The 57,145-nt window shown below is 74.4% G+C and carries 47 protein-coding genes (2 of these 47 cut by a window edge); 26 read left to right on the top strand and 21 right to left on the bottom strand.

Features of this window, described 5'->3' with window-relative positions; translation table 11 throughout:
- Window positions 1–717, bottom strand: partial view of an aldose epimerase family protein gene (locus AB0H75_RS30780; protein WP_367802291.1) — the 5' portion only. 489 nt of this gene lie to the left of the window's left edge; the window shows 717 of its 1,206 coding nt (coding positions 1–717); it begins with the start codon at window positions 715–717; its stop codon lies off the left edge, out of view.
- A 697-nt stretch (window positions 718–1,414) separates the two neighbouring features.
- On the opposite strand from AB0H75_RS30780, the gene AB0H75_RS30775 reads away from it, so the two are divergent.
- The gene (locus AB0H75_RS30775; protein ID WP_367802289.1) at window positions 1,415–2,974 is read left to right on the top strand and encodes an alpha-L-arabinofuranosidase B; all 1,560 of its coding nucleotides are present in this window, start codon (window positions 1,415–1,417) and stop codon (window positions 2,972–2,974) included.
- A 55-nt stretch (window positions 2,975–3,029) separates the two neighbouring features.
- Window positions 3,030–5,192 (top strand): NAD-dependent DNA ligase LigA, encoded by a 2,163-nt coding sequence (gene ligA, locus AB0H75_RS30770; protein ID WP_367802287.1) that lies wholly within the window; start codon window positions 3,030–3,032, stop codon window positions 5,190–5,192.
- A 17-nt stretch (window positions 5,193–5,209) separates the two neighbouring features.
- Here ligA and AB0H75_RS30765 read toward each other — a convergent pair whose 3' ends face one another.
- The 3 genes from AB0H75_RS30765 to AB0H75_RS30755 form a co-directional block, all read right to left on the bottom strand.
- Window positions 5,210–5,614 (bottom strand): helix-turn-helix domain-containing protein, encoded by a 405-nt coding sequence (locus AB0H75_RS30765; RefSeq protein WP_367802285.1) that lies wholly within the window; start codon window positions 5,612–5,614, stop codon window positions 5,210–5,212.
- Between the two features lie 161 nt (window positions 5,615–5,775).
- Window positions 5,776–7,203 carry a DHA2 family efflux MFS transporter permease subunit gene (locus AB0H75_RS30760; RefSeq protein WP_367802283.1) on the bottom strand — a complete coding sequence of 476 codons (1,428 nt, stop codon included), beginning with the start codon at window positions 7,201–7,203 and terminating at the stop codon, window positions 5,776–5,778.
- A complete protein-coding gene (locus AB0H75_RS30755) occupies window positions 7,200–7,730 on the bottom strand; it encodes a PadR family transcriptional regulator (protein WP_367802281.1) in 531 nt (176 codons plus the stop codon). The genes AB0H75_RS30760 and AB0H75_RS30755 overlap by 4 nt, the downstream gene beginning before the upstream one ends.
- Window positions 7,731–7,836: 106 nt before the next feature.
- Between AB0H75_RS30755 and AB0H75_RS30750 the strand changes: the two genes are divergently transcribed.
- From AB0H75_RS30750 to AB0H75_RS30740, 3 genes are all read left to right on the top strand, one after another.
- Complete coding sequence (locus AB0H75_RS30750) at window positions 7,837–8,718, top strand: GNAT family N-acetyltransferase (protein WP_367802279.1); 882 nt, start codon at window positions 7,837–7,839, stop codon at window positions 8,716–8,718.
- Between the two features lie 13 nt (window positions 8,719–8,731).
- The gene (locus tag AB0H75_RS30745) at window positions 8,732–9,487 is read left to right on the top strand and encodes a phosphotransferase enzyme family protein (RefSeq protein WP_367802277.1); all 756 of its coding nucleotides are present in this window, start codon (window positions 8,732–8,734) and stop codon (window positions 9,485–9,487) included.
- Window positions 9,488–9,736: 249 nt separating this feature from the next.
- Window positions 9,737–11,023: a pectate lyase gene (locus tag AB0H75_RS30740; protein WP_367802275.1), complete on the top strand. Its 1,287-nt coding sequence runs from the start codon at window positions 9,737–9,739 to the stop codon at window positions 11,021–11,023.
- A gap of 26 nt (window positions 11,024–11,049) precedes the next feature.
- On the opposite strand, the gene AB0H75_RS30735 is transcribed toward AB0H75_RS30740, so the two are convergent.
- Window positions 11,050–11,697, bottom strand: coding sequence for a TetR family transcriptional regulator (locus AB0H75_RS30735; protein ID WP_367802273.1), 648 nt, complete (start codon window positions 11,695–11,697; stop codon window positions 11,050–11,052).
- An 88-nt stretch (window positions 11,698–11,785) separates the two neighbouring features.
- On the opposite strand from AB0H75_RS30735, the gene AB0H75_RS30730 reads away from it, so the two are divergent.
- Entirely contained in the window at window positions 11,786–13,000 is a 1,215-nt protein-coding gene (locus AB0H75_RS30730) for an MFS transporter (RefSeq protein WP_367802271.1), read from the top strand.
- Window positions 13,001–13,094: 94 nt separating this feature from the next.
- A complete protein-coding gene (locus AB0H75_RS30725; RefSeq protein WP_367802269.1) occupies window positions 13,095–14,969 on the top strand; it encodes an ABC transporter ATP-binding protein in 1,875 nt (624 codons plus the stop codon).
- Between the two features lie 31 nt (window positions 14,970–15,000).
- On the opposite strand, the gene AB0H75_RS30720 is transcribed toward AB0H75_RS30725, so the two are convergent.
- The 3 genes from AB0H75_RS30720 to AB0H75_RS30710 all read right to left on the bottom strand — a co-directional run bounded on the left by AB0H75_RS30720 (window position 15,001) and on the right by AB0H75_RS30710 (window position 17,424).
- Window positions 15,001–16,005 carry a TerC/Alx family metal homeostasis membrane protein gene (locus AB0H75_RS30720; RefSeq protein ID WP_367802267.1) on the bottom strand — a complete coding sequence of 335 codons (1,005 nt, stop codon included), beginning with the start codon at window positions 16,003–16,005 and terminating at the stop codon, window positions 15,001–15,003.
- Between the two features lie 204 nt (window positions 16,006–16,209).
- A complete protein-coding gene (locus AB0H75_RS30715; protein ID WP_367802265.1) occupies window positions 16,210–16,638 on the bottom strand; it encodes an SPW repeat protein in 429 nt (142 codons plus the stop codon).
- A gap of 96 nt (window positions 16,639–16,734) precedes the next feature.
- Complete coding sequence (locus AB0H75_RS30710) at window positions 16,735–17,424, bottom strand: DUF1345 domain-containing protein (RefSeq protein WP_367802698.1); 690 nt, start codon at window positions 17,422–17,424, stop codon at window positions 16,735–16,737.
- Window positions 17,425–17,674: 250 nt separating this feature from the next.
- Between AB0H75_RS30710 and AB0H75_RS30705 the strand changes: the two genes are divergently transcribed.
- The gene (locus tag AB0H75_RS30705) at window positions 17,675–19,114 is read left to right on the top strand and encodes an alkaline phosphatase PhoX (RefSeq protein WP_367802263.1); all 1,440 of its coding nucleotides are present in this window, start codon (window positions 17,675–17,677) and stop codon (window positions 19,112–19,114) included.
- 5 nt (window positions 19,115–19,119) lie between these two features.
- On the opposite strand, the gene AB0H75_RS30700 is transcribed toward AB0H75_RS30705, so the two are convergent.
- Window positions 19,120–19,587 carry an adenylyltransferase/cytidyltransferase family protein gene (locus AB0H75_RS30700; RefSeq protein ID WP_367802261.1) on the bottom strand — a complete coding sequence of 156 codons (468 nt, stop codon included), beginning with the start codon at window positions 19,585–19,587 and terminating at the stop codon, window positions 19,120–19,122.
- Window positions 19,588–19,800: 213 nt separating this feature from the next.
- Between AB0H75_RS30700 and AB0H75_RS30695 the strand changes: the two genes are divergently transcribed.
- A complete protein-coding gene (locus AB0H75_RS30695) occupies window positions 19,801–20,247 on the top strand; it encodes an ATP-binding protein (protein ID WP_367802259.1) in 447 nt (148 codons plus the stop codon).
- Here the strand turns inward: AB0H75_RS30695 and AB0H75_RS30690 are convergent.
- Window positions 20,244–20,588 carry a winged helix-turn-helix transcriptional regulator gene (locus AB0H75_RS30690; protein WP_367802257.1) on the bottom strand — a complete coding sequence of 115 codons (345 nt, stop codon included), beginning with the start codon at window positions 20,586–20,588 and terminating at the stop codon, window positions 20,244–20,246. The genes AB0H75_RS30695 and AB0H75_RS30690 overlap by 4 nt on opposite strands.
- Window positions 20,589–20,674: 86 nt before the next feature.
- On the opposite strand from AB0H75_RS30690, the gene AB0H75_RS30685 reads away from it, so the two are divergent.
- Window positions 20,675–21,250 carry an NADPH-dependent FMN reductase gene (locus AB0H75_RS30685; protein ID WP_367802255.1) on the top strand — a complete coding sequence of 192 codons (576 nt, stop codon included), beginning with the start codon at window positions 20,675–20,677 and terminating at the stop codon, window positions 21,248–21,250.
- Window positions 21,251–21,322: 72 nt separating this feature from the next.
- On the opposite strand, the gene AB0H75_RS30680 is transcribed toward AB0H75_RS30685, so the two are convergent.
- Window positions 21,323–22,294: a response regulator transcription factor gene (locus AB0H75_RS30680; RefSeq protein WP_367802253.1), complete on the bottom strand. Its 972-nt coding sequence runs from the start codon at window positions 22,292–22,294 to the stop codon at window positions 21,323–21,325.
- On the opposite strand from AB0H75_RS30680, the gene thrS reads away from it, so the two are divergent.
- From thrS to AB0H75_RS30660, 4 genes are all read left to right on the top strand, one after another.
- Window positions 22,281–23,684 carry a threonine--tRNA ligase gene (thrS, locus tag AB0H75_RS30675; RefSeq protein ID WP_367802251.1) on the top strand — a complete coding sequence of 468 codons (1,404 nt, stop codon included), beginning with the start codon at window positions 22,281–22,283 and terminating at the stop codon, window positions 23,682–23,684. The genes AB0H75_RS30680 and thrS overlap by 14 nt on opposite strands.
- A 116-nt stretch (window positions 23,685–23,800) precedes the next feature.
- Entirely contained in the window at window positions 23,801–25,810 is a 2,010-nt protein-coding gene (locus AB0H75_RS30670) for a TRAP transporter permease (protein ID WP_367802249.1), read from the top strand.
- The gene (locus AB0H75_RS30665; protein ID WP_367802247.1) at window positions 25,807–26,766 is read left to right on the top strand and encodes a TAXI family TRAP transporter solute-binding subunit; all 960 of its coding nucleotides are present in this window, start codon (window positions 25,807–25,809) and stop codon (window positions 26,764–26,766) included. The genes AB0H75_RS30670 and AB0H75_RS30665 overlap by 4 nt, the downstream gene beginning before the upstream one ends.
- Before the next feature lie 29 nt (window positions 26,767–26,795).
- Complete coding sequence (locus AB0H75_RS30660; protein WP_367802245.1) at window positions 26,796–27,347, top strand: DUF1850 domain-containing protein; 552 nt, start codon at window positions 26,796–26,798, stop codon at window positions 27,345–27,347.
- Here AB0H75_RS30660 and AB0H75_RS30655 read toward each other — a convergent pair.
- The gene (locus tag AB0H75_RS30655) at window positions 27,242–28,210 is read right to left on the bottom strand and encodes a magnesium transporter CorA family protein (protein WP_367802243.1); all 969 of its coding nucleotides are present in this window, start codon (window positions 28,208–28,210) and stop codon (window positions 27,242–27,244) included. The two genes, AB0H75_RS30660 and AB0H75_RS30655, sit on opposite strands and share 106 nt — an antisense overlap.
- Entirely contained in the window at window positions 28,210–28,917 is a 708-nt protein-coding gene (locus tag AB0H75_RS30650) for a DUF72 domain-containing protein (RefSeq protein WP_367802241.1), read from the bottom strand. Before AB0H75_RS30650 ends, AB0H75_RS30655 begins: the two co-directional genes overlap by 1 nt.
- Window positions 28,918–28,989: 72 nt before the next feature.
- On the opposite strand from AB0H75_RS30650, the gene AB0H75_RS30645 reads away from it, so the two are divergent.
- Complete coding sequence (locus AB0H75_RS30645; protein WP_367802240.1) at window positions 28,990–30,645, top strand: YibE/F family protein; 1,656 nt, start codon at window positions 28,990–28,992, stop codon at window positions 30,643–30,645.
- A gap of 45 nt (window positions 30,646–30,690) precedes the next feature.
- Here the strand turns inward: AB0H75_RS30645 and AB0H75_RS30640 are convergent, their stop codons facing one another.
- Window positions 30,691–31,548: an NAD(+)/NADH kinase gene (locus AB0H75_RS30640; protein ID WP_367802238.1), complete on the bottom strand. Its 858-nt coding sequence runs from the start codon at window positions 31,546–31,548 to the stop codon at window positions 30,691–30,693.
- Between the two features lie 66 nt (window positions 31,549–31,614).
- Here AB0H75_RS30640 and AB0H75_RS30635 point away from each other — a divergent pair, with 66 nt between their 5' ends.
- The 3 genes from AB0H75_RS30635 (at window position 31,615) to AB0H75_RS30625 (ending at window position 33,932) form a co-directional block, all read left to right on the top strand.
- Window positions 31,615–32,457 (top strand): DUF72 domain-containing protein, encoded by an 843-nt coding sequence (locus tag AB0H75_RS30635; RefSeq protein WP_367802236.1) that lies wholly within the window; start codon window positions 31,615–31,617, stop codon window positions 32,455–32,457.
- Window positions 32,458–32,543: 86 nt separating this feature from the next.
- Entirely contained in the window at window positions 32,544–33,128 is a 585-nt protein-coding gene (locus tag AB0H75_RS30630; protein WP_367802234.1) for a hypothetical protein, read from the top strand.
- Window positions 33,129–33,188: 60 nt separating this feature from the next.
- The gene (locus AB0H75_RS30625; RefSeq protein ID WP_367802232.1) at window positions 33,189–33,932 is read left to right on the top strand and encodes a DUF427 domain-containing protein; all 744 of its coding nucleotides are present in this window, start codon (window positions 33,189–33,191) and stop codon (window positions 33,930–33,932) included.
- A 2-nt stretch (window positions 33,933–33,934) separates the two neighbouring features.
- Here the strand turns inward: AB0H75_RS30625 and AB0H75_RS30620 are convergent, their stop codons facing one another.
- The 4 genes from AB0H75_RS30620 to AB0H75_RS30605 form a co-directional block, all read right to left on the bottom strand.
- Window positions 33,935–34,543, bottom strand: a complete 609-nt coding sequence (locus AB0H75_RS30620; RefSeq protein ID WP_367802230.1) for a TIGR03086 family metal-binding protein — start codon at window positions 34,541–34,543, stop codon at window positions 33,935–33,937.
- A 109-nt stretch (window positions 34,544–34,652) separates the two neighbouring features.
- Window positions 34,653–35,918: a M20/M25/M40 family metallo-hydrolase gene (locus tag AB0H75_RS30615; RefSeq protein WP_367802228.1), complete on the bottom strand. Its 1,266-nt coding sequence runs from the start codon at window positions 35,916–35,918 to the stop codon at window positions 34,653–34,655.
- A complete protein-coding gene (locus tag AB0H75_RS30610) occupies window positions 35,915–37,783 on the bottom strand; it encodes a prolyl oligopeptidase family serine peptidase (RefSeq protein ID WP_367802226.1) in 1,869 nt (622 codons plus the stop codon). Before AB0H75_RS30610 ends, AB0H75_RS30615 begins: the two co-directional genes overlap by 4 nt.
- A gap of 4 nt (window positions 37,784–37,787) precedes the next feature.
- A complete protein-coding gene (locus AB0H75_RS30605) occupies window positions 37,788–38,915 on the bottom strand; it encodes a C39 family peptidase (RefSeq protein WP_367802225.1) in 1,128 nt (375 codons plus the stop codon).
- Between the two features lie 102 nt (window positions 38,916–39,017).
- On the opposite strand from AB0H75_RS30605, the gene AB0H75_RS30600 reads away from it, so the two are divergent.
- On the top strand, window positions 39,018–40,382 hold the full coding sequence (locus tag AB0H75_RS30600; RefSeq protein ID WP_367802224.1) for an SWIM zinc finger family protein: 1,365 nt from the start codon (window positions 39,018–39,020) through the stop codon (window positions 40,380–40,382).
- Window positions 40,383–40,685: 303 nt separating this feature from the next.
- Here AB0H75_RS30600 and AB0H75_RS30595 read toward each other — a convergent pair whose 3' ends face one another.
- Complete coding sequence (locus AB0H75_RS30595; protein ID WP_367802222.1) at window positions 40,686–41,795, bottom strand: DUF5925 domain-containing protein; 1,110 nt, start codon at window positions 41,793–41,795, stop codon at window positions 40,686–40,688.
- Window positions 41,796–41,852: 57 nt separating this feature from the next.
- A complete protein-coding gene (locus AB0H75_RS30590; RefSeq protein WP_367802220.1) occupies window positions 41,853–43,367 on the bottom strand; it encodes a serine/threonine-protein kinase in 1,515 nt (504 codons plus the stop codon).
- Between the two features lie 122 nt (window positions 43,368–43,489).
- On the opposite strand from AB0H75_RS30590, the gene AB0H75_RS30585 reads away from it, so the two are divergent.
- The 5 genes from AB0H75_RS30585 (at window position 43,490) to scpA (ending at window position 51,163) form a co-directional block, all read left to right on the top strand.
- A complete protein-coding gene (locus AB0H75_RS30585; protein WP_367802218.1) occupies window positions 43,490–45,331 on the top strand; it encodes a potassium transporter TrkA in 1,842 nt (613 codons plus the stop codon).
- Window positions 45,332–45,351: 20 nt separating this feature from the next.
- Window positions 45,352–46,305, top strand: coding sequence for an S-methyl-5-thioribose-1-phosphate isomerase (gene mtnA / locus AB0H75_RS30580; RefSeq protein ID WP_367802216.1), 954 nt, complete (start codon window positions 45,352–45,354; stop codon window positions 46,303–46,305).
- 84 nt (window positions 46,306–46,389) lie between these two features.
- Window positions 46,390–47,166 (top strand): N-acetylmuramoyl-L-alanine amidase, encoded by a 777-nt coding sequence (locus AB0H75_RS30575; protein WP_367802214.1) that lies wholly within the window; start codon window positions 46,390–46,392, stop codon window positions 47,164–47,166.
- Window positions 47,167–47,225: 59 nt separating this feature from the next.
- A complete protein-coding gene (locus AB0H75_RS30570; RefSeq protein WP_367802212.1) occupies window positions 47,226–49,013 on the top strand; it encodes a methylmalonyl-CoA mutase subunit beta in 1,788 nt (595 codons plus the stop codon).
- Entirely contained in the window at window positions 49,010–51,163 is a 2,154-nt protein-coding gene (gene scpA, locus AB0H75_RS30565) for a methylmalonyl-CoA mutase (RefSeq protein ID WP_367802210.1), read from the top strand. Before AB0H75_RS30570 ends, scpA begins: the two co-directional genes overlap by 4 nt.
- On the opposite strand, the gene AB0H75_RS30560 is transcribed toward scpA, so the two are convergent.
- The gene (locus tag AB0H75_RS30560) at window positions 51,141–53,423 is read right to left on the bottom strand and encodes a protein kinase (protein ID WP_367802208.1); all 2,283 of its coding nucleotides are present in this window, start codon (window positions 53,421–53,423) and stop codon (window positions 51,141–51,143) included. The two genes, scpA and AB0H75_RS30560, sit on opposite strands and share 23 nt — an antisense overlap.
- Window positions 53,424–53,512: 89 nt before the next feature.
- On the opposite strand from AB0H75_RS30560, the gene meaB reads away from it, so the two are divergent.
- Together meaB and AB0H75_RS30550 are read left to right on the top strand one after the other, a co-directional pair.
- Complete coding sequence (meaB, locus tag AB0H75_RS30555; RefSeq protein ID WP_367802206.1) at window positions 53,513–54,538, top strand: methylmalonyl Co-A mutase-associated GTPase MeaB; 1,026 nt, start codon at window positions 53,513–53,515, stop codon at window positions 54,536–54,538.
- A 165-nt stretch (window positions 54,539–54,703) separates the two neighbouring features.
- On the top strand, window positions 54,704–57,145 hold the 5' portion of the coding sequence (locus AB0H75_RS30550; protein ID WP_367802204.1) for a CehA/McbA family metallohydrolase. Its footprint extends 765 nt past the window's final position; only the first 2,442 of its 3,207 coding nucleotides appear in the window; it begins with the start codon at window positions 54,704–54,706; its stop codon lies beyond the right edge, outside the window.

Below are 57,145 nucleotides of genomic sequence, written 5' to 3'. Positions count from 1 at the left end.
GTTGCCCTCGCCGCGCAGGTTGAAGTAGGCGTGGTTGGTGAGGTTGACGACCGTGGGCCTGGTGGTGGTGGCGCGGTAGTCCATCCGGATCTCGTTGCGGTCGGTCAGCGTGTAGACGACCCTGGCGCGCAGCGTCCCCGGGTAGTGCTCCTCGCCGGCGCGGCTGGTGTAGGTGAGCACGAGGCCCACGCCGCCGCGCCGCTGGAACGGGCTGGCCGCCCACACCCGCTTGTCGAAGCCCTTGTTCCCGCCGTGCAGGGCGTTGGGGCCGTCGTTGGTGGCCAGCCGGTACGTCCGGCCGTCGAGGGTGAAGCGGCCCTTGGCGATGCGGTTGGCGTAGCGGCCGATGATGGCGCCGAAGTACGGGCTCCGCTTGACGTAGTCGGACAGGTTGTCGAAGCCGAGCGTGACGTTGGCGAGCCTGCCGCGGCTGTCGGGCACCTCGATCGACTGGATGATGCCGCCGTAGGTGAGGATTCTCACCCGCATGCCGCGCGCGTTGCGCAGCGTGTAGATGTCCACCTTCTGCCCGCCGGCCAGCGTGCCGAAGTGTTTCTTGGTGATGCCCGGCCGGCCGGTGGCCGCCTGGGCGTCCCGCGCGGCGGCGGCCGCCGGGGGCGTGGCCACCAGGCTCAGCGCCAGGGCGACCACGGCCACGAGCACGACCCTGACGGCGGAAGCGGGGCTGGTTGCGGTGCTGCGGGTGCTGCTGGGCATGGACGAACTCCCTTCGGGGGCGCTGATCTGGGGTTGTTAGCGCTAACCTCCGAACGCGGCGCGAGCGGACGGCCGTCCCTGGGCGGAGCCCGGCAGGTCAGAGAGCGGCGTGTCCCCGCATCGAGCGAACACCCGGCCCGCGCCGTCCCGCCGGTCCGGGACGCCTGTCACCGGCGTGTACCACGAGGATCCGTCGCACTCTCATCGGCGACCTCCCGTTGGCTCGTCACAGTCTGCGGATCAGGTGCTGACGGGGACCGGATGGCACGATCGCGACCGGCGCCGGCCCGCGAGAGGAGAGTGCGTCACGGCCGAAGGGCCGGGCGCGTTCGGCGGGGCGGGCGCCTCGGGGCCGGGTCCAGTCACCCTGAACTCTCCTTCTCCTGGCCCCGATGGGAGAAACGCTAGGCGCAGCCATCCCGCGAGTCAACGGCCGTGCGGCGACCGGATCCGCCCGCGGGCGGGCGCCGAAACCTTGACGTGACCTGTCCGGCGGACTCATAGTGAAGCCCGTCAACCCAGAAGTCAGCGGTAGGGAGGTTGAACAGTACAGCAAAATGTTAGCGCTAACATCAACAATTCCCCTTTTACCCGCCGCGAACCCGCAGGCCGGAACGGGTGCCGTCGCACGCCTCGCGCCCCCCGTATCGAAGATCCCCGGCATTCGCGGCCACCCCCGGAAAGGCGGAGGACGACCATGAGAACCCGGTCCGGATTCCGGTCTGTCAGGAAAGCCGTCCCCATCGCGGGCGCGGCCGTCGCGCTCGCCGCCGCCCTGCTGACCGGCGCCACGCCGTCGCAGGCCGCGGCCTCGCAACCCTGCGACCTCTACGCCGCAGGCGGCACCCCGTGCGTGGCGGCGCACAGCACGACCCGCGCCCTCTACGGCGCCTACAGCGGCCCTCTCTACCAGGTGCGCCGCGCCTCCGACAACGCCACCCGCGACATCGGCCCGCTCAGCGCCGGCGGCACCGCCGACGCCGCCGCCCAGGACTCCTTCTGCGCCGGCACGACCTGCCTGATCACGATCATCTACGACCAGTCCGGCCGCAACAACCGCCTCACCCAGGCACCTCCGGGCGGCTTCGCCGGCCCCGCCCCCGGCGGCTACGACAACCTCGCCGACGCCACCCTCGCCCCGACCATGATCGGCGGCCACAAGGCCTACGGCGTCTACGTCGCCCCCGGCACCGGCTACCGCAACAACGCCACCAACGGCGTCGCCCGCGGCGACCAGCCCGAAGGCATGTACGCCGTCTTCGACGGCACTCACTACAACGGCGGCTGCTGCTTCGACTACGGCAACGCCGAGACCAACAGCCGCGACAACGGCAACGGCACCATGGAGGCCATCTACTTCGGCAACATCAAGGTCTGGGGCTACGGCACCGGCAACGGCCCCTGGGTCATGGCCGACCTGGAGAACGGCCTGTTCTCCGGCGTGAACCCGGGCTACAACGCCAACGACCCGACCGTCAGCCACCGCTTCCTGACCGCGATCATCAAGGGCGAGCCCAACCACTGGGCCATCAGGGCCGGCAACGCCCAGTCCGGGAGCCTGTCCACCTACTACAACGGGCCCCGGCCGAACGTCGCCGGCTACAACCCGATGAAGAAGGAGGGCGCCATCATCCTGGGCATCGGCGGCGACAACAGCCACGGCTCGGCCGGCACGTTCTACGAGGGCGTGATGACCACCGGCTATCCGAGCGACGCCACCGAGAACGCGGTCCAGGACAACATCGTCGCCGCCGGGTACGCGCCGTACTCGGGCGGCTCGTCCGGGACGCTCACCCCGGGCGCGGCGGTCTCGCTGCGCGCGACCACGGCCTGCTGCACCACCCGCTACATCCGGCACCAGAACAACAACGCGGTCACCTCGGTGATCACCTCGTCCAGCTCCGCGGTGGACAAGAGCGACGCCACCTGGGTGGTGCGCAACGGCCTGTCCAACAGCTCGTGCGTGTCGTTCGAGTCGCGGAACTACCCGGGCCGCTACCTGCGGCACAGCAACTACCAGCTCTACCTCAACGCCGACGACGGCAGCGCGCTGTTCAGGGCCGACGCGACGTTCTGCGCGGAGGCCGGCAGGAACGGCCAGGGCACCTCGCTCGCCTCGGCCAACTACCCGGCCCGCTACCTGCGCCACTACAACAACACGCTGTACATCGCCAGCAACGGCGGCTCCAACGCCTTCGACAGCGCCACCTCGTGGAGCGACGACGTGAGCTGGATCGTCACCCCGCCCTGGGCGTGAGCGGCGGCACGCGGCTGGGGGGTGAATTGTCGGTCATATCCGGCATTGTGGGGTCATGACCGAGACACCCCCCTTCACCGCCATCGACGACGCGGAAGCCTACGCCGAGGCCGTGCGGCGCGCCGTCGACGCGGCCGCCGCCTACTACGCCGACGGCACCTCCGCCCTCGACGACGACGTCTACGACCGCCTGGTCCGCGGCATCCAGGCGTACGAGGAGACCCATCCCGAGGAGGTGCTGCCGTTCTCGCCCACCGGCAAGGTGGCCGGCGGCGCCGTCACCGGCGACGTGCCGCACACGCTGCCCATGCTCAGCCTGGACAACGTGTTCGGCCCGCAGCAGCTCGCCGACTGGGCGGCCGGGCTGGAGCGCCGGCTGGGCCGCCCGGTGACGGCGTGGAGCGTGGAGCCCAAGCTGGACGGGCTCGCCATCTCGGCCCGCTACCGCCGCGGCCGGCTGGCGCAGCTCGTCACGCGGGGCGACGGGCTGGCGGGCGAGGACGTCTCGCACTCCATCGGCTGCGTGGCCGGCCTGCCGGACCGGCTCGCCGACCCTGTCACGGTGGAGCTGCGCGGCGAGGTCATGATGACGGCCGAGCAGTTCGCGGCGGCCTGCGCCGCCCGGCAGGCGCACGACGGCACCACCTTCGCCAACCCGCGCAGCGCCGCCGCGGGCTGGCTGCGGACGCGGGAACGGCCGTACGCGTGCGAGCTGACCTTCTTCGGCTACGCCGTCGTCCCGCCGCCCGGCGACGACTCCGAGCCGGCCACCCGCCTGCGCGAGCTGCCGCACAGCCAGGTCATGGACTGGGTGGCCGCGCAGGGCGTGCGGACCACCGCCGGCACGCCGGTCGCCGGGATCGTCGCCGGCGACCTGGAGCGGGTGCGCGAGCGCATCGAGGAGATCGCCGGGCTCCGGGCGGAGCTGCCGTTCGGCATCGACGGGATCGTCGTCAAGTGCGACCTGGCGGCCGACCAGGCCGACGCCGGGTCCGGCACGCGCGCCCCGCGCTGGGCCGTCGCCTACAAGCTGCCCGCCACCCAGAAGATCACCAAGCTGGTCGGCGTGGAGTGGAACACCGGCCGCACCGGCGTCATCGCCCCGCGCGCCGTGCTGGAGCCGGTCGAGCTGGACGGCAGCCTCGTCACCTACGCCACCCTGCACAACCCCGCCGACATCGCCCGCCGCGGCCTCATGCTCGGCGACAGCGTCACCGTCTACAAGGCGGGCGACGTGATCCCCCGCGTGGAGGCGCCGCTCGTGCACCTGCGCACCGGCGAGGAGCGGCCGATCCCCGTCCCGGAGGTCTGCCCGTCCTGCGGGGACGCCATCGACGCCTCCCAGGAGCGCTGGCGGTGCGTGCGCGGCCGGGCCTGCCGGGCCATCGCCTCCATCGTCTACGCCGCCGGTCGCGACCAGCTCGACATCGAGGGCCTGGCCGAGAACCGCATCAGGCAGATGCTGGAGGCCGGCCTCATCGCCGACTTCGCCGACCTGTTCTTCCTCACCCGCGAGCAGCTCCTGGGCCTGGAGCGGATGGGCGCCACCAGCACCGACAACCTCCTGGCCGCCCTCGACACGGCCAGGAACCGGCCGCTGAGCAGGGTGTTCGCCGCGCTCGGCGTACGCGGCACCGGCCGGGCGATGAGCCGGCGCATCGCCCGCCACTTCGCCACCATGGACGCCGTCCGCGCGGCCGACGCCGCGGCGATCCAGCAGGTGGAGGGCATGGGGCCGGAGAAGGCGCCGGTCGTGGTGGCCGAGCTGGCCGAGCTCGCCCCGCTCATCGACAAGCTCGTCGCCGCCGGGGTGAACATGACCGAGCCCGGCGCCGTCCCGCCCGCCACCGAGCCGCCTGCCGGGACGCCCGCCACCGGGACGCCCGCCACCGGGTCACCCGCCGGGACGCCCGCCGCCGGCGCACCCGCCGGGACGACCGCCGCCGAGCCTCCGGCCCCGGCCGTGGAGCTGCCGCTCGCCTCGATGTCGGTCGTGGTGACCGGCGCGATGACCGGCCCGCTCGCGGCGCTGTCGCGCAACCAGGTCAACGAGCTGATCGAGCGGGCCGGCGGCAGGGCGTCCTCCAGCGTGTCGCCCAGGACGTCGCTGCTGGTGGCGGGGGAGAAGGCCGGCTCCAAGCGGGCCAAGGCCGAGAGCCTGGGCATCGAGATCGTCACCCCGGAGGACTTCGCCACCAGGGTCGGTGCCTTCCTGTGACGCCGCGCCGCGGCCGGTCAGCGTTGCCCCGCCCTGGCCGCGCCAGGCCCTCCAGCGGCCGGGGGTCCTACGTACAGCAGCATGACCCGCGGCGCGGCGGGCCTCCCCGCGGCGGCCCCCGCCAGGACGGCCCGCTCCGCCGCGTCCAGGTCCAGCGCCCGCGCCAGCAGGCGTACGGACGTGACGCGCGGGCGCCGCAGCTCGCCCGCCTCCAGCCGGCGGACGGTGCGCACGTTGAGCCCCGCCCGCTCCGCCACCTCCTCCTGGGTCAGCAGGGACCGCTCCCGCCAGGCCCGCAGCAGCGCCCCCAGCACCGGTTCCGCTCCCGTGGGAGCCGGGCCCGGGCCGCCGCGCCCGCCGGGCGGCACGACCTCCTCCGCCTCGGCCGGATCGGCCACGATGATGCTCGCCAGCACCTGCATAGGCTCTCTCCTTCACCCGATCGCCGGATCTCGCCCGGCCGCCCCCACTCTTCGGCGCGCACGGCCACGCGGCAACGACGCCGCTCCCGCCTGTCCTGATCCCTGCGATCGCTGGCCGATTTCGCCCGAGCCCGCCTCTCGCCCGCCTCCCGCCCGCCGGCTCACGGGGCCGCGCGCCGCTCGGCTGCGGCGGGCCCGGGAGCGGGTCCCGCGCGGCGCAGCCATACCGCGCAGAACGCGCCCAAGGCGGCCACGGCGGCCAGAACCAGCACCGTCTCGTGGAACGCGGTGAGCGCCGAACCGGTGGCCGTGCCGCGCGCGGCGAAGAAGGTGGTGAGCAGGGCGATCCCGAACGACCCGGCGAGCCGCTGCGCCACGCTGAACAGCGTGTTGCCGTCCGGGACACGCTCAGGGGCCAGCCCGCCGAGCAGGGCGAGCACGAGCGGCTGGCTGGTGAGACCGACCGCGAGCCCACGCCCGCACAGCACCAGCGTGGTCAGCCAGATCGGCGCACCGGCGGTGAGCGCGGCCATCGCGCCGGTCGTCAGGGCCAGGAGGAGCATGCCGGCGACGACGGCGGCGCGGACCGAGGAACGTTCGACGATCTTCTCGCCGAGCGGGGCGGACAGCCCCATGGCCAGCCCCTGCGGCAGGAGCGCCAGCCCGGCGGCGGCGGCCGGACGGTGCTGGATGCTCTGCAGGTAGAGCGGCACGAGGAACAGCACGGCGTACAGCACGACGCCGGAGACCATGCACAGGCCGAGGGTGAGCGCCCGCCCCGGATCGCGTACCAGGTCCAGGTCGAGCGCCGCGGCGGAGCGGGCGCGGGTCCACCAGGCGACGTAGCAGGCGAGCAGGGCCAGGCCCGCCGGCCACCACGGGTTGGACCAGCCCTGCCCGCCGGCCTCCTGCACGCCGTAGGTGACCATGCCGAGGCCGGTGGCGAGCAAGGCCAGCCCGGGCAGGTCCGGACGGGTGCCGGGGCGGGGCGGCGTGCCGAGCCCGGCCCGGTGGGCGGCGAGCGCACCGGGCAGCGCGGCGAGGCCGACCGGCAGGTTGACGAGGAAGATCGAGCGCCAGCCGTAGGCGCCGATCAGCAGCCCGCCGAGCGAGGCGCCGAGGGCGGGGGCGGCGAAGAGGACGAGCGCCGCCGTGATCGGCACGTTGCCGCGCCGCCCTCCTTCGGCCACTCCGCCGCGCCCGATGAGCAATCCGACCGCGAGCGGCACCAGAGGGGCTCCGGCCAGTCCCTGCACCGCCCGGAACGCGATCAGCGCGCCGGCGCCCGGCGCGAGCGCGCAGGCCAGCGAGGAGATCACGAACAGGACCAGGCCGCCGATGTACGCGGGGAGGAGGCCGAAGCGCCGGGCCAGGAACGGGGTGAGGGCCAGCCCGAGCGCCATGGCGAGCAGGTAGCCGCTGATCGTCCACTGGACGGTGCCGATCGGCCGGCCGAGCTCGCCGGCCAGGTCAGGGACGGCGACGTTGACCGCCGAGGAGTCCACCATGGACAGGGCCGGGCCGGCGATCAGCCCGAGCGAGATCGGTAAGGTCACCTTCTGGCCGGCGGGCGCCGGGGACGCGGTCATCCGCCCGCCTGCTCGTCCGCCCGGCCGACCGCCGTCTCCAGCTCGGCCAGCCAGGCCAGCTCCAGGCGGTGCTTGTCGATGTTCAGCCGGAGGACCCGCAGGCCCCACGGGTGGTGCCCGGCTCCGGCGGCGAGCTCCTCCTGGGCCGCCAGCGAGTGCTCCAGGAACGCCCGGCGGGCCTCGATGATCCGGCGCCTGTCGGCGTCCTCCATCAGGTCGAAATGGCCGACCCTGACCTGGAACTCCTCCTCCTTGGCCAAGCTCGCGGGATCGACGTCGCGCAGGAGCGCGAGCAGCCGCGCGCGGCCCTCGCCGGTGATCCGGTAGACGGTGCGTGGCGGCCGGCCGGGAGAGGTCTCCTCGGCCACCTTCTCGATCTCGCCGCGCTGCTCGAACCTGCGCAGCCGGGGATAGAGCGTGTTGTTGTTGAGCAGGCCGCCGGTGGCGCGCTCCACGTACTTCTTGATGTCGTAGCCGTGCTTCGGCTCGCTCAGGAGGCTGCGCAGGATCACAATGTCGGAGTACATACGATTAAAGTAACCTATGTTAGGTTAATCTATAACCCTCGCGCGCCACGGCTCCTGGCCGGTAAAGGTGATGCCGGAGGCGTCCCCGCACGGCATGATCGGGCGCATGGCCACACACATGCGCGCGTACCGGCATCCCGATGACCTCCGCCGCCTGCAGGAGCTCGCGAGCGGGCTCTGGTCGTGGGCGAGCCAGTACCACGTGGGGGACCTGGCCTGGGGGCGGCGGCAGCACCTGGGCAGGGAGGTCGAGTGGCCGACCGCGTTGTGGGAGGAGGACGGCCGGGTCGTGGCCTGGGCGTGGGTCCAGCAGCCCGGCTTCCTGAGCCTGCAGGCCGACCCGGCGCGGCCCGAGCTGGTCGACGCCGCGCTCGCGTGGGCCCGCGCCACGGCCACCGGCGAGTCGCTGACGGTCCTCGTCCTGGAGCACGAGAAGCACGTCGTGGCCGGGCTGGAGCGGCACGGCTACGCCAGGGACGACTCCGAGCCGTTCCACCACTACCTGCGCCGCCCGCTCGCCGCGCTCCCCGCGCCGCCGCCGCTGCCCGAGGGCTTCGTCATCCGCCCGATCCAGGACGAGAGCGACGCGGCCCGCCGGGCGGCCGTCCACCAGCGCGCCTGGCACCCCTCCCGGGTCACCGAGGACAGCTACCGGTCGGTCATGCGCGCCTGGCCCTACCGCCCCGGCCTCGACTGGGTGGCGCAGGGGCCGGACGGGGAGTTCGCCGCCTCCTGCCTCGTCTGGCTCGACGAGCGCCACCGCGTCGGCGAGCTGGAGCCGGTCGGCACCGCGCCGGGCTTCCGCCGGGCGGGCCTGGCCCGGGCGGTCTGCCTGGCCGCCCTGGCCGCCCTGCGACGGGCCGGCGCGGAGCACGCCATCGTCTACCCCGTCCAGGGCCACCCGGCCCACCCGGGCGCCCTGCCGCTCTACACCTCCCTCGGCTTCACCCCGTACGGCCGCACCCACACCTACCGGTCATCCCGCTGAGAAAGGCGGCGCCGTGGACGAGGACCTGGTCGCGTTCCTGCGGGAGGCGTTCGGCTGGCACGGCGAGATCGCGGCCGCCCCGGGCCCACGGGGCGCGCTGGGCCGGATCTGGCGCCTGGAGACCGGGGGAGCCCGCTACGCGCTCAAGGAGATCTTCGCCGAGCCGCCGTCCGGCGCGGTCATCGAGGCGGAGCTGGCGTTCTCCCGCCTGGCCGCCCGGGCGGGCGTGCGCATGCCCGCCTCGTACGCCGACCGCGACGGGCGCCACCTGCTCACCGCGCCCGACGGCACCTGGTTGCGGCTGTACGAATGGATGGACCTGAGACCGGCCCAGCTCGCGGCACCGGCCACGCCGGGGGAGGTGGGCGCGTTGCTCGCGCGCCTGCACCGGTGCGCGCCCACCACCGCCGAGGAGCCGGGCGGCGGCCCGCCCGACCACTGGTACGACCGGGTCCCGCCGGTCGCCGACTGGCCGGAGCCTCCGGCGGCGGGTCCGCCCTGGACGGGGCGGCTGGCCGAGGTGCTGGCCGCGCTGCCCGAGCTGTGCGCGCCCCTCGGCCCGGCCGATCCGGCCACGCTCGTCCTCTGTCACCGCGACCTGCACCCGGAGAACGTCCTGGCCGCGATCCTGCTCGATCCGGCGGCCGAGCCGCGGCACCGGGAGTGGGCCACGGGCGAGATCGGCGAGAGCCTGCGTCTCCTGCCGGGGCCCCGGCAACTGGACGAGGTGCTGAGGGTGGTCCGCGGCCGGAGAAAGCGCGGGAGATGAAACTTTCATCGGCGCGGCGGGGTGGCGGGGCTCTCGCGGCAGCGCGGTGACCTGGGGGAACGCCAGGCGGTCCACTGGTTGCTGCGTCGTGGCCCGGGCACTTGCAGGGGTTGCGCAGGGGGATCTTCACCCTCGGGGCGGGGCGTGCTTGACTGGGCCGCATCTGGGAAAGCGCTTACCCAATCATCGCCCGTCCACCGGGCCCTGCTCCGGCACGCCCGGAACCACTCACGCTCACACGGAGTTCACGTGCGCAAGAACCAGCCCTCGGGACGGCGGCTGGCGGTCGTGCTGGCCGCCGGTGCCCTGGCCGCGGGCGGCCTGGTGGCCGTGCTCGACAGCCCGGCCTCGGCCGCCCCGTCCAACGGCGCCTACCAGCTGGTCAACGCCGGCAGCGGCCTGTGCGCCGCCGTCCCCGGCGCCGCCACCGGCGACGGCGTGCAACTGACCCAGACCACCTGCGCCCAGACCCCCGGCCAGATCTTCACCCTCACCGCCACCGGCTCGGCCTACCGCCTCACCGCCCAGCACAGCGGCAAATGCACCGGCATCCGCGACGCCTCCACCAGCGCCGGCAAAGCCGTCCAGCAAGAAACCTGCACCGGCGCCACCTCCCAAACCTGGCACCTGACCACCAACGCCGGCACCTACCGCATCGCCAACACCAACAGCGGCAAATGCCTCAACGTCAAAGACAACGCCACCACCACCGGCGCCCCGCTCCAGCAGAACTCCTGCGACTCCGCCACCACCAAACAATGGACCCTGCGCCCCACCGGCAGCGAACCCACCACCACCCCGACCTCCACCCCCACCGCCACCCCCACCGCCACCCCCACGATCACCCCGACGGGCGGCGGCGGTGACGGCAGCGGCGCGTGGCCGACCGCCACGGGCAGCGTCAAGCTCAGCTCGACGCAGCGGGTCACCACCTTCGACGGCGGCATGAAGAGCTACTACGGCATCGGCGACGGCGGCCAGAGCGAGAGCCAGGACCCGATGTTCGAGGTGGCCAACGGCGGCACGATCCAGAACGTGATCATCGACGCCCCGGCGGGCGACGGCATCCACTGCCTGGGCTCGTGCACCATCCGCAACGTGTGGTGGAACGACGTCGGCGAGGACGCCGCCACCTTCCTGAGCTCCAGCTCCTCGGCCACCTACCTGGTGGACGGCGGCGGCGCCAAGTCCGCCTCGGACAAGGTCTTCCAGCACAACGGCGCCGGCACGGTCACCATCAGGAACTTCCAGGTGCACAACGCCGGCAAGCTGTACCGGGCGTGCGGCAACTGCTCCACCTCCTACCAGCGGCACGTGGTCATGAACGGCGTCACCGCCCGCTCCACCAAGGTGCTGGCCGGGATCAACACCAACTGGGGCGACACCGCCCGCTTCAGCCGGATCACCGTCTACGGCAGCGCCACGATCTGCGAGAAGTACAAGGGCGTGCCGAAGGGCAGCGAGCCCACCAAGATCGGTGAAGGCGCGGACGGCGTCAACTGCATCTACTCCTCCTCCGACATCACCTACCGGTAGGACGTGATCGCGGCGCCGGGGCGGACCTACCGCTCCGGCGCCGCGCCCGTGTTCCCGGAGCCCGTGTTCGCCGAGCCCGTCTTGCCGGAGCCCGGCGAGGGCTTCAGCGCGGCGGTGACGAAGGCGGCGAGCTGCTCGCGCAGCGCGTCGTGGTCGTCGGCCGCCGGCCCCAGGATGATGCGCCCGAGCTGCGGCATCATCGACGGGAACAGCGCGAGCCCGGTCAGCGTGAACAGCAGCCGCGCCGTCGCCGCGGACGGCTGCTCGCCCATGCCCTCGGCCAGCGACGCGGTCTTGCGCGCGCACCGCTCCACGCGCGCCTCCTGCCCGGCCAGCAGCTCCTGCCCCCGGTAGTTGAGCGCCTCCCACATCAGCAGCCGCACCAGGTCGGGGTGCGTGTGGTAGTAGTCCGACAGCCTGGCCACGTAGTCGGCGGGGTCGGCGCCGGGCAGCGCGATCTGGGCGGTCAGGTCGTCGAGCGCCTCCTTGATGACCGCGTCGAACAGCTTCTCCTTGTTGCCGAAGTGGCCGTAGATGCGCTCCTTGTTGACGCCGGCGCGCTCGGCGATGCGGTCCACCCGCGCGCCGGCCACGCCGTACGCGGCGAACTCCTCGCGGGCGGCCTCCAGCAGCGCGGTGCGGGTGGCGGCGGTCGAGACCTTTGATGCTGCCATGCGGATCATCATAGCCCAGCCAACAAGTTGGTTGGATTCCAACTGAACGGTTGACGTCCAACTGGTTGGTTGGCTACTGTCTCGGATCATGACACTCACCGTGAATCGCCCCGCCGGGCCCGCCGGGCCCGCCGCCCACGCCCGGCCCGAGCACGCGCCGTTCGGCCGCACGCTCGTCGCCTTCGTGCTGACCGCCGTGCTGGTCAGCGGCCAGCTCTACATCGTGATCCCGCTCCTGCACGACATGGCGGCCGGCTGGCACGCCTCGGCCGGCGCGCTGACCTGGCTGGTGACGGCGTTCGGCGCCGGCTACGGGGTGGGGTTCCTGGTGTTCGGCCCGCTGTCCGACCGTTACGGGCGCCGCCGCCTGCTGCTGATCGGCCTACCGCTCGCCGCCGTGACGAGCGCGCTGGTCGCGGTGAGCCCCAACGTGGAGACGGCGCTGGCGTTGCGGGCGGTGCAGGGGGTGGCCGTGGCCATGTTCCCGCCCGCGGGGCTGGCGTACGTGGCCGAGCGGCTCGACCCGCGCCGCCGGGTGGCCGCGATCGCCGCTGTGACCGCCGCGTTCCTCGCCTCGGCGGTCGTGTTGCAGGTCGCCGCCCAGCTGCTGGTGGACGTGACCGGCTGGCGGGGGTTGTTCCTGCTGTCGGCGGCCGGGTTCCTGCTGGCGGCCCTGGGCGTGCGCGCGGTCATGCTGCCCGACCTGCCGCGCGAGCGGGGCGGATCGTTGCTCTCGCCCTACCGCGCCGTCCCCGGCCTGCTGCTCGACCCCGTGCTGGCGCTGCGCTACCTGGCGACCGTCCTGCTGATGGCCGCGTTCGTGGCCGTCTACACCGGGCTGCAGATCCACGGTGGCACCTCGCCCGCCGGGCTGCTCGCGCTGCGCGCGTCCGGGCTGCCGGTGATCGTGCTCGTGCCCGTGGTCATGCCGTGGCTGGCCCGCCTGTCCGGTCCCGCCCGCGCGGCGGCGTTCCTGGCCGTCGCCGCCGCCGCGCTGGCCGCGATCGGCGGGACCGGCGCCGCGGGAACGGCGCTGGTGCTCCTGCTGGCCCTGTACGTCGCCGCCATCACCGGCGGCCTGCCCAGCATGAACGAGGCCATCTCGGCCCGCGCCGGGCAGGCCCGCGGCACGGCGCTGGCGCTGTTCTCCTTCGCCCTCGCCGTGGGCGGCAGCGCCGGCCCCCAGCTCGCCGCGCTCTTCGACGGCTTCACGCCGCTCGCGTACGGGCTGGCGGCCGGGATGGCCGTCGCGGCCCTGGCCGTCCTGGCCTCGGCCCGCGCGGGCCGGCCCCGCAGGTCGTGAGGCCGGCCCCGGCGCCCGCCCGGCGGAAAACCATTCGCTCCGCCGCGGGCGCTGGGGCAGCATGGCGAAGGCGGCGTCGCATTCGGGAGGGCGGATGACTGTGCTCGGATCACCCACGGGCTCCGGAGACCACCCATCCCCTCGCAAATCGGCCGTCCTGCTGGCGTTGCGGCTCTACTGGGGCGAGCTGCGCCGCCAGTGGCCGATCGCGATCCCCGCCCTGACGCTGCCGGCCGCCGGCAACATCTGCCTGTACTACCTGGCGCCGCTGGCGGTGGCGGGGCTCGTCGGGCGGCTGGCCGGCGGCGCGGACGGCTCCGTCCAGGCGCTGCTGCCCTACGTGCTCGGCTTCGCGGCGATGCTGCTGGCGGGCGAGGCGCTGTGGCGGGTGGGGCTGCACTTCCTCAACCGCGCCGACGCCCGCGGCATCGAGCGGCTCGGCGCCGTCGGCATGGACGAGCTGCTGGCCAAGGACGCCGCGTTCTTCCACGACAACTTCGCCGGCTCCCTGACCAAGCGGGTGCTGGGGTTCTCCTCCAGGTTCGAGGACTTCGTCGACACCCTCACCTTCTCGATCATGGCCAAGGTGGTGCCGCTGGGCTTCGCCTCGGTCGTGCTGTGGCGCTACCACCCGCTGCTGGTCCTGGTGCTCGTGGGCCTCATCGCGGTCACCGGCCTCCTCGTCGCCCCGCTCATCCGCCGCCGCCAGGCGCTGGTCGACCGGCGCGAGGCCGCCAAGGTGCTGGTGTCGGGGCACGTCGCCGACGTGCTGTCCAACATGGACACGGTCCGCGCGTTCGCCGCCGAGGACCGCGAGGCCACCGAGCACCGCGTCCGGCTCGCCGAGCAGCAGCGGGCCACCCTGCGCTCCTGGGACTACGGCAACCTGCGGGTCGACACCGTCGTCGCCCCGCTGTCGGTCCTGACCAGCGCCGTGGGCCTGCTGCTCGCCGTGGCGCTGCGCGGCGGGCTGGGCGTGGAGGCGATCGTGGTGACGTTCACCTACTACACGAACACGATCAGCATCATGTTCGAGTTCAACCAGATCTACCGCCGCGTCGAGAGCGTGCTCACCGAGGCCGCCCAGTTCACCGAGCTGCTGCTGGAGCCGCCGACCGTGGTGGATCCGCCCGAGCCGCAGCCGCTGCGCCCGGCCGACGCGGGCGTCCGCTTCGAGCGGGTGCGCTTCGCCTACTCCGACGGGCGGCCCCTGTTCGAGGACCTCGACCTCGACATCCCCAGCGGCACCAGGATCGGCCTGGTCGGCCAGTCCGGCGGCGGCAAGACCACGCTCACCCGGCTGCTGCTGCGCCTCATGGACGTCGACGGCGGCCGCATCCTCGTCGGCGGCCAGGACATCGCCCGGCTGCGCCAGGCCGACCTGCGCAGCCTCATCGCGTACGTCCCGCAGGAGCCGGCCATGTTCCACCGGACGATCCGCGAGAACATCGCCTTCGCCCGGCCGGGCGCCACCGAGGCCGAGATCCTGCGGGCCGCGCGGGCGGCGCACGTGACGGAGTTCGTCGAGACCCTGCCCGACGGGTTCGACACGCTGGTCGGCGAGCGCGGCGTCAAGCTGTCCGGCGGGCAGCGGCAGCGCGTCGCGCTGGCCCGCGCCATCCTGCGCGACAGCCCGATCCTGCTGCTGGACGAGGCCACGAGCGCCCTCGACTCCGAGAGCGAGATCCTGGTCCAGGAGGCCCTGTGGCGGCTGATGCAGGACCGCACGGCGATCGTGGTGGCCCACCGGCTGAGCACCGTGGTCCGGATGGACCGGCTGGTCGTGCTCAACCGGGGGCGCGTCGTGGAGCAGGGCACCCACAACGAGCTGCTGCGGGCCGGGGGCCCCTACGCCCGGCTGTGGAGCCATCAGTCCGGCGGCTTCCTGGCCGACGACGACAGCCCTGACGACCCGGAGGCCCCGGACGCGCCGCAGCCCGCCGCGGCCACCGGCTCGCACGCCACCTGACGGGCCGCTCGGGCTCCGGTGGGCAGGCCGCTCAGGTTCCGGCGGACGGCGGCTGCCCGGCCCGTTCGGCCCGCAGGCTGGTGACGGTGACGGTGAACAGCACCGTGACGATGACGCCCAGCGAGGCCAGGGTGGGGATCTCCGGCACCCACGCCCAGATGCCGTGCGCCCAGTGCAGCACCAGCTTGACCCCGATGAAGGCCAGGATGACGGCCAGGCCGTAGTTGAGGTGGCGCAGCCGGGCCAGCGCGCCGCGCAGCACGAAGTACAGCGCCCGCAGGCCCAGCAGGGCGAAGGCGTTCGTGGCGAAGACGATGAACGGGTCGTCGGTCACCCCGTACACGGCGGGCACGGAGTCCACGGCGAAGACGATGTCGGTGGCGAACACCGCCACGGTGGTCAGCGCCAGCGGCGTGACCGCCCGCCGGCCGCCCTCCCGCACCACGAGCCGGAAGCCCTGGTAGCGGGGCGAGACCGGCACGAGGCGGCGCAGCAGCCGGACGCTGCGCATGGAGTCGATGTCCACCGCGTGCGCCTCGCCCTTGCGGGCCTCCCGCAGCACCTTCCCGGCGGTCACCACGAGGACCGCCCCGAACAGCAGGAACGCCCACGTGCCGCTCTGCAGCGCCGCCGCCCCGAGCGCGATGAAGACCGCGCGCAGCACCAGCGCCCCGACGATCCCGTACAGCAGCACCCGCTGGGTCAGCTCGGCCGGCACCGCGAAGGCGGCCAGGAGCAGCATGAACACGAACAGGTTGTCCACCGACAGCGACTTCTCCACCACCCACCCGGTGAAGAACTCGACCGCCACGCCCGCGTCGAAGGCCGCCCACAGGTAGCCGCCGAACGCCACCGGCAGCACCAGGTAGAACACCGACCAGCCGGCCGCCTCGCGCATGCCGACCTCGTGCGGGCGCCGGGTCAGGACGATGTCGATCGCCAGCAGCAGGAGCAGGGCGGCGACGGTGACCGCCCAGAGGGTGAAGGACGCGATGCTGCCCTGCACGGGGGCAGCCGACAACGATCCCAGGGACAAGGAGACCTCCTCGAACGTGACTCAACCGTTCGAGGTCTCCTTCACCCGGCTGCCGGGCGGCCGTCCGGGGACGCTCAGGTACGTCCGTACTGACCGGATCGGCGCTTGGGAAGTACTCCCCTCGCCATCGCAGAGCCTAGACCAGATCAGGACATACCTGAACCTCCGATCAAGGACAGGATGCCGTGACCGGCCTCGCCAGGCTCAGCGGGCGTGCCAGCCGCTCGCGGCGAGCCCGCCGGCCGCCAGGCCCATCAGGACGATCCAGATGCCGACGACCACGTTCGTCCAGACGGCCGCGGACGGGGCCGCGCCGCCGTACATGACCCAGGGCGAGATGATCGTCCAGACGCCGATGACCGGCGTGACCCAGCTCAGCCCGTGGGTGCGCCCGTACGCCGCGGCGAAGCCCACGGCGAGGGCCGCCACCGCGAGCCCGGTGACCAGGTTGCTGACCGTCAGCCTGGACAGGCCGGCGAACCGCGCCACCCAGGGCGAGATCGCCAGATAGAGCCCGGCGAGGAGGGCGAGCCCGTCGAGCGCCTGGAAACCGCTCCGGCAGGCCGCCTCGTCGTAGCGCTGCCGGGTCTCCGCCATGCCGGGACGGATCCGCGTCCCCGCTGCTCGGACCATCGTGCACCACCTTCCTGAAGTGCCCGGACAGGGTGCCTCACCGCCCCCATACCCCCTCTGACGGGCCTATTCAAAGCAGGACGCGAGGGCTCGCCCTCACCGGCCCAGGCCGGCGACCAGGTTGATGGTGAGGGCCACGATGACGGTGCCGAACAGGTACGACAGCAGAGCCTGGCGCAGCACCGCCGAGCGGAAGGCGGGGGCGCGCAGCTCGGTGTCGGAGACCTGGAACGTCATCCCCACGGTGAAGGCCAGGTAGGCGAAGTCCGCGAAGCGGGGCCGGGCGGCCGGGTCGGCGTCGTGGAAGTCCACGCCGCCGCCCACCCCGCCGCCCGCCCCGCCACCGGTCCCGCCGCCCGTCCCGTCGCCGCCGGAGTAGTACATGCGGGCGTAGCGCAGCGTGAAGACGGTGTGCACGACCGCCCACGAGACGATCACGCTGGCCACCCCGAGCCCCACGTGCAGCACCAGCTCCTCCGGCGTGTCGGCCTGGACGATCAGGTTGCCGACGGCCGCCAGGCTGGCCACCGCGGCGATCAGCACCGCCACGTCGGCGCCCGCGCGGCTCGGGTCCTCCCGGATGACGGCGGCGGCGGTGCCGGGGCCGTCGAGGCGGGCGATCCGCCACCAGGTGAGCGCCAGGAACACCAGCGCGGCCACGTCCCAGAAGACCAGCGGCACGAAGGGCAGCGGGACGAAGGCCGCCGACCCGGCCATGACGGCCACCCCGGCGGCGGCGGCGAGCTCCGCGGTCCGCCGCGCCGCCGCGCCGATGAGCCCGGACATCCGCCCCACCAGGAGATCCTTCCCTAGCCCGCCCCGGGCTCCAGGCTAACCCGGAGCCGCCCGCCCGGGCGGGACGCCGGTGTCCTGGAGGACAGTCCTGCCTGCCCGCGTGCGCCCGTCCCGGCACTCCGACGTGCTCACCCGCGGCCGGCGTGCCGGGCGGGCCGTGGCGGGTGCTGGCCGGGGCGTCCTTTTCGTGGCGCAATGGCCGTACAGGCACCCGTTCGTGCCGCGCTGGAGGCGATGTCCCATGTCCTCACCCGTTTCCCGCCGCTCCTTCCTCGGCCGCACCGCCGCCGGCGGTCTCGGCATCGCCCTCGCCGGCAGCGTCGAGGCGATCGCGGGGCCCGCCGCCTTCGCCGCCGGGCGGTCCCCTGCCGGGTACGGCCCGCTGGTCCCGGACCCGGCCGGGGTGCTGGCGCTACCGGCCGGCTTCTCGTACCGGATCGTCGCCGAGTCGGGCGTGACGCTGCTGGAGAGCGGCGAGCCGACCCCGAGCGACCCCGACGGCACCGCCTGCTTCAGCCGCCCCGGAGGCCACCCCGGCGGCCGTACCGGCGGCGCCGTCACGCTGGTCAACAACCACGAGGTCGGCAGCGACGAGCCGTACCGGGTGCCGGTGCTGCCCGGCCTCACCTACGACCCCGGCGCCGGCGGCGGCACCACGAACATCGACGTGGACGCCCGCGGCGCCCGGATCCGCGAGTACGTCAGCCTGGCCGGCACCCACAACAACTGCGCCGGCGGGAAGACCCCCTGGAACACCTGGCTGACCTGCGAGGAGACCGAGCAGCGGGCCGGCGGGGCGTTCCAGCGGGACCACGGGTACGTCTTCGAGGTGGACCCGTTCGACCGGCGGGCCAACCAGGACCCCGTGCCGCTGAGGTTCCTCGGCCGCTACGCGCACGAGGCCGTCGCGGTGGACCCGCGCACCTCGGCTGTCTACCTCACCGAGGACGCCACCGCCCCGCACGGCCTGCTCTACCGCTGGACGCCCCCGGACGGCTTCCGCGGCGGCAAGGGCGCCCTGCGCGCGCTGGCGTCGGCGGCGGGCGGCGCCACGGCGGGCACGCTGGAGGCCATGACCTGCCACCGGGACGGCGGCGGCCACGTCGCCGACCTGTGCGAGGCGACCGAGCCCGGCACCCGGTACCGGGTGCGCTGGACGCCGGTGCCCGACCGCGACGCCCGCGAGCAGTCCGTCCGCGTGCAGCTCCCGGACGAGCGCGTCACCCGCAGCCGCAAGCTGGAGGGCGCCTGGTGGGGCGACGGCGGGGCGTACGTCGTGGCCAGCTTCGCCCGCCACGACGACGGCAGCGCCAACGAGCACGACGGCCAGGTCTGGTTCTACGACCCGCGCAGCCGGACGATCACCCTCAAGGTGCTCTTCGGCGTCAACCCCACGCCCGACCAGGAGGGCCCCTTCGACGGCCCGGACAACATCAGCGTCTCCCCGTACGGCGGGATCATCGTCGCCGAGGACGGCGAGGGCCTCCAGCACCTGGTGGGCGTGACGGACCGGGGGGAGACGTACCCGATCGCGCGCAACGAGATGGGCGGCGGCGAGTTCACCGGCCCGACCTTCGGCCCGGATCCCGGCAGGGGCGCCCGCTTCCTGTTCGCCTGCGTCCAGAGCCCCGGGCACGTCTTCGCCATCACCGGCCCCTGGCGGCGCGACGAGCGGGAGTGAGCCCTTCAGCCCTTCCCCGCGGCGTTGACGATGCGGGTGGTGGAGCGGCCGGGGATGGCCTCCAGCTCCCAGCACTCGGCACCGAGGATCGCCGCCGCCGCGGCCCGCGCTCCCGCGTGCGGGTCGCCCGCCGTGTGGGCCAGGGCGGCGGGGCTCATCGGGGCGAGCAGGTCGATGTAGTCGTCGGGGCCGTGCGCCTCCGGCGGGCCGGTCACGATGAAGACGCCCGTGACGAAGCGGAGCGCGGCCAGCACCTCGGCGCGCTCGGCAGCCGGGTTGAGCGGGCGGGTGGGGCCCTTCCAGGCACGCACGCGGGGGTCGTCCTCGACGCCGACGACGAGCGGCAGGCCGCGCGCCGCCACCGCGCCGAGGTAGCGCACGTGGCCCACGTGCAGGATGTCGAAGACGCCGGTCACGACCGCCGCCCCCGGCCGGTCGTACGGCTGAACCCAGACGGCCCCCAGGCTGCTCACGCGACCTCCTCCGCTGCCCCGCCGGCCTCGACGGCTCTCCTCTGGGCTTAGACCACTCGTCGATCGCAGCGTACTCGGTCGCCGCGGCGGCCCGCGCAGGTGACCACCGGAAAGGGCATTCCTACCTTTTGGCGACAGTCTCCGGAGCGCCCGGGACGCGTCTCATAACGCCACCCGGGTACGGGTCCGACTATGGGGGAGGTCGCTGTGGCGATGCCGGATGTTCAGCGCGTCAACGGGGGTGACGGGCCGGGCGCCGGCGACCTGGCCGTCCGGCTGCCGGGGGCGCCCCGCCAGGTGTCGAGGGCCAGGGCGATCGTCGCGGAGGCGCTGGGGCGCGGCCACCCGCTCCACGACGACGTGGTGCTGCTCACCAGCGAGCTGGCCACCAACGCGGTCCTGCACACCCGCTCGGGCTCCGGCGGCTCGTTCACGGTGACCGTGACCAGCACGCAGTCGGTGGTGCGGGTGAGCGTGCGCGACTCCGGCTCCGACGGGCCGCCGTGCGTGTGCCGTACGGGCGCGCGCTCGACCAGCGGGCGCGGCCTGCCGCTGGTGGAGACCCTCAGCCACCGCTGGGGCTTCACCCGGGAGAACGGCTCCACGACGGTCTGGTTCGAGCTGCGGCAGGCGGGCGCGCCGGCCCGGCCGGGAGACTAGCCCGTCGCGCGGCCGGGCTGGTCCTCCGGCAGCGGGATCCACTTGTGGGACCAGGCCACCAGCTCGTCCAGCGCCGGGCGCAGCTCCTCGCCCATCCGCGTCAGGTGGTACTCCACGCGCACCGGGGACGTGGGCAGGACGCGGCGCTCGACGATGCCCGCCGCCTCCAGCTCGCGCAGGCGGCGGGCGAGCATCGTGTCGTTGATGCCGGGGATGGCCGCCCTGATGTCGGCGTAGCGGTGGGCGCCCTTGAAGATCATGTGGATCACCGCGCCGGACCAGCGGGCGCCGATCAGCTCTAACGCGATGTGAAAACGGGTGCAGACGGAGGTGAGACTCACTCTCCGAGTCTACTTGTGCTAAGAAATAGTTAGCTACTCAATAATGTTGAGCAAAGCATCGTCCTCCTAGCGAGATTGGGAAAGTCATGGACCAGCCCGTCCTGCAGATCATCGTCGCCAGCAACCGCCCGGGGCGCTCCGGCCGCGCCGTCGCCGACTGGTTCCGCGAGCGGGCCGAGGCCTCGGGCCTGTTCCAGGTGGAGCTGGTGGACCTGGCCGAGGTGAACCTGCCGTTCATGGACGAGCCCCACCACCCGAGGCTGCGCCAGTACGTCAACGCCCACACCAAGGAGTGGAGCGCCACCGTCGAGCGCGGCGACGCCTACGTCTTCGTGACCCCGGAGTACAACCACAGCTTCACCGCCGTGCTCAAGAACGCCCTGGACTACCTGCACCACGAGTGGCGGCACAAGGCGGCCGGCTTCGTCAGCTACGGCGGGGTCTCCGGCGGCACCCGCGCCGTCAACGGCCTGCGCCAGGTGGTCAGCACGCTGAGGATGATCCCCGTGCTGGAGGCGGTGCACATCCCGTTCCTGGCCCAGTACATGACCGAGGACGGCGCCTTCCGGCCCGGCGAGGTGAGCGAGGCCGCCGCCGCCGACATGCTGGCCGAGCTGGCCAAGCTCACCGGCGCGCTGCGCCCGATGCGCCTGGCCTCCTGACCCCCGGCTGACCCCCGGCTGACCCCCGGCTGACCCCCGGCCCGCCGGTCCCGGCCGGCCGGGACCGGCCGGTCACACCTCCAGGCGGCACAGGCCCTCGGCCAGGGCCTTGGTGGTGAGCCGGGTGCGGCTGTCGCAGCCCAGCTTGGCGAAGATGTGCTCCAGGTGCGTGGTGACCGTGCGCACGCTGAGCACCAGCGCGGCGGCGATCTGCGGGTTGGAGTCGCCGGCCGCCACGCGGGTGAGCACGTCCACCTCGCGGCCGGTCAGCTCGTACGGCAACACGCACGGCCGCTCCCCGGCCACCGCTCCCTGCAACGACCCCTGGAACCCCACGCCGGCCCGCAGCAGCCGCAGCTCGTGCCAGCGCCCGCACCGGTCCAGCCAGAGGCCGTGGCGGCTCAGCTCGCGCGAGTCGATGAACGCGCGCGCGTAACCCGCCACGGCCGGGTCGTCCCACAGGGCCGCCGACGGCTCGCGCCCCGGCACCTCGCGCCGGGTGCCGAGCCGGTCGAAGGCCACGGCCGCGAAGCCGGGCGGCAGGCCGACGGGGTCGATCACGCACCGGCTCAGGTCGGTGAGGTGCGCGAGCAGCGGGCTCACCGCCGCCACCACCGCCCCTGTCCGGTGCGGGAACGCCTCGCGCGAGGCCAGGTGCAGCAGGCCCGTGTAGCGGCCCTCGGGCAGGAACAGCGGCGCGGTCAGGCCCGCCCGCCAGCCGTAGGGGGCCAGGTGGCGGCGGAAGTAGCGCTCGGTGCAGGGCTCGGGCATCGGCACGGGGGAGCGGGTGGCCACGGCCCGGCGGTAGGCCTCCAGCCCGGCGTACTCCTCGGCGGCGTCGCGGTCGATCTGCCGGTGGCCGTCGGAGACCACGCTGTGGTGCCGGCCCGTCGCGGGATCGAACGCGACGAACTCGTACGCGTCCAGCGGCACCACCCGGCGCAGCGCGGACATCGCCCCGTGGGCGTCGCCGCCGCCCGCCACCTGGTAGCCGACCTCGGCGAACGCCTGGAGATGGCAGACGTCCAGGGTGATCTCGGCCACCGCTCTTTTATACCATTCGCCACTCCTCGGGGGCTTGCTGAAGATTTTCTTCATCGGGGCCGCGTGCTACCGTTGGCACCATGCAGCGCGCCTACGTCCTCGCCACGACGACGCCGGACCTCGTCCCGGCGCGCTGACTCCATGCTCCCGGGCGAACGCCCGGGACCGCTGGTCGTTCGCCCTTTCCCGCGAAAGGATGATCATGAACGACCACCGCAGGCTCGGCCGCGACCTCGGCATCTTCGACACCGACCCGCTCATCGGCTCCGGGCTGCCCTATTGGCTGCCGGCCGGCGCGGCCCTGCGCAGGGCCGTCGAGGACTACGTGTACGAGCTGGAGCGCCGCAACGGCTACCAGCACGTCAACTCGCCCGTCCTCGGCAAACGCGAGCTCTACGAGAGATCCGGGCACTGGGCCCACTACGCCGAGGACATGTTCCCGCCGATGAGCGTCGGCGGCGAGGAGTTCGTGCTGCGGCCCAGCCTGTGCCCGCACCACGCGATCGTCTACCGCTCCCGGCAGCGCAGCCACCGCGACCTGCCGCTGCGCCTGGCCGAGCTGGGCGGCATGTACCGCTCGGAGCTGTCCGGCGTCCTCGGCGGCCTGACCAGGGTGCGCGCCATCCAGCTCAACGACGGCCACGTGTTCTGCCCACCCGAGCAGGCCGCCGCCGAGGTCTCGGCCGCGCTCGACCTCGTCGAGACCGCCCACGCCCGGCTCGGCGTGCGCGTCGCCCGCTACCGCCTGTCGCTGCGCGGCGAGGGCGGCAAGTACGTCGACGACCCCGCCCTGTGGGCCCGCTCGGAGGCGGTGCTGCGCCAGGTGCTCAAGGAACGCGGCCGCGACCACGACGAGGAGCCCGGCGAGGGCGCCTTCTACGGCCCGAAGATCGACATCCAGATCGCCGACCCGGCCGGCCGCGAGAGCACCCTGTCCACCGTCCAGGTCGATCTCTACCAGCCCGCCCGCTTCGACCTCGGCTACACCGGGCCGGGCGGCGACCGGCGCCGGCCCGTCATGGTGCACCGCAGCGTCGTCGGGGGCCTCGAACGGCTGGCCGCCCACCTCATCGAGGTGCACGGGGGCGCGTTCCCCGCCTGGCTGGCGCCCGTGCAGGCCGTGGTGCTGCCGCTGTCGGACGCGGAGCTGCCCGCCGCCGGCGACCTGCTGCGCCGCTGCCTGGCCGCCGGGCTGCGGGCGGAGCTGGCGCCTGCCGACCGGGGCAGCCTCGGGGCCAGGATCAGGGCGCACCGGCTGGTGCCGTACCAGCTCGTGGTGGGGCCGCGCGAGGCGGCCGAGGGGCGCGCGTCGGTGCGGCTGCGCGACGGGAGCCAGGCGGGGGAGGTGCCGGTGGAGCAGCTCGCCGCGCGGGCCCGGCCCTTCGCCTGACGGCTCCCGCCGGGCGCCGGGCGCCGGTCGTCCGCGAGCGAATGTGCGGCGGGCTCTTCCCGAGCACCTGATGGGCTCGTACAGTCCCTGCAACGCCGCGTGTCGGGGAGGACGCCTTGACCGGAGCGAGCGAGGGCGAGGCCGGGCCGGCCGCCGCCCGCGAGCAGGAGCGCCCGGCGCGCCGGCTCAGCGGGCGGCTCGGGCTCGGCGTGCGGGTGGCGGGCGGGCTGCTGTCGGCGTACTCGCTGGTGGTGGTCTTCCGGCCGGTCGAGGCGTTGCAGCACCGGATGACGTTCCTGGCGGTGGCGCTGCCGCTGGTCTTCCTCTGCTACCGGTCGGGCGCCCGGCTCCCGTGGCGCCCCCGCCCGGCCCCGACACCGGTGCCGGCGGAGGCGGCGGCGGAGGCGGCGGCGCCGGCGGAGGCGGCGGCGGGCGGCCCCGGCGAGCGGCCCACCGCCGCCGACTGGCTGCTGGCCGCCGCCGCGCTGGCCGTGCTGGCCTACCCGCTGGCGGACCTCGACGCCTTCCGCGACCGCGGCTCGGGCGCCGCGCTGACCGGCCTGGACGTCGCGGCCGGCCTCGTGCTGACGCTGCTGCTGCTGGAGGCGGTGCGCCGCACCGTCGGCTGGTCGCTGGCCGTCATCTGCGCCGTCTTCCTCCTGTACGCCTACTACGGCGGTCACCTGCCGATCGGCTGGACCATCGGCCACCGTGGCTTCGACCTCGCCCAGATCGTCTCCCAGCTCTACACCGGCACCGAGGGCTTCTTCGGCGTCCCGATGCAGGTCGCCGCCAGCTACATCGTCCTGTTCACCGTCTACGGCGCCGTCCTCGACCACTCCGGCGCCACCCGCTTCTTCATCGACCTGAGCTTCGCCGCCTTCCGCGACTCCCGCTCCGCCCCCGGCCGCACCGTCACCACCGCCGGCTTCCTGCTCGGCACGGTCTCCGGCTCGGGCGTGGCCACCACCGTCAGCCTCGGCAGCGTGGCCTGGCCGGTGCTGCGCCGCGCCGGCTACCCCAAGGAGGCGGCGGGCGGCATCCTCGCGGCCGGCGGCATCGGCGCCATCCTGTCGCCGCCCACCCTCGGCGCCGCCGCGTTCATCATCGCCGAGTACCTGCGGGTCAGCTACCTCGAAGTGCTGCTGTACGCGACGATCCCCACGCTCCTGTACTACCTGGGCATCTTCCTGGGCATCGAGATCGACGCGCGCCGCTTCGGCACCCGCCCCGTCCGGGTGGACGCGCCCCGGCCCGGCCGGCTGCTGCTGCGCTTCGGCTACCACTTCAGCTCGCTGGTGCTCATCGTCGTGCTGATGGCGCTGGACCGGTCGGCGTTCCAGGCCGTCGTGATCGCCACCGCCGTGGCCCTCGCGCTGTCGTTCCTCGACCCGCGCCACCGCATGGGCCCGAGGCGGATCGGGCGGGCGCTGGCCAGGGGCACGCTGGAGGTGCTGCCGGTGACCGCCGTGTGCGCGGCGGCCGGCATCATCGTCGGCGTCATCACCCAGACCGGCCTCGGGCTCAACCTCAGCGCGATCATCGTGGACGTCGCCGCGGGGAGCCTCGTCCTCACCGCCGTCATGTCCGGCCTGGCCGTCATGCTGCTGGGCCTGGCCGTGCCGGTGACCGCCAGCTTCATCATCGCCGCCGTGATCATCGGGCCGGCGTTGACCGCGCTCGGCGTCAGCCCCGCCGAGGCGTACATGTTCGTCTTCTACTACGCCGTGCTGTCGGAGGTGAGCCCGCCCACCGCCCTGTCGGCGGTCGCCGCGGCCGCCATCACCGGCGGGAACACGTACCGGACGATGATGACGACCTGGCGGTACACGCTGCCGGCGTTCCTGGTGCCGTTCGCGTTCGTGCTGACCCCCGACGGGCAGGCGCTGCTCGGCCAGGGGCCGATCGGCACCGTGCTGCTCATGGCGGCCGTCTCGGCGCTCGCCGTGGCCGCCCTCGCCCTGGCCACCGGCGGGCTGACCGGATGGCCCGAGCGGCTGCCGGCCGCGGTGGCGGCGGTGCTGCTGCTGTTCCTGGAGCCCGTCCCCATCGCCGCGGGCCTGGCCGTGCTGGCCCTGGCCGTCGCCGCGCACCTCGTCAGAGCAAGGAGAAGGGAGCCAGCGTGAAACGTCTCTCAGCGATGTCCGCCGCCGTCGTCCTGGCCGCCGCCCTGGGGAGCGCGGGCTGCGGCGGTGGCGGCGGCGCGGGCTCGGGCAACCGCCTGTCGATCGCCACCGGCGGCACCACCGGCGTCTACTACGTCTACGGCGGCGGCCTGGCCAAGCAGCTGTCGTCCGGCATCGCGAACACCCGGGCCACGGCGTCGGTCACCTCGGCCTCCGTCGAGAACATCAAGCTCCTGGCCAGCGGCAAGGCCGACATCGGCTTCTCCCAGATGGACACCGCCGCCGACGCGGTCAACGGCAAGGACACCTTCACCGCCCGGCAGCCCGTCAAGGCCATCGCCCGCATCTACGACAACTACACCCACGTCGTCGTCGCGCCGGGCGTCGAGGCCGCCAGGGTCGCCGACCTCAAGGACAGGCGCGTCTCGCTCGGCCCGGCCAACTCCGGCACCCAGGTCGTGGCCCGCCGCCTGCTGCGGGCCGCCGGGCTCGACCCCGACACCGGCGTCGCCAAGCAGCAGCTGTCCATCAACGAGTCCGTGCAGGCCGTCAAGGACGGCACCATCGACGCCTTCGTCTGGGTCGGCGGCCTGCCCACCGCCGGCATCACCGACCTGGTCTCCAGCAGGCCCGGGGTGAAGCTGCTCGACACCTCCGACGCGCTGGCCGGGATGCGGCGGGCCCACGGCCCCCAGTACGTCGGCCTCGACGTCGACCTGTCCGTCTACAAGCTGAGCGGCACGATCAGGACCGTCGGCATCGCCAACGTGCTGCTCGTCCCGGACACGATGAGCGAGCGGCTCGCCCACGACATCACCAAGGTCCTGTTCGAGCGCAAGGCCCAGCTGGCCGCCGTCCACCCCGAGGCCGGGAAGCTGGACCCGGCGCTGGGCCGGCAGGTGGCGCCGGTCCCGCTCCATCCGGGCGCGGCCCGCTACTACCAGGAGAACCCCTGACCAGGCCCCTGCCCGCCACCCTGCCCGCCGTGCTGCCCGCCGCGCTGGCCGCCCTGGCGGTGCTGGCCTGCGCGGCCGGCGGCGGCGCCGCGGGCCCGGCCGTGGCGGGCCTGCCCGTCCCCGGCGGCTTCCTGATCGGGTACGTGCACTCCGTGTACCACGCGCCCACGGCCGAGGTGTTCACCGTCGAGGGTGACCGGTTCACCATGCGGGCGGTCGTCTCGGCCGGCGGGGGAGTGCTCGACTACTACGCGCTCGCCGGCCCGCGCGGCCGCACCCGCGACGGCGCGTACGCGCTGCGCCTGGCCCGGCCCGCCACCTACGCCGAGCTGTCCCTGCTCGCCACCGCGCTCGGCCGCCGCACGCTGGTCGCGGGCGGCCGCTGCCGGCCGCTCTACCCGCCGGCCGGCGCCGCCGAGCTGCGGCTGCGCGTGCGGACGGTGCCCGCCGCCCCCGGCGGCCCCTGCCCGCCGCCCTACAACCAGTCCTTCTTCTTGAACACCGCGTACAGCGCCACCGACGTGACCGCCACCAGCGCCGTCGAGAACCAGAACCCCCAGGGCTGGCCGGAGCCCGGATAGGGCACGTTCTGCCCGTAGAAGCCGGTGATCATCGTGGGGACGGCGATGACGGCCGCCCAGCTCGTGACCCGCTTCATGATCTCGTTGAGCCGGAAACCCTGCTGCGACAGGCGCGTCTCGCGGACGTTGGCCAGCATGTCGCGGATCTCGCCCACCCACTCCGTGGTACGCAGCACGTGGTCGTAGACGTCCTCGTAGTAGGGGACCATCACCGGGTCGGCGACGAGGTCCTGGTCGCGGCGGAGCAGCGTGCCCAGCATCTCGCGCATCGGCGAGGCGATCTTCCGCAGCCGGGTGGCGTTCTTGCGCAGCACGTACATCGTCCGCTGCAGCTCCCTGCCGTCGCGCACGTTGCCCTCGAACAGCGACTCCTCCAGGGCCTCCACCTGCGCGTCGAGGTCCTGGACCAGGTCGAACTGGGTGTCGGCCACGTAGTCGAGCAGGCCGTGCAGCAGGAACGTCACCCCGTGCCCGGCCAGGCGCGAGGCGGCGTCCCAGCGGCGGGTCACCGCGCCGATGTCGAAGCGGTCGCTCTCGCGGACCGTCACCAGGGCGTTGGCGGTGACGAAGACGTCCACCTCGACCGGGTCGAAGCGGTCCCCGGTGACGTGCACCCCGTACACGGCGATGAACAGGTGATTGTCGTAGATGTCCACCTTCGGGCGCTGGGGGCCGCCGAAGACGTCCTCGACGGCCAGCTCGTGCAGGCCCAGCTCCCGCCCGATGGCGGCCAGGTCCTCCGGCGCCGGCGAGCACAGGTCGAACCAGACCGTGTTCTCCGGATCGCCCACATGGTCGGAGACCTCCTCGATCGGGAACCCTTCCTTCTCGAGGACGCCGTGACGATACAGCCGCGTGTGCACTAGGCGAGTCTGGCAAATCGCCGCGCGTCGCGCACCGCCGCGCCGCCCGGATCGTTGTTGAAGTACACGTACGCCTCCCGCCAGCCCGCCTCCCGCACCCGGGCCGCCCACGACGGCAGCGCCCGCCCGCCGTACTCCCAGCCGTCCGCCGCCTGGTGCAGGCGCAGGTAGCCCCACTCGGCGGTGCGCCACAGCGGCGTCACCGGCCGCTCCAGCCGGTCCGCCCAGCACAGCGCTGCCCCGCGCGCCTCCAGGACGCCCCTGACCTTCTCCTCCCACCAGGACTCGTGCCGCGGCTCCACCGCCACCCGCACCCCGGTGGGGAAGCAGGCCAGGCACCGGTCGAGCAGGTCGGGATCGGCCCGCAGCGTCGGCGGGAGCTGCAACAGGACCGGGCCGAGCTTCTCCCGCAGCGCCGAGGCCGCCGCCATCAGCCGCCGCACCGGCTCCTCCGGCTCGGCCAGCCGCTTGAGGTGGGTGAGGAACCGGCTCGCCTTGACCGCCATCACGAACCCGTCCGGCGTGCGCTCGCGCCAGGCGGCGAACGTCTCCGGCTTCGGCAGCCGGTAGAAGGCGTTGTTGCTCTCGACGGTGGAGAACTCGGCGGCGTACGCCTCCAGCCAGAGCCGCTGCGGGACCCCGTCCGGATACAGCACGCCCCGCCAGTCCTTGTACTGCCATCCGGAGGTGCCCACCCGCCATGTCATGGTTTACCCCTACCCTGACCCCCAACCTGCAGTACTGTCACTGTTCGTCAGGCGAGGAGGACCAACACGTCGATGGGCGCTGATCACGCGCACGGCCCCGCCGCCCCCCTGTCGCGGCGCGCGCTCATGGCCGGGCTGGCGGTGCTGGTGCCGCTGGCGATCGTCACGCTGGCGGCCCTGATCTGGCTGTGGCCGGACGGCGGGCGGCCCGCGCCCCCGCCGGAGACCGGCACCGGGCGGTTCACCGGCACCGTCACCGCCGTCACGCTCAAGCCCTGCCCGGCCGCGAGCGAGGGAGCCCCCCGGCCCGACCCGGCCACCTGCGGCGAGGCCACCGTCAAGGTCGGCGAGGGGCCGGACACCGGCAAGGACGTCGAGCTGCGCCTGCCCAGCGGGCCCGGGGCGCAGCGCTTCGCCGCGGGCGACGAGGTGATCCTGCTGCGCGACGCGGAGGGCGCCTACCAGCTCTCCGACCACGACCGGGGGACGCCGCTGCTGCTGCTCGGGCTGGCGTTCGCGCTGGCGGTGATCGCCTTCGGCCGCTGGCGCGGGGTGAGCGCGCTCGTGGGGCTGGCGGTGACGTTCGTGCTGCTGCTGACGTTCGTCATCCCCGGCATCGTCGAGGGACGCTCGCCGGTGCTGGTCGCCGTCGTGGGCGCGGCCGCGATCATGCTGGCCGTGCTCTACCTCACGCACGGCTTCTCGCCGTCCACCTCGGTGGCCGTGCTCGGCACGCTCGCCGCCCTGGCGCTCACCGCCGGGCTGTCGTCGGCGGCCCTCGGGCTCGCCCAGCTCAACGGCGTGACCGACGACGTCGCGCTGACGGTCGGCATGAGCCTGCCCATCGACACGCGGGGCCTGCTGCTGGCCGGGATCATCATCGGCGCGCTCGGCGTGCTCGACGACGTCACGGTCACCCAGGCGGTGACGGTGGCCGAGCTGGCGCGGGCCAACCCCTCCTACGGCTTCACCCGCCTCTACCGGGCCGCGAGCCGGGTCGGGCGGGCGCACATCGCCTCGGTCATCAACACGATCATCCTGGCGTACGCGGGGGCGTCGCTGCCGCTGCTGCTGCTGTTCGGCATCGGCGCCCAGCCCCTCGGCGAGGTCCTGACGACGCCCGTGGTCGCGCAGGAGATCGTGCGCAGCATCGTGGGCACGCTCGGCCTCATCTCGGCCGTCCCCATCACCACGGCCCTGGCCGCCCTGACCGCCTCCCGCCGGGCCCGCCCCGCCCCCGGGACCGCCGGGCGGGGCGCCGCCGAGGCGGAGGAGGACTTCTTCAGCCGCCCCGGCGACCCGGACGACGACGACTTCTTCCGCCGGCCGGACGATTCCTTCGACCGCCCGGACGACCCTTTCCCCCGCCCGGACGATTCCTTCCCGCGTCCGGACGACTCTTTCCCGCGTCCGGACGATCCCTTCCCGCGTCCGGACGACCCTTTCCCCCGTCCGGACGGCCCCTTCCGCCACGCGGACGGCCCGGCCCGGCCCGGTGACGGCCGACCGGCCGCCCCGGAGCGCTTCCCGGCGGCCGTCGTCCCTCCCGACCGCCAGGGATCCGCCGAGCGCCGGGATTCTCCCGTCCCCGAGGGCGGGTTCTTCACCCCGGCCACGCAACGCCCGGGCCCGCACCCGCACCCGGCCCGCCCGCAGCCCGGCGGCGGCGACCCTCGCGCCCAGCCGCCCGCCGAGCGCCGCCAGTCGCGGCACCGCCGCCGCGCCTGACCCCCTCCCGGAAGGTCAGCTCCCGGGAGGTCAGCTCCCGGGAGGTCAGTACGCCTCGGTGCTGCCGTCCACCCGCAGCTTGCGCCGGGCCCGCTCGTAGAAGGTGGTGCCGAGCCGCACCACCTTGGCGGCCCCCGGCCAGGCGCTGACCGTGATCGTTTCCCCGGGGCACAGGTGCCCGACGACGGCGCCGTCCACCTCGATCGCCAGCCGCCCGCTGGTCGGCAGCACCTCCAGCGTCACCTCCTCGTCGGCGGGCAGCACCAGCGCCCGGTTGAACGAGGAGTGCGCCGCCGCGGGCACCACGAGCACCGCCTCCACCCGGGGCGAGACGACCGGCCCGCCCGCCGAGAAGCTGTAGGCGGTGGACCCGGTGGACGTCGCCACGATCACCGCGTCGGCCGCGAACCGCACGAAGTCGCTGCCGGCCGGGGTGACCGACACCGCCGCCAGCCCCTCCCCGGGGATGCGTACCAGCGCGATGTCGTTGAACGCGGTCACCCGCGCCTCGGCGATCCGGGTCTGGATCGCCATCCGCGGCTCGACCGTGTAGCGGTGCTCGTCGATGGCCGACAGCGTGTCGGCCAGCTCGTCCACGTCGATCTCCGCCAGGAACCCGAGCCGCCCGAGGTTGACCCCCAGGATGGGCGTCGGCCGCCCGGCCAGCAGCCGCATGGTGCGCAGCATGGTGCCGTCGCCGCCCAGCCCCACCAGCAGGTCGGACCGCTCGACCAGGGAGTCGGCGTCCACCGGGACGGCGGTGCAGTCGATCCGCCCCACCTCCTCCGGCAGCCCCAGCACCGTGGCCCCCTTGCCGCCGGCCCAGCGCAGGATGGTGTCAATCGCCTTCTTGGAGTCGCGCCGCGGGTGCAACACCAGCCCGACCGTCCCGATCATGCCCATAGGGCCAGCTTATGCGGGCCCGCCCTCCGCTACCGTCGAGGCATGCGGCTTCATGTGGGATGTGCGATGTGGACGCACGCGAAGTGGCCGGGGCGGTTCCTGCCGCCGCAGCTCCCCGCGGGGGAGCGGCTGCGTGCCTACGCGACCTGGTGCAACGCCGTGGAGGGCAACACCACCTTCTACGCCACCCCGTCGCGCGAGACGGTGGAGTCGTGGGCGCGGCAGGCCCCGCCGGACTTCCGGTTCGTCGTCAAGCTGCCCAGGCCGATCACCCACGAGCGGCGGCTCGCGCCGGACGCCGACGAGCTGGTACGGGCGTTCCTGGAGGCGATGGAGCCCCTCGGGCCGCGGGCGCACGCGTTGTGGGTGCAGCTTCCCGCCGCGTTCGGCCCCGGTGACCTCGGCGCGCTGGCGGCCTTCCTGCACCGCCTGCCGCGCTCGCACCGGTACGCCGTGGAGGTGCGGCACCGGGCGTTCTTCGAGGACGGCCGGGCCGAGCGGATGCTGGAGCGGGTGCTGGCCGCCGTGGACGCCGAGTGGGTGCCCTTCGACACCACCGCGTTGTTCGCCGCCCCGCCCACCAGCGGCGCCGAGCGCGAGGCGTGGACCAAGAAACCCCGGCTGCCGCGCAGGACCCGCGCCCTGACCGGGCAGCCGATCGTCCGCTACCTGGGCCGCGACGCCACCGACCGGACGGTGGAGGGCTGGCGGCCGTGGCTGGACGCCGTCACCGCGTGGCTGCGCGAGGGCCGCTCGCCGACCGTCTTCGTCCACACCCCCGACAACGCCGGCGCCCCGGAGCTCGCCCGGCGCTTCCACGACGAGGTGCGGGCCCGCCTGCCCGAGCTGGAGCCGCTGCCCGAGCCGGCGCGGCCGCCGGCGGAGGACGAGCCGCTGACCCTCTTCTGACCGGGGATCCCGTGCCGCGCCGGAGGAGGCCCGCGACGAGCCCCGGGGATCAGGACGAGCCCCATGATCGCGTAATCTTTCCTGACATGACGGGCGACTCCGTGGCGAGACGGGTGACGAACCTGCTGGCGCCCCAGGTGCTGGTGATCGTCATGCCGCCGGTCGTCGGACTCGTCGCGCAGGGCTGGAGCGGCGCCGCCTGGGGGCTGGTGGCCTCGGCGCTGTGCGGCGGGGTGCCGGCGGCGGTGATCGCGGCCGGGGTGCGCTCCGGGCGGCTGGACTCCCATCACATCGTGGACCGGGCGCGCCGGGCGGGGCCGCTGACGGCGGCCGTGCTGGCCGTGCTCGCGGCGCTGCTGCTGCTCGTGCTGCTGGGCGCGCCGACGCTGCTGGTGGCGACCGTGACGGCGATGCTCGTGGCGCTGGCGGTGACCGTGCCGGTCACGTTGCGGTGGAAGATCTCCTTCCACGCGGCCGTGTCGGCGGGGACGGTCGTCGTGCTGGCCCACGTGCTGCCCGCCGTGCCGACGCTGGCGGCCGGGGCCGCGGTCGTGGCGGTGGTGTGCTGGGCGCGGGTGCGGCTGGCGCACCACACGCGGCCGCAGGTCATCGCGGGGGCGATCGCCGGGACGCTGACGACCTGGGCGACGCTGGCCGCCTTCGGGCTGTGATGACCCCTTCCGGGAGGGAAGAAGTGGAATAGGCGGGTGCGCGGCGGGGTTGCCGCGTCCATGGACACTGGAACCCGCGGCCGGGTGCGCGCCGAGCGCACGGCCAAGCGCGTCAGGACCTATCTGGGCGGCCGGCCGGTGGCCGACACCACCGCCGCCCTCCTGGTGTGGGAGGTCCCGTACTACCCCACCTACTACTTCCCGCTGCGCGACGTGGACGCCTCCGCGCTGAAGGCGACCGGCGCCACCAGGCACTCGCCGTCCCGGGGCGACGCCGAGGTGCACACCGTGACGAGCGGCACCGCCGAGGCCCGGGACGCCGCGCTGGTGTACCGGGACTCGCCGCTGGAGGCGATCCGCGAGCACGTCAGGTTCGAGTGGGACGCGATGGACGCCTGGTTCGAGGAGGACGAGGAGGTCTACGTCCACCCGCGCGACCCGTACACGCGGGTGGACATCCTGCCCAGCTCCCGGCACGTGCGGGTGGAGGTGGACGGCGTGACCGTGGCCGACTCGCGCGGCGCCCGCGTCCTCTTCGAGACCGGGCTGCCCGCCCGCTACTACCTGCCGAAGACCGACGTCCGGCTCGACCTGCTGGAGCACACCGAGACCGTCACCCACTGCCCCTACAAGGGGACGGCGGAGTACTGGTCCGTCAACGGTCACGAGGACCTGGCCTGGTCGTACCGGACGCCGCTGCCGGAGAGCGAGCGGATCGCCGGGCTGATCGCGTTCTACAACGAGAAGCTCGACATCTACGTGGACGGCGAGCTGCAGGAGCGGCCGGCGAGCAAGTTCGCCTGAGCTCAGGAGGCGGTGGCCGGGCGCCAGTGCGGGTCGCGGCCGAGGTAACGCAGCAGCGCGGCCACGTCGTCGTCGTCCTGCGCGGGGGCCAGGGCGGCGGCGTAGGCGCCCCAGGCGCGCAGTGGCTCGACGATCTCGCGGGCCACCTGGAGCAGGGGCCGGGCCAGCTCGGGCGTGAGCGGCGAGGGCGCGCCGGCCGCCACGGCGATGTCCCAGGCGTGCACGCCGGCGTCGAGCGCGCAGGCCGCCATGCCCGACCACGGCGCCATCTTGTGCGGCGGCACCGGGGTGGGCACCTCGGCGGCGTCGCGGTCGACGCCCGCCCAGGCGGCGGCCGAGCGGGTCAGCGCGGCCTCCAGGAACGCCCGCGGGTCCTCCGCGAGCACGCCGGAGGGGGAGAACGGGTCGAACTGCGGCCCGGGCTCGCCGGTGAGCGCGGAGGCGAAGCCGAGCTGGTCGCCGGCGGCGTGCTGCAGGACGTGCGTGACGCTCCAGCCGGCGCAGGGCGTCGGCAGGTCCCAGCCGCCGGCGGGCACGGCGGTGACCGCCGCGCGCAGCGCCTGGTGCGCCTCGTCCAGAACGTCCCAGCCGCTGGTGGTGGTGCTGCTCATCAGTGAATCCCCTTTCGTGGTGACTCCACTCTATCAGAACGGAATGCTTTGTTCCACTGTTGAAGACCACGAATCAGCATATCCAGCGCCTGCCTGAGATCCGCCTGAGTCAGCCCGTCAGCAGCCGGGTCAGGACGCGCACGCCGAACTCCAGCCCCTCCACCGGCACCCGCTCGTCCTTGCCGTGGAACATCCCGAAGTAGTCCAGGTCCGGGCGGAGCATGAGCGGCGCGAAGCCGTAGCCCCTGATGCCGATCGTGGCGAACGACTTGGCGTCGGTGCCGCCCGCCATCACGTACGGCACCGGCCGGGCCAGGGGGTCCTCGGCCGTCAGGGCGCCGGCCAGCTCGTCGAAGAACGGCGACGGGTACGGGACGTCCGGCGCGTCCTCCAGGTTGACGAACTCGCGGGCCACCTTGGGCCCGAGCAGCCGGTCGACCGTCTCCAGGAACTCCTCCCGCTGCCCCGGCAGGTAGCGCCCGTCCACGTGGGCGTGCGCCGCCGAGGGCACGACGTTGACCTTGTAGCCGGCCTCCAGCATGGTCGGGTTGGCCGAGTTGCGGATCTGGCTGCTGAACAGGCCGCCGAGGGGGCCGAGCCGGGCCGCCTCCTCGTCCAGCCGGTCCAGGTCGATCGGCTGCCCGGTGATCTCCGACAGGCTCTCCAGCAGCGCCGCCACCGGCGGTGTCAGCCGCACCGGCCAGCGGTGGGCGGCCAGCCGGGACAGCGCGTGCGCCAGCGTGGCCACCGGGTTGTCCACGGGCGGGCGCGAGCCGTGCCCGGCCACGCCGCGCGCGGTCAGCCGCATCCAGGCCGTGCCGCGCTCGCCGACCGCGATCGGGTACACCCGGTGCCCGCCGGCGGTCACGCTGAACCCGCCGGACTCGCTGATCGCCTCGCTGACGCCGTCGAACAGCTCGCGGTGCGCGGTCACCGCGTGCCGCGAGCCGTGGTCGCCGGTCGCCTCCTCGTCGGCCAGGAACGCCAGCACCAGGTCGCGCCTGGGCCGCTCGCCGCGCGCCGCCATGCCGAGCACGGCCGCGAGGGTCATCGCGCACGAGCCCTTCATGTCCACCGCGCCCCGGCCGTACACGCAGCCGTCGGTGATCTCGCCCGAGAACGGGTGCATCCGCCACTCGGCCGGATCGGCCGGCACCACGTCCAGGTGGCCGTGGACGAGCAGCGCGTCCGGCGAGTCACCGGCCACCCTGGCCACGACCGTGGCCCGTCCCGGCGCCGCCTCGAACACGACCGGCTCCAGGCCGGCGTCGGCCAGCAGGCCGGCCACGTACTCGGCCGCCGGGCGCTCCCCCCGGCCCGGGTTGGTGGTGTCGAACCTGATCAGGTCCGAGCAGATCTCGGCGACGCCCTTCACGCCCGCCCCTTCAGGACCAGCGGGGGGACCTCGGGCGTCTCCAGGCCGAAGATCAGCCCGTAGAAGGCCAGCTCGGCCTCCAGCGCCGCGACGATCGTCTCCTCCCTGCGCCAGCCGTGCTGCTCGCCGGGGAAGGTCAGCAGCGCCCACTGCTTGCCGTGCCGGTCCAGCTCGGCGGTGAACCGCACGGCCTGGCTCACGTCCACGATGGCGTCCTCCAGGCCGTGCATCATCAGGCACGGGCCCGACGCGCGGGCGGCGTTGAGCAGCGGCGAGCGCTCGGTGTAGCGCTGCCGGGTCTCCGGCAGCGGGCCCACCAGGCCGTCCAGGTAGCGGGACTCGAAGTCGTGGGTCTCGACCGCCCAGCTCTCCGGGTCGGTGATCGCGTAGAAGGCCACGCCGCCCGCGAACACGTCGCTGTGCACCAGCGCGGCCACCGTCGTCCAGCCGCCCGCGCTGCCGCCCCGGATCGCCAGCCGGGCGGCGTCGGCGCGGCCCAGCTCGACCAGGCCGCGGGCCACCCTGGCGCAGTCCTGCACGTCCACCACGCCCCACTGGTGGCGCAGCCGCTCCCGGTAGGCGCGGCCGTAGCCGGTCGAGCCGCCGTAGTTGACCGCGGCCACGCCGATGCCCCGGCTGGTGAAGTAGGCGATCTCCAGGTCGAGCACGACCGGCAGGTGACCGGTCGGGCCGCCGTGTACGAAGATCACGTACGGGGCGGGCCCGGCCGGCGCGCCCGACGGCGGGTAGAGGTGCGCGTGCACACCCTCGATCGTCACCGCCTCCGGCTCGGGCAGCAGGGCGCGCTCCGGCAGCGGCTTCGGGGCCGAGACGACCTCGCCCGCGCCGCCGTCCAGGTCGAGCAGCGTGACCTCCATCGGCGTGTACGGCGTCGCCCCCACGGCCGCCACCCTGCCGCCCGCCACCGACACGGTCGAGGCCCAGTGGGTGACCTCCGCGCCGCCGATCTCGCGCAGCTCGCCCGAGGCCGGGTCGAGCACGCCGAGCCGGCGCCGGTCGGCCGTGCCGTGCAGGGCGGCCACGCGCCCGTCCGCCGCCACGGCGAAGAACGTCAGGCCCGGCTTCCAGGGGGCGGCGCCGAACTCCAGCTCCACCGGGGTCAGGTTCGTGGCGGGGGAGCCGTCGAGGGGGACGAGGTGCAGGTTCCACCAGCCGGTCGGGTCGGTCACGGCGTACAGGCTCGCCGCGTCGCGCCACTCGGCCTGGACCACCGACTCCTCCGGGCCGCCTGCCACGACGCGGTGCGGGCCCGCCGTGCCGTCCTCGCGCAGCTCGGCCACGCACAGCTCGGTGCCGTCCCAGGGCATGTTCGGGTGGTCCCAGCCGATCCAGGACAGGTGGCGGCCGTCCGGCGACAGGCGCGGGTTCATCAGGAAGTGCTGGGCCGCCGCGACCACCCGGACCGGGCCGCCCGCCAGCGGCACCGCCACCAGGTCGCGCGCGTCGCCGCTCTCGCGCACCGCCCACACCTCCGCGCGGCCCGGCGGCAGGTACAGGTCGCCGTAGCGGGCCGGGCCCCCGGGCGTCAGCGGCACCGGGGCGGCGTCGCCGTCGCGGCGGTAGAGGCGCTGGTCGGCCCAGCTCGTGAAGACCAGGCCGGCGCCGCCGGGCAGCGGACGCCAGGAGCGGCCGCCGTACTCGACCAGCCGGTTGCGGGCGTTCCAGCCGGGCGGCAGCGCGTCCGTACGCGTGCCGTCCGGCAGCCTGCGCACCACGCACCGGCGGCCGCCCTCGTGCGGGCGCGGCTCGTCCCACCACACCTCGACCCCGGCGGGCGTGGCCACCGCCTCCACCCACTGGGGGCCGCCGTCGGTCCTGGCCACGTCGATCGGTCGAATGCTCATCAACTCACCAATTGCCATCACTACTAGGAGGAAGGGAATGACCGGGCGGGTGCAGCACGTACGCGATGCCGCCGCTGCCCGAGCCCCGCAGCCACACGCTCTCGAACGCGGCCCGCGGGTACACCCGCCGGACCTCGCCGTCCGGCGCCGCCGGATCGTTCACCACCACGTCGCCCGCCGCCGTGAAGCCGGTGACGACGTGGATGTGACCGCTCGTGGAGTAACCGGAGCCGGGCAGCTCGTGCGCCCTGAACGACTGGGACGTGATCACCGGGATCCCGGCCCGGACGAACAGCTCCAGCTCCGCCGCCGACCGCAGCCGCGTCACGAACCCCGCCAGCCCGTACCGGCCCGCGTAGGCCACGTTGAACGCCCAGTTGCCGGTGCCCTGGTAGCTCTCGTCGTAGGTGCCCATGGCCGCGTGGTCCACCGCCGGGGCCGGGTCGCCCGCGCCCACCCACGCCAGCTCGTCCGGGCCGGGGCCGCGGCCCCAGAAGCCGAGCACCATGGCCACCGACGCCGGGCCGCACCAGTTGGCGCCGCCGCCGTCGAAGCGCGGATGGTGCCCGGCGTGCGCGTGCTGCCAGTACCGCGGCACCGCCAGCTCCACCGGCTCGGCGGCGAGCGGAGCGCTCGGCGCGGCCGGCCTCGGCGGCACGGCCGAGGCCACCACGCTCAGGCCGGTCACCCGGGCGGGGCCGTGCCGGACGATCCGCACCTGGTAGGCCGTCACCGGCCGGCGCGCCACGAACGTGTCCACCGCCACGTCCCCGTTCTCGTCCCCCTGGCCGGGCACCGACGTGCGCGGGCCACCGCGCTCGAAGCCGCGCTCGAAGCCGTGCTCGAAGCCGCACTCGGAGCCGTGCTCGGACCAGCGCCCCATCACGTACCACTTGGTGCGGGCCCCGGACGCGACCCTGGCGCGCAGCGCGACCTCGATCCACGCGCCCGGCGGGGTGCGCGCGGTCCACGAGGGCACGAGCTGGGTGGCGGGAAAGCCGATCTCGCGCTCCTCGCCGGTCCACATCTCGCCGGTCGGCACCTCGCCGGTCCACGCCTCGCCCGGCGCCGGAGGCACGGCGAAGCGGGCGAAGGAGACGCGGGCCAGGTCGACGGTGAGCACCAGGCACATTGTGCTTTCGCGCCCCGTGTCGCACATCGGATGGTTTACGTACCGGTCCCGGGCCGCCCGGCGGCGCCGATCATGTCGGTGACGATCTCTATGGTGCGGAGCATGACCCAAGCCATCCAGGCGTACTCCTACGCGGGGCCCTCCACCCTGACCGGCGGCAGGCTCGGCCTGTCCACCTCGGGCGGCACCGCCTTGTCGGGGCCGCGGGCCCACCCCCGCTTCTTCAGCGGCCTGCTCACCCAGGCCGCCCCGGCCGCCGCCGGCCTGCTGGCCGTCGCCGACGTCGCCCTGGCCCGCTACCACCAGCCCCGTCCCGGCTGGACCCGCGACCCGGTGGTCACCTGCGACGGCGACCGGCTCAGGTTCGAGTCGTTCTCCGCCTGCGGCGGCGTCTACGCCCGGCTCGACGTGCTGGAGCTCGACGGCGACGTTCTCGACCGCGGCACCACCAACGTCGACGTCAACGGGCCGCTGCGCGAGTCCCTGGCCAGGGTCGGCGGGCGCGACCCGCTGCACCTCGGCGTCGGGCCCGACGAGCTGACGGTCACCACCCTCGACGGGGCCGTGGTGGAGAAGAAGGTGCCCCTGCCCGAGCGGTGGCTGCGCGGGTTCGCCGAGGTGCAGGTGATCGCGGCCGGGTTCGACCTGCGGGCCGAGCTGGCCGGGCCGCACGCCGTGCGCTTCCTGCGCTCCCTGCCGCGCGGCGCCCGGTCCACCGTGTGGGCGGTGCCGTCCGGGCGCGACCTGCGGCTGTCGTCAGGGCCGGCGCGCGGCGGCGTCCGCCTGTCCGGCACCGGCCGGGTGGCCACGCTGCTGCCGCTGCTGCGCTTCGCCAGGAAACTCCGCGTGTACGGGCCCGCCGACGGCTCCTCCACGGCGAGCGCCTGGGAGCTGGAGCTGCCCGGCATGCGCTACACCCTGGCCGTCTCGCCCGAGCCGTGGCGCGGCTTCTCCGGCGAGGGCGCGGTCCTGGCCGACCTGGCCACCGACGAGGCCGCCGGCGACGCCGACGTGGTCGGCATGCTCCTCAACTTCGAGCCGGCCGTCGAGCTCGGCCTGCTCGCCGACCGGGCGGGCCTGACCGTCGAGCGCGTCCGCGCCGCACTCACCCAGCTCGGCACCGCCGGCCGCGTCGGCTACGACCTGCACGAGGCCGCCCACTTCCATCGCGAGCTGCCGTACGACCGCGACCAGGTCGCCCAGCTCAACCCGCGCCTGACCGCCGCCCGCCGGCTGGTGTCGTCGGGCGCGGTGCGCCTGCGCGACGACGGCACGGCCGAGGTCACCACCGACGGCGGGGTGCGCCGGGTCCGGGTCGCCTCGGGCGAGTGCACCTGCCCCTGGTGGCACGATCACCGGGGGTCGCGCGGCCCGTGCAAGCACGTCCTTGCCGCCCGCATCGCCACCCGCCCCACCACCGCCCCGGCCGCCCTTGACCCGGCTGCCCCTGACCCGGCGGTCCCTTGAACCGGCCGTCCCCTTGGACCAGCGGTCCCTTGACCGGCGGTTCTCTGAACCGGCCCCCGAACCGGCGGCCCTCGTCCGACGACCCCGGGCAGGGGGAGGAGCGGGGGCCGGGGAGAGGTGGAACGCAGGCCGGGGGAGGAGAAGCGCGGGCAGGGAGAGGAGAAGCGCGGGCAGGGAGAGGAGAAGCGCGGGCAGGGAGAGGAGAAGCGCGGGCAGGGAGAGGAGAAGCGCGGGCAGGGAGGGGAGGGGCGCGGGCAGGGAGGGGAGGGGCGCAGGCCGGGGGAGGAGAAGCGCGGGTAGGGGTCAGAGGTACAGGCCCGTGGACTCGTCGCCCTGGGCGGGGGTGAAGTCGCGGCCGGCGCGCAGCGCGTACAGCTCGGCGAGGGTCGCCCCCGACGGGCCCACGCCGTCGGTCCTGCCGAGCCAGGCGACGGCCTCGTCCCTGCTCAGCGGGCCGATCTCCAGCTGGGCCAGGCAGCGGCCCGGCCGGATGACGGCCGGGTGGAGCCGGGCGAGGTCCTCGTTGGTGGTGATGGCCACCAGCACGTCCCGGCCCTGGCCGAGCAGGCCGTCGGTCAGGTTGAGCAGCCGCGACAGGCCCTGCCCCGCCTGCGCCTTGGCGCCGGAGCTGATCAGCTCGTCGCAGTCCTCCAGGACGAGCAGCCGCCAGCGCTGCGCGTCCTCGTCGGTGTCGTAGCCGACCGCCACCTCCATGAGGTAGCCCGGCTCGTTGAACAGGCGCTCGGGATCGAGCACGCAGTCCACCTGGCACCACTCGCGCCACTGCTTGGCCAGCGTGCGCAGCAGCGTGGTCTTGCCGGTGCCGGGCTGGCCGTGCAGGAGGATGAGCCGGCCGTTCACGTCGGAGGGGGTGACCGCCATCAGCCGGTCGAGGGCCGGGCGGACCCTGCCGGAGTAGTTCTGGCTGACCTCCGCCCACGGCTGGGCGGTGATCGGCTTCTCCGAGCGGGTGCCGCCGTGCGTGCCGCGCCACCAGAAGCCCATCTCGACGTGGTCGGCCTCGGGCACGGCCTCCTCGGCGCCGTCGATGCTCTCGTGCAGCACCGACCGGGCCAGGTCCTCGCTCACCGCCGTCACGCTGACCGTGGCGGTGCGGTTGCGGTGGCGGATCACGCGCAGCGTCCAGCCGTCGCCGCTGATGAGGCGCGACTCCGAGCCGTCCTCGACCCGCGCCGTGCGCAGCACCCGGCCGCCCTCGGGGGCGAGCGGGGCGTCGGGGCGCACGCGCTCCAGGTTCGCCAGCCGGGACCACGGCTGCGCGCCCGTCGCGAACGGCGACAGCGCCAGGGCGTCGATCACGTCGATGGCGGAGTCGGCGTCGTCGATCCAGATGTTCATCGGGAGCTCCGCGGAGTCCGGGCTGGGGAACGGCACCTCCTTGATCACAGACATGCCTCCATGATCTGGTCCGGCGGCCCCGATGTCGAAGGGTTTTGGCCGCCGGTCCGGTCATTTCTTGCTGAGCGAACCGGTCTGCGTGACCAGGCCCAGGCCCGGCTCGTCGCGCCAGGTGTAGCCCAGCGTGCCGTCGGGGTGCAGGTCCAGCCAGATGGTCCCGGCGATGCAGCCGCCCTCGTTCGCGCCGAGGGAGAAGGTGAGGCGGCTGTCCTCGACCCGGGTGAGGGTGATCGTGCCCTTGCACGTGGCGGAGCCGCCCTCCTCGCGCCATTCGGCCGTGGACTCGCCCTTGCGCAGGCGTATCGCGTTCTCGGAGCCGTCGCCGTCCATGGGGTTGGTGCTGGTGGTGTGGCCGGACCACTCGCCCGCGAAGGCGGCCGGGATTTTCAGGCCCGCCTGCGCGGGCCCGGACGTGGCGGGCGTCGTTGTGGGCGTCGTGGCGGGCGTGGTGGCGGGTGGGGCGGTCGCGGTGGTCGCGGCGGTGGACGGGGCGGCCGTCGGGGTGCGGTCGGCGGCGACGGTGCCGGGAGGGCGGTTCAGCAGGATGACAGCGGTGACGGCGGACGCGGCCAGGACCGTCGTCACGACCGTCACACCTAAGAGCACCCGCCGGGAACGGGAGCGCCCCGGATACGTGGCCGACGCCGGCCGCGGCACGCCCGTGTCCCCACCGGCGCCCCCGCGAACGCCCCTGTCTGCGGGCGCTCCGGCCCCGACGGATCCGGGGGCGGACCCGGGGGCGGAGACCGGGGCAGGGGCGGGGTGGGGGGCGGGGCCCGGGGTGACGAGGGTGATCATCAGGTGCCGCGCCGCCGGGCGCCGGGCGGGGTCCTTGGACAGGCAGGCGGCCAGCAGCCCCCGCAGCCGCTCGGGCAGCGGCGCCAGGTCCGGCTCGGCGTGCAGCACCCGGTGCAGCACCGCCGGCACGGTGTCCGCCCCGAACGGGCTCACCCCCGTGGCCGCGTACACCATCGTGGCCGCCCACGCGAACACGTCGGAGGCCGCCGTCGCGGGCGTCCCGCCGATCTGCTCGGGCGCGAGGTAGGCGGGCGTGCCGATGATCCCGGACGTCAGCGTCGCCGCGCCCTCGGCCCGCGCGATGCCGAAGTCCACCACGCGCGGCCCGTCCGGCCCAAGCAGCACGTTGGCCGGCTTGAAGTCGCGGTGCACGATCCCGGCGGCGTGGATGGCGGCCAGGGCGGTGGCGGTGCCGACGGCCAGGCGCTCCAGCTCGCCGCCGCGCAGCGGCCCGCGCTCGCGCACCCGCTCGGCGAGCGAGGGCCCGGCGACGTACTCGCTCACCACGTACGGCCGCGGCCCGTCCACGGAGGCGTCGAGCACCCGCGCCGTGCAGAAGGAGGCGACGCTCTCCAGCGCGTCGAGCTCGCGGGCGAGCCGGGCCCGCGTCTCCCGGTCGCCGGCGCTCAGCAGCTTGATCGCGACCGGCTCGCCGCCCCCCGCCGGACGGGCGAGGTAGACCACGCCCTGCCCGCCCTCGCCGAGCCGCCCGGCCAGGACGTACCCGCCCAGCGATTCCGGGTCGTCCGGGGCGAGGGGGTGCACCATGGCGGATACGTTACCGGTCTCCCTGCACCGGCGAAGATCGCCCGGTACCTTGTGTCGTTGGGTCAAATCACTCCTTACACGGAGGTATCGGGGAAGTGTCGAAGGTCACGATCCGGGAACGGATGCGGTACTGGTTCGACAACACGATGTCGAGGGGCACCGCCTCGCTCATCGGCTGGCTGGCGGCGGTGTCGGCCGGCCTCATCGTGGTCGTGACCGCGCTCACCCTGTGGCTCGCGCCGGGGGAGCCGGACGGGGCCGACCACGCGGGGCAGGTGTTGTGGATCGCCCTCATGCACGCCCTGTCGCCGACCAAGGTGGCCAGCGACAAGGGTTCGATCGCGTACATGACGGTGATGTTCGCCGGCTCGCTGGGCGGCCTGTTCATCGTCAGCATGCTGGTCGGCCTGCTGTCCAACGGGCTCAAGCAGAAGGTGGACCGCCTGCGCAGGGGGCGCTCGCGGATCGTGGAGTCCGGCCACACGGTGGTGCTCGGCTGGTCGGACCAGGTGTTCACGATCGTGGGCGAGCTGGTCAAGGCGCACGCCAGCCAGAAGAGCTCGGCCATCGCCATCCTCGCCGACCGCGACAAGCTGGACATGGAGGAGGACATCCGCGACCACGTCGGCGACCTCGGCCGTACCCGCCTGGTCTGCCGCACCGGCAGGCCCACCGAGCCGCACGACCTCGCGCTGATGAACCTGGCCGCCGCCCGCAGCGTCGTCGTGCTCTCGCCCGAGGGCGAGGACCCGGACGCGCACGTCATCAAGATCCTGCTCGCGCTGGCCAAGCGCGAGGGCGCGCACCCGCCGGTGGTCGCCGCCCTCGCCTCGGCCCGCAACCTCGCCGCCGCCCGCCTGGCCGGCGGCCCGGACGTGCACCTGGTGGACTCCGACGACACCGCCGCCCGGCTCATCGTCCAGTCCTCGCGCCAGTCCGGCCTGTCCGTCGTCTGCATGGACCTGCTCAACTTCGACGGCGGCGAGATCTACATGCGCACCCCGAAGAAGCTCGTCGGCGCCACCTACGGGCAGGCGCTGCACGCCTACCAGACCGCCTCCGTCATCGGCCTGCGCCGCCCGTCCGGCGTCGTGCTCAACCCGCCCTCCGACACCGTGATCGGCGCGGACGACCAGGTCATCGTCATCGCGTCCGACGACTCCCACGTCCGCCTGGCGGCCGGCAAGCCGTCCGTGGACGAGTCCGCCATCGTCGGGGCGGGGCCGCGGCCGACCGCCGAGCCCGAGCGCACGCTGCTGCTCAACTGGAACGGCCGCGCCGGCCACATCGTCCGCCTCCTCGACGCCTACGTCGCGCCCGGCTCGGTCCTGGAGATCGCCGCCGACCACCCCAGGGCCGGCGCCGGGCTGAGCGGCCTGCGCAACCTCACGGTCAACGTCAAGGACTGCGACACCACCGACCGGTTCGCCCTGGAGTCGCTCGGCGTCGGCGTGTTCCAGCACGTCATCGTCCTGTCCGACGACCGCTTCGACCCCCACCACAGCGACACCCGCACGCTCATGACCCTGCTGCAGCTACGTGACATGCAGAGCACGCTCAACGAGCACTACTCGATCGTCAGCGAGATGCACGACGAGAACAACCGCGCCCTGGCCGAGGTCACCGAGGCCGACGACATCGTCATCAGCGACACCGTCATCGGCCTGCTGCTGGCCCAGCTCGCCGAGAACCGGCACCTGGCCGAGGTCTTCGGCTACCTGTTCGACTCGAGCGGCTCGGAGATCTACCCGCGCCCCGCCTCCTGGTACGTCCGGACCGGGACGAAGGTCACCTTCTCCACCGTCATCGAGGCCGCCCGCCGCCGCGGCGAGACCGCCATCGGCTACCGCGGCTCGGCCGGCCGCAACGCCCCGCCGCACTACGGCATCGTCCTCAACCCCGGCAAGTCCGACCCCGTCGTCTTCACCGAGAACGACTCGATCATCGTCCTCGCCGAGCACTGACAGCGGTTAGCGTGAGCCGCGTGAGGACCATCGACTGGGTGGACGGCGCGATCGAGCTGATCGACCAGACGCTGCTGCCCGAGGAGTGCGTGACGCTGCGCGTCACCACCGTGGACGAGCTCGTCGACGCCATCCGGCGGCTGGCCGTGCGCGGCGCGCCCGCGCTCGGCGTGGCCGGCGCGCTCGGCGTGGTGCTCGCCGGCGACGACCCCGCCCTGATCGCCCGGCTGCGTGCCGCCCGCCCCACCGCCGTCAACCTGGCCTGGGGCGTCGACCGGGCCGCCGCCCACCTCGGCGAGGGCCGTGAGGCCGTGCTCGCCGCCGCGCTGCGCCTGCGCGACGACGACATCGCGGCCTGCCGGGCGATGGGGGAGCGCGGCGCCGACCTCCTGGAGAGCAGCCTCCCCTCCCGTGGCGGGCTGCGGATCATGACCGTCTGCAACACCGGAGGGCTGGCCGCCGTCGAGCGCGGCACCGCCCTCGGCGTCGCGCAGACGCTGCACGAGCGCGGGCGGCTGGCCGAGGTGCTCGCGCTGGAGACGCGGCCGCTGCTGCAGGGCGCCCGGCTCACCACCTGGGAGCTGGCCAGGATGGGCGCGCCGCACCGCCTGGTGGCCGACTCGGCGGGGCCGTACCTGCTGGCCAGGGGCGAGGTGGACGCGGTGCTCATCGGCGCCGACCGCATCGCCGCCAACGGCGACACCGCCAACAAGATCGGCTCCTACGCGCTGGCGCTCGGCGCCGCGCGCGCCGGCGTGCCGTTCGTCGTGGTCGCGCCCGAGTCCACGATCGACCCGGCCACCCCGACCGGCGAGCGGATCGAGATCGAGGACCGCGGCCCCGAGGAGATCGTCACGATCCGGGGCGTGCGCCTGGCCCCGGAGGGCACCCCGGCGCTCAACCCGGCCTTCGACGTCACCCCGCACGACCTCGTCACGGCCATCGTGACCGAGGCCCGGGTGATCCGGCCGTAGCAAATCAGCGATCTCCAGGACCCGCGCCCGCTCGCCTTGTTACGCTCGGTGTCCCCCCGCAACCGCCCGTCCTCGGAGCTCGCCATGGCCATCGACCTGGTGTCAAGGCGCGAATGGAACGCGCGCGCCCCGCTCGGCGCCTATACCCAGCTCGACTCCACCAAAGGTGTGAAAGTGCACTACACCGGCGGCAGGGTCGATCCCGCCATCGTCGACGACCACGAGGAGTGCGTGGCGCTGGTGCGCTCCATCCAGGCGTACCACATGGACGGCAACGGCTGGGTGGACATCGGCTACTCCTTCGTCGGCTGCCCGCACCGCAAGGTGTTCGAGGGGCGGGGGCTGCACCACCTGCCCGCCGCCAACGGCCCCGGGCTCAACTCCGGCCACTACGCCGTGCTCGGGCTGGTCGGCAACGCCGGGCTCGTGCAGCCTCCCGACGAGCTGCTGCACGCCATCCTCGACGCCGTCGAGCACGTCCGCGCCCGCGGCGCGGCGGGCAAGGAGATCAAGGGCCACCGCGACGGCTACTCCACCGACTGTCCCGGCGACCCGCTGTACGCCTGGGTGCGCAAGGGAGCGCCGCGGCCCGCCGGCGGCGACACCCCGCCCCAGCCCGGCCCGGTCGCGCCGCCGTTCCCCGGGCGGCTGCTGTCGTACCCGCCGGTCATGCGGGGCGAGGACGTGCGGACCTGGCAGCAGCGGATGCGCGAGCGCGGCGCCGAGCTGGAGGCCGACGGCGCGTACGGCCCCGTCTCGCGCGAGGTGTGCCGCGCGTTCCAGCGGCAGCAGGGCATCGTCGACGACGGTGTCGTCGGCGAGGTCACCTGGCGGCTGACGTGGGAGGCGCCGCTCTCCTGACCCCTGTTTGCCGGGGTCTGGGTTATGGGCGCCGCGCGGTTCCGCCTACTATCCGAACCATGGAACTCGCAGCGGGGTTCACGCCCGTCACCCGGGACGACTGGCGGGAGCTGGCGGCGGCCGTCCTGCGCAAGTCCGGGGTCGAGGCGGGCTCGCCGGAGGAGGCGCTGTCCACCCCCACCTACGACGGTCTCACGATCGCGCCCCTGTACGACCAGGACGACCTGCCCGGCGATCCCGGCCTGCCCGGCGCGCCGCCGTACGTGCGCGGCGCCCGCGCGGCGACCGGCTGGGACGTGCGGCAGCGGCACGCCGCGCCCGACCCGGAGGCGGTCCTGGCCGACCTGGAGAACGGCGTCACCTCGTTGTGGCTGGTCGTCGGCGAGGAGGCGATCCCGCCCGGCGCGCTGGCGCGGGTGCTGAAGGACGTCCACCTCGATCTGGCCCCCGTGGTGCTGGAGGCGGGCGAGCGGACGCGCGAGGCGGCCGAGGCGCTGCTCGCGCTGGCCGCGGCGCGCGGCGTCGCGCCCGCCGGCAACCTGGGCGGCTCCGGCGCGGCCGGGGCGGAGCTGGCGGTGCGCTGCGCCGCCGGCTTCCCCGGGCTGCGGGCCGTCACCGTGGACGCCACGCCCTGGCACGACGCGGGCGGTAGCGACGCCGAGGAGCTGGGCTGCTCGATCGCGCGCGGGGTGGCGGAGCTGCGGGCGCTCACCGGCGCCGGCCTCTCTGTTGAGCAAGCGCTAGGGCAGATCGAGTTCCGGTACGCCGCCACCGACGACCAGTTCGCCACCATCGCCAAGCTGCGCGCCGCCCGGCGGATGTGGGCCAGGGTCGCCGAGACCTGCGGCGCCCCCGCCCACGGCGGCCAGCGGCAGCACGCGGTGACCAGCTCCGCCATGATGACCGCCCGCGACCCCTACGTGAACCTGCTGCGCACCACCGTCGCCTGCTTCGCCGCCGGGGTGGGCGGGGCCGACGCGGTCACCGTGCAGCCCTTCGACGCCGCGCTCGGCCTGCCCGACGCCTTCTCCCGCCGCATCGCCCGCAACACCCAGTCGCTGCTGCTGGAGGAGGCGCACCTCGCCCGCGTGCTCGACCCCGCGGGCGGCTCCTGGTACGTCGAGCGCCGCACCGCCGACCTGGCCGAGCGGGCGTGGGCCTGGTTCCAGGAGATCGAGGCCGCCGGCGGCGCCGACGCGGCCACCGGGCTGGTCGCCGAGCGGATCGCCGCCACCCGCGCGCGCCGCGCCGCCGACATCGCCCACCGCCGCTTCCCGATCACCGGCGTCAGCGAGTTCCCCGACCCGGACGGCAAGCCCGTCCGGCGCCGCGGGCCGGGCATCGCCGGGCCGCGCTACAGCCAGGACTTCGAGGCTCTGCGCGACCTCGCCGACGCCCAGGCCGAGCGGCCCAGGGTGTTCCTGGCCACCATCGGCCCCGCCGCCGCCCACACCGCGCGGGCCGCGTTCGCCGCCAACCTGTTCCGGGCCGGCGGCCTGGCCACCGAGAGCGCGGGCCCGGGCACCGACCCCGAGCGGATCGCCGCCGCCTTCGCCGCCAGCGGCGCCCGCGTGGCCTGCCTGTGCTCCAGCGACAAGCTGTACGCCGAGCACGCCGCCGCCGTGGCCGCCGCGCTCAGGCGGGCCGGGGCCAGGCGGGTGTGGCTGGCCGGCAAGGGCGACCACGACGGCGTGGACGCCAACCTGTACGCCGGCTGCGACGCGCTGCGGGTGCTCCGCACGACCTTCCGCGACACGCTCGACGACCCGCCCGCCGGCCTGCTCGGCGACGACCCGCCCGGCGACGTGCCCGGCGACCTGCCCGACGACCTGGGGGTGACCCGATGATCCCGAACTTCTCCGACGTCCCGCTGGGCGACCTGCCCGAGAAGGCGGGGCAGGAGCCCGCGCCCCCCGCCGAGACCTGGCAGACCCCGGAAGGCATCGCGGTCAAGCCCCTCTACACCGCCCGCGACCTCGACGGGCTCGACTTCCTGCGGACCTACCCCGGCGCGGCCCCCTACCTGCGCGGCCCGTACCCCACCATGTACGTCACCCAGCCGTGGACCGTCCGCCAGTACGCAGGCTTCTCCACCGCCGAGGACTCCAACGCCTTCTACCGCCGCAACCTGGCCGCCGGCCAGAAGGGCCTGTCGGTCGCCTTCGACCTGGCCACCCACCGCGGCTACGACTCCGACCACCCGCGCGTGGCCGGCGACGTCGGCATGGCCGGGGTCGCCATCGACTCCATCTACGACATGCGCCGCCTCTTCGACGGCATCCCGCTGGACCGCATGTCGGTGTCCATGACCATGAACGGCGCCGTGCTGCCCGTCCTGGCCCTCTACATCGTGGCCGGCGAGGAGCAGGGCGTCGCGCCGGAGCAGCTCGCCGGGACCATCCAGAACGACATCCTCAAGGAGTTCATGGTCCGCAACACCTACATCTACCCGCCCGGCCCGTCCATGCGGATCATCTCCGACATCTTCGCCTACACCAGCGAGAAGATGCCGAAGTTCAACTCCATCAGCATCTCCGGCTACCACATCCAGGAGGCCGGGGCCACCTGCGACCTGGAGCTGGCCTACACCCTGGCCGACGGCCTGGAGTACCTGCGGGCCGGGACCGCCGCCGGGATGGACATCGACCGGTTCGCGCCGCGGCTGTCGTTCTTCTGGTGCATCGGCATGAACTTCTTCATGGAGGTCGCCAAGCTGCGCGCCGCGCGGCTGCTGTGGGCGCGGCTGGTGTCCGGGTTCGGGGCGAAGAACCCCAAGTCGCTGAGCCTGCGTACGCACAGCCAGACCTCCGGCTGGTCGCTGACCGCCCAGGACGTCTTCAACAACGTGGCCCGCACCTGCGTCGAGGCCATGGCCGCCACCCAGGGCCACACCCAGTCGCTGCACACCAACGCCCTCGACGAGGCCCTGGCGCTGCCCTCCGACTTCTCCGCCCGCATCGCCCGCAACACCCAGCTCCTGCTCCAGCAGGAGTCCGGCACCACCCGCGTCATCGACCCGTGGGGCGGCTCCTACTACGTCGAGCGGCTCACCCACGACCTGGCCGAGCGCGCCTGGGCCCACATCGAGGAGGTCGAGGCGGCCGGCGGCATGGCCAGGGCCATCGAGGCCGGGCTGCCGAAGCTGCGCATCGAGGAGGCCGCCGCCCGCGCCCAGGCCCGCATCGACTCCGGGCGGCAGCCGGTCATCGGGGTCAACAAGTACCGGGCCGCCGATGACGAGGCCATCGAAGTGCTCAAGGTCGACAACAGCGCCGTCCGCGCCCAGCAGCTCGACAAGTTGGCGCGGCTGCGGGCCGAGCGCGACGAGGACGCGGTGCGGCGCGCGCTCGACGCGCTCACCAAGGCCGCCGAGAACCCGCAGCCGGGGCTGGAGCACAACCTGCTCAAGCTGTCCGTGGACGCCGCCCGCGCCCTGGCCACGGTGGGCGAGATCTCCGAGGCGCTGGAGCGGGTGTTCGGGCGGCACGCCGAGCAGGTCCGTACCATCTCAGGGGTGTACCGCGACGAGTCGGGCCCGGCCGAGAACATCGAGCGCGCCCGCCGGGCCTGCGCCGCCTTCGAGCGGGCCGAGGGCCGCCGCCCGCGCATCCTGGTCGCCAAGATGGGCCAGGACGGGCACGACCGCGGCCAGAAGGTCATCGCCACCGCCTTCGCCGACCTGGGCTTCGACGTGGACGTCGGCCCGCTCTTCCAGACGCCCGAGGAGGTCGCCCGGCAGGCGGTCGAGGCCGACGTGCACATCGTCGGCGTCTCGTCGCTGGCCGCCGGGCACCTGACGCTCGTGCCCGCGCTGCGCCGGGCGCTGGCCGACCTCGGCGCCGAGGACATCATGATCGTGGTGGGCGGGGTCATCCCGCCGGGCGACCACGACGAGCTGCGCGCCGCCGGCGCGTCCGCGATCTTCCCGCCGGGGACCGTGATCGCGGACGCCGCGCTCGGGCTGCTCGATCAGCTCACGAGCCGGCACACGTCGTGACCGTGGCGGATCGCTGCACGCGGACCGGGGACGTGACGCGCAACGTGACGCGGTGCGTGACGCCGCCCGTCCCCGCGTCCGCATCCGTGCTCGTGCCCGTGCCCGCGCTCTTGCCCGTGCCCGTGCCCGCGCTCGTGCTCGTGCCCGTCGGGGTGTTCGCCGGCTCGGCGGTGGTCCCGGTGGTGGCGGCGTCGCCGTCGGCGAGCCGGGTGGTCACGGCCGGCGGCGAGGTCAGGTAGCGCCGGCCGTTCCCGGGGATGGTCGTGGAGGTGGCGGGACCCGCGGGCCTGCCGTCCACCAGCCACGTGTAACGGATCGTCAGCGGGCCGCCGGTGCGCGCCACCAGGGCCCGCAGGGTGACCGTGTCGGCGGGACGGCAACCGTCGCGCCGGACGCCGGCGGGGCGCAGGCGGGCGACGCTGAGGCGGGCGGCGGCCGTCCCGGCCGGGGCGGGGGTGGCGCTCCGGGTGACCCCGGCCTGCGGGGCCGGGCGGGTGGCGGCGGCGTTGCGCGCCTTGGGGGTGGGCTCGGTGGGGGTGAGCCAGACGATCGCGCCGGCCAGGGCCAGCACGGACACGCCCGACACGCCCGCGATCAGCGCCGTCCTGACCCGCCGCCGGCCCGGCTTCCCCGCCCGCGCCTGCTTCCCGCCGCCACCACCGGGCTCGCCCGCGACCAGGATCTCCACGAACGCCGACCGCTGCCCGTCCTCGACCCGCGCCCCCACACCCGGCACCCGCTCACGCGGAACGGCCGCCCCCAGCTCGTACAGCCCCGAGACCCGCGCGTCTTGAGCCCGCGCGTCCTGGGCTCGTGCGTCTTGGGCCCGCGCGTCTTGGGCCCGTGCGTCCTGGGCCCATGCGTCCTGAGGACGCGCCTCCTGAACTCGTACGTCTTGAGTCCGCGTGCCCTGACCCCACACCTCCTGAACTCGCGCGCCCTGAGCCCGCGCGTCTCGCGCCTGCGCACCTAGGCCCGGCTCGCTCCAGCCCGTTTCGCCCTGGAGCCGCATGCTTTGAGGCGGAGTCTCCTTGTGTGGCGCGTCTTGAGGCGGCGCACCGTGGACTCGCGCTTCCTGGACCCGTGCCTCCTGGACCCGTGCCTCCTGGACCCGCGCTTCCTGGGGCGGCGCGCTCAGGAACGGCGTGCCTCGGGGCGGCTCGGCCGAGGGTGGGTCGCTCGGGGGTGGCGGGTTCTGGGGGGCGGTGGGGGCCGGTGTCTCGTGGTGTGCCGGCTGGCCGGTGCCCGGGCCGCCGGGATGACCGGGCCGGCCCCGGCGGATCTGGGATCGGGGCGCGGCGAGGGCGGGCGCCGGGAGCGGCATGCTCGGCGGCGCGATCTCGCGGTCGGCGGCCGGGGTGGCGTAGTCGTCGTGCGGAGCCGGAGCCGGAGCCGGAGCCGGAGCCGGGGGCGGGGTCGGAGCCGGGGGCGGGGTCGGGGCCGGTCGCGTGGGGGCGGTGGGCGGTGCGGAGGGGCGGTGGAAGATGCTCCTGAGGTGGAGGAGGACGTCGCGCATGGCCGGGCGGGCGGCCGGGTCCTTGGCGAGACAGGCGGTGACCACTTCGCGCAGGGGCCCCGGCAGCTCGCCGAGCCGCGGCTCCCCGCGCAGCACGCGCTCGATGACCGCCGGCAGGGAGTCGTCCCCGAACGGGGGCACGCCCGTGGCCGCGTACCCGATCACCGACGCCCACGCGAACACGTCGGCGGGAGCGCCGCACCCCGACCCCGCGAGCTGCTCGGGCGCCATGTACGCGGGCGTCACCGCGACGGTGCCGGCCGCGCTCATCGCCGTCCCGTACGCCCCCGCGACCCCGTAGTCGGCCACCAGCGCCCCGCCGGCGCCGAGCAGCACGTTGGCCGGCTTGAGGCCCAGGTGCGCCACGCCCGCCCGGTGCAGGGTGTCCAGCCCGGTCGCGACGGCGGCGGCGAGGCGCGGCAGCTCCGCCGCGGGCGCTGGCGCGGCCTCCTGCAGCGAGGGCCCGTCCACGTACTCGCTGACGACGTACGGCCGCGCGCCCCCGGCGGCGTCGAGCACCCTGGCGAGGCCGAGCGGCCGGACCCGCCGCGCGGCGGTCAGCTCCCTGACCAGCCGCTCGCGGTCGGCCGGCCCTTCGCGCAGCACCTTGACGGCGACCGGCGTCCCCTCGCGGGCCTGGCCGAGGTAGACGACGCCGTGGCCGCCCGCGCCGAGCCGGCCGGCCAGCCGGTAGGGTCCCACTGCTGTCGGGTCGCCCTCGCGCAGAGGTTCGACGTGGGGCATGAGGGGAGTGACTCCTGTGACGGCTGAGACGGGAACTCCAGCACCTTACTGGCAAAGGTCAACATTTGTCAGAAGTTAGGCTGATTGACATGGAGAAAGGGGGCGGCTGGGTGCGCTCGCTGGAGGACTACGCCGAGGGCGTCCGCGCGGGCTCGCGGGCGTGGATCGCCCGGGCCATCACGCTGGTCGAGTCGACCAGGCCCGACCACATGGCCCTGGCCCAGCGCCTGCTCGTCGAGCTCACCCCGCTCACCGGCCACGCGCGCAGGATCGGCGTGTCGGGGGTGCCGGGGGTGGGGAAGTCCACGTTCATCGACACGCTCGGCACGATGCTGACCGGCCAGGGGCACAAGGTCGCCGTCCTGGCCGTGGACCCCTCCTCCACCCGTACGGGCGGCAGCATCCTCGGCGACAAGACCCGCATGTCCCGGCTGGCGGCCGACCCGGCGGCCTTCATCCGCCCCTCGCCGACCTCCGGCACGCTGGGCGGCGTGGCCAAGGCCACCAGGGAGGCCATGGTGGTGGTCGAGGCGGCCGGGTTCGACGTGGTGCTCGTCGAGACCGTCGGCGTCGGCCAGTCCGAGACCGCCGTGGCCGACATGGTGGACACGTTCCTGCTGCTCACCCTGGCCCGTACCGGCGACCAGCTCCAGGGCATCAAGAAGGGCGTGCTGGAGCTGGCGGACGTGATCGCGGTCAACAAGGCCGACGGCGAGCACCAGCTCCCCGCCAGGAAGGCGGCCCGCGAACTGGCCGGGGCGCTGCGCATGTTGCGCTCCGACACCGCCCCGCCGCCCGTCCTGACCTGCAGCGGCCGGACCGGGGAGGGCCTGGAGAAGCTGTGGGGGCAGATCGTGTCCCACCAGGAGGCGATCGACCTGGGCGCCCGGCGCCGCGCCCAGCAGGTGGGCTGGACGTGGACGCTGGTCCGCGAGCGGCTGCTGGCCCAGCTCCGCGACGCCCCCGGGGTGGTCGCGATCAAGGACGAGGTGGAGCGCGAGGTCCTGGCCGGCGCCCTGACCCCGTCCCTGGCCGCCGACCGGCTGCTCGCCGCTTTCCAGCGTCCCTGCTCCCACAGCTCTCACACTCCCGGCAAAGACCCCGAACCCGTATAGCGGGACGTCTGCCACGAAAGGCCGCCTCCGAGAGTCACGGTGCTACTTCGGAGAGTGAAGCCTCTCCCTCTCGGGGTGGGATAAGCCGTCCCTCTCAAGATCGTCGCAGGCGTGGCGTTCGTGACCCATGTCACGATGACGCGGCGAAGAAGGCGGGAGAGGCCCATGAGTGCGGAACCGGTGCTGCCGGAAGAGATGGCAGGAGCGCTGGCGGAGTACGGCCGGCTGCGTGGCGGGAACGGCGTCGCCGGGGGAGAGCCGGGACTCCATCGCGCAGCGCTCTTCGCCCGGCGCGAGGTGCTGCCGCCCGAGCTGGCCGACCGGTTCTGGCGGCTGGCCCTCGAAGCGGTCGCCCGATCCGGCCGGCCGGACGGGCCCGCCGGCCGGACCGGCGCGCGGCCGGCCGGGGCCGACTACGACGTGGTGCTGCGCGACACCCTGGACGGCGCGCTGCCCGGACACCTTCTCGCCCTCCGCCTCCGGCCGGACGGCTCCGTGGTGGAGGGCGTCCCGCGTACGGTCCTGCTGCCGTCGCAGCCCGCACGCGGCACCCGCCGCCCACCCCTCGTGGTCCTCCAGGGCGGCGACCGGGCCGTAACGGCAGCCACGGGGACGGCGACCACGGGGACGGCGACCTGGGGAGCGGCGGTCCCGGGAAGGGCGGCGACGGGGACGACGGTCGCGGGAGCGGCGGCTTTGGGGAGGGCGGCTGCAGGGGCGGCGGTCCCGGGAGCGGCCACAGGGACGACGGCCGGGGGAGTGGCTACGGGGGCGACGGGCGGGGGAGTGGCCACAGGGACGGCGGCCGGGGGAGTGGCCACAGGGGCGACGGGCGGGGGAGTGGCCGTGAGGGCGGCGGTCGCGGGGGCAGCCGTGGCGGGGGTCGCCGTCCTGGAGGCGGTCGCGGCGCGTGAGCCGGGCGGCCGGTCGGCGGCGGCGGCGTCGTTCGCGGCTCATGGCGCGGAGCGCAGGTCGTTGCTCATCGACTCCGCCCGTGACGAGGCGTGCCTGGTCGTCGTGGACGGCACCGAGCGCCTGCTCGCCCCGCGCGGCGCCTGGCTGGTGCAGGTGGACCCCGGCAGCACGGTCGTCGTGGACGGCGCCCGCGTCCGCCTGGACGCGCTCCTGCGCCCCCTCGCGGCGGCCCGGCTCCGGCTGGTGGCGGGCATGCCCTGCCGGTGGAGCGTCACCGGCGAGGACGGCGTCGGCTGGTTCCCGCCCGGCGTCCCGCACCGCCACGACCATCGCGGCCGCCCGTACTTCCACGGCGACGACCTGGTGGTCGAGGTCCCCGCGCGCCCGCTGACGGTCACCGCCGCCCGCGGCATGGAGTACGCCGAGGTCGGTGTCGAAGTCGTCCCGGTGCCGGGCCGCGAGCACCTGGTCGAGCTGACCCCGTGGCGCCTGTACGACGCCGCCGCCCGCGGCTGGTACGGCGGCGACCTGCACGTCCACCTCGGCCGGACGGGCGACCTGGCGGGCGTGCCCGCCGCCCAGCACGGCGAGGACCTGCACGTGCTCAACCTGCTCACCACCCCGCCGGGAACGGCCGCCCGCGACACCCTGGAACGCTGGACCGGCCGCGACCTGCCCTGGTCGGACGCCACCCACGTGGCCAGGATCGGCATCGAGTACCGCAACGACCTGCTCGGCCACATCCACGCCTTCGCCCCGCGCACCGCCCCCACCCACCTCCGCACCGCCCCGGTTTCCAGCAGCTACCCCGCTCCCGACCCCGATCCCGTCACCGACTCCGGCAGCGCCTTCGACGGCGACTCAGCTCCCGTCCCCGGTGGCGCCTTCGGCGGTGACTTCGCCTCTGTTTCCGGTGGCGCCTTCGGCGGTGACTTCGCCTCTGTTTCCGGTGGCTCCTTCGGCGGGGACCTCGCCCCTGTCCCCGATGGCGTCCTCGGCGGCCATCCCCACCCCATGCCCGACAACGCCCTGGGCGGTGAGCTGAGCTGCGTTCTCGGTGGCGGCCTGGGCGAGGACGCCGACTGGCCGTCCAACGCCGACCGCCTGCGGGAGTTGCGCGGCCTCGGCGCCCTGGTCGGTTACAGCCACCTCTTCCACGCCCCGCCCGCCGACGGCCCGCCCCCCACCCCGACACCGGACTCGCCCGCTGACGAGGCCGCAGGTCCGCGCACCGGCCCGGCGGCGGGCCCGCTCACCAGCCCAGCGGGGCCGCTCGCCGGCCCGGTGGCCCGGCCGCTCACCAGCCCGACCACAGACCCCCTCGCCGACCCGACCACGGATCCGCTCACCGGCTCTCCACCGGGCCCCCTCGCCCGCCCGACCACGGATCCGCTCACCGGCTCTCCGCCGGGCCCCCTCGCCGACCCGGCCGTGGATCCGTTCACCGGTTCGCTCGCCGACCCGGCCGTGGGCCCGTTCACCAGTCCGGTCACCGGCTCGACCGAGGGATCGTTCACCGACCCGCTCGCCGGCCCGCCCACCGATGCACCCGCCTGTGCGGTCCCGCCCGCGCCGCGTGACTGCGCTGCCCGCGAGCTGGTCGCCGACGCCGCGCTCGGCCTCGTGGACAGCCTGGACGTGCTCACCCACGCCTCCACCCACGCCTCAGACCCGGCCGCGGGCCCGTTCACC

Source organism: Nonomuraea sp. NPDC050783, from assembly GCF_040802095.1.
Classification (GTDB): domain Bacteria; phylum Actinomycetota; class Actinomycetes; order Streptosporangiales; family Streptosporangiaceae; genus Nonomuraea.
Note: the sequence above shows the minus strand (reverse complement) of the source record. Positions and strands in the feature narration are given on the sequence as shown.

Coding starts and splice junctions, on each gene's coding strand:
- AB0H75_RS30600 (WP_367802224.1), top strand. CDS start 39,018: ATGACCCAAGCCATCCAGGCGTACTCCTACGCGGGGCCCTCCACCCTG.
- ligA (WP_367802287.1), top strand. CDS start 3,030: ATGACCGAGACACCCCCCTTCACCGCCATCGACGACGCGGAAGCCTAC.
- AB0H75_RS30695 (WP_367802259.1), top strand. CDS start 19,801: ATGCCGGATGTTCAGCGCGTCAACGGGGGTGACGGGCCGGGCGCCGGC.
- AB0H75_RS30750 (WP_367802279.1), top strand. CDS start 7,837: ATGGCCACACACATGCGCGCGTACCGGCATCCCGATGACCTCCGCCGC.
- AB0H75_RS30725 (WP_367802269.1), top strand. CDS start 13,095: ATGACTGTGCTCGGATCACCCACGGGCTCCGGAGACCACCCATCCCCT.
- AB0H75_RS30710 (WP_367802698.1), bottom strand. CDS start 17,424: ATGTCCGGGCTCATCGGCGCGGCGGCGCGGCGGACCGCGGAGCTCGCC.
- AB0H75_RS30630 (WP_367802234.1), top strand. CDS start 32,544: ATGACGGGCGACTCCGTGGCGAGACGGGTGACGAACCTGCTGGCGCCC.
- AB0H75_RS30775 (WP_367802289.1), top strand. CDS start 1,415: ATGAGAACCCGGTCCGGATTCCGGTCTGTCAGGAAAGCCGTCCCCATC.
- AB0H75_RS30595 (WP_367802222.1), bottom strand. CDS start 41,795: ATGTCTGTGATCAAGGAGGTGCCGTTCCCCAGCCCGGACTCCGCGGAG.
- AB0H75_RS30730 (WP_367802271.1), top strand. CDS start 11,786: ATGACACTCACCGTGAATCGCCCCGCCGGGCCCGCCGGGCCCGCCGCC.
- AB0H75_RS30735 (WP_367802273.1), bottom strand. CDS start 11,697: ATGGCAGCATCAAAGGTCTCGACCGCCGCCACCCGCACCGCGCTGCTG.
- AB0H75_RS30575 (WP_367802214.1), top strand. CDS start 46,390: ATGGCCATCGACCTGGTGTCAAGGCGCGAATGGAACGCGCGCGCCCCG.
- meaB (WP_367802206.1), top strand. CDS start 53,513: ATGGAGAAAGGGGGCGGCTGGGTGCGCTCGCTGGAGGACTACGCCGAG.
- AB0H75_RS30610 (WP_367802226.1), bottom strand. CDS start 37,783: ATGAGCATTCGACCGATCGACGTGGCCAGGACCGACGGCGGCCCCCAG.
- scpA (WP_367802210.1), top strand. CDS start 49,010: ATGATCCCGAACTTCTCCGACGTCCCGCTGGGCGACCTGCCCGAGAAG.
- AB0H75_RS30765 (WP_367802285.1), bottom strand. CDS start 5,614: ATGCAGGTGCTGGCGAGCATCATCGTGGCCGATCCGGCCGAGGCGGAG.
- AB0H75_RS30640 (WP_367802238.1), bottom strand. CDS start 31,548: ATGGGCATGATCGGGACGGTCGGGCTGGTGTTGCACCCGCGGCGCGAC.
- AB0H75_RS30585 (WP_367802218.1), top strand. CDS start 43,490: ATGCGGTACTGGTTCGACAACACGATGTCGAGGGGCACCGCCTCGCTC.
- AB0H75_RS30715 (WP_367802265.1), bottom strand. CDS start 16,638: ATGGTCCGAGCAGCGGGGACGCGGATCCGTCCCGGCATGGCGGAGACC.
- AB0H75_RS30760 (WP_367802283.1), bottom strand. CDS start 7,203: ATGACCGCGTCCCCGGCGCCCGCCGGCCAGAAGGTGACCTTACCGATC.
- AB0H75_RS30560 (WP_367802208.1), bottom strand. CDS start 53,423: ATGCCCCACGTCGAACCTCTGCGCGAGGGCGACCCGACAGCAGTGGGA.
- AB0H75_RS30620 (WP_367802230.1), bottom strand. CDS start 34,543: ATGAGCAGCACCACCACCAGCGGCTGGGACGTTCTGGACGAGGCGCAC.
- AB0H75_RS30685 (WP_367802255.1), top strand. CDS start 20,675: ATGGACCAGCCCGTCCTGCAGATCATCGTCGCCAGCAACCGCCCGGGG.
- AB0H75_RS30590 (WP_367802220.1), bottom strand. CDS start 43,367: ATGGTGCACCCCCTCGCCCCGGACGACCCGGAATCGCTGGGCGGGTAC.
- AB0H75_RS30705 (WP_367802263.1), top strand. CDS start 17,675: ATGTCCTCACCCGTTTCCCGCCGCTCCTTCCTCGGCCGCACCGCCGCC.
- AB0H75_RS30645 (WP_367802240.1), top strand. CDS start 28,990: ATGGGCGCTGATCACGCGCACGGCCCCGCCGCCCCCCTGTCGCGGCGC.
- AB0H75_RS30635 (WP_367802236.1), top strand. CDS start 31,615: ATGTGGACGCACGCGAAGTGGCCGGGGCGGTTCCTGCCGCCGCAGCTC.
- AB0H75_RS30755 (WP_367802281.1), bottom strand. CDS start 7,730: ATGTACTCCGACATTGTGATCCTGCGCAGCCTCCTGAGCGAGCCGAAG.
- AB0H75_RS30570 (WP_367802212.1), top strand. CDS start 47,226: ATGGAACTCGCAGCGGGGTTCACGCCCGTCACCCGGGACGACTGGCGG.
- AB0H75_RS30625 (WP_367802232.1), top strand. CDS start 33,189: ATGGACACTGGAACCCGCGGCCGGGTGCGCGCCGAGCGCACGGCCAAG.
- AB0H75_RS30605 (WP_367802225.1), bottom strand. CDS start 38,915: ATGTGCCTGGTGCTCACCGTCGACCTGGCCCGCGTCTCCTTCGCCCGC.
- AB0H75_RS30650 (WP_367802241.1), bottom strand. CDS start 28,917: ATGACATGGCGGGTGGGCACCTCCGGATGGCAGTACAAGGACTGGCGG.